At 68.9% G+C, this 44,130-nt stretch carries 43 protein-coding genes and 1 pseudogene (1 of these 44 only partly in view); 9 read left to right on the top strand and 35 right to left on the bottom strand.

The genetic code is table 11. The features are described from left to right. Positions 1-59: 59 nt before the first annotated feature. Positions 60-2,246 (bottom strand): hypothetical protein, encoded by a 2,187-nt coding sequence (locus KUV67_13150; GenBank protein ID MBY6205832.1) that lies wholly within the window; start codon positions 2,244-2,246, stop codon positions 60-62. Beyond that, complete coding sequence (gene pdsR / locus KUV67_13145) at positions 2,243-2,938, bottom strand: proteobacterial dedicated sortase system response regulator (GenBank protein MBY6205831.1); 696 nt, start codon at positions 2,936-2,938, stop codon at positions 2,243-2,245. Before pdsR ends, KUV67_13150 begins: the two co-directional genes overlap by 4 nt. Before the next feature lie 156 nt (positions 2,939-3,094). On the opposite strand from pdsR, the gene KUV67_13140 reads away from it, so the two are divergent. Beyond that, positions 3,095-5,119, top strand: a complete 2,025-nt coding sequence (locus KUV67_13140; GenBank protein MBY6205830.1) for a marine proteobacterial sortase target protein — start codon at positions 3,095-3,097, stop codon at positions 5,117-5,119. Beyond that, the gene (locus KUV67_13135) at positions 5,116-5,814 is read left to right on the top strand and encodes a sortase (GenBank protein ID MBY6205829.1); all 699 of its coding nucleotides are present in this window, start codon (positions 5,116-5,118) and stop codon (positions 5,812-5,814) included. The genes KUV67_13140 and KUV67_13135 overlap by 4 nt, the downstream gene beginning before the upstream one ends. A gap of 140 nt (positions 5,815-5,954) precedes the next feature. On the opposite strand, the gene KUV67_13130 is transcribed toward KUV67_13135, so the two are convergent. From KUV67_13130 to KUV67_13055, 16 genes and pseudogenes are all read right to left on the bottom strand, one after another. Further along, positions 5,955-7,367 carry a polysaccharide biosynthesis C-terminal domain-containing protein gene (locus tag KUV67_13130; GenBank protein ID MBY6205828.1) on the bottom strand — a complete coding sequence of 471 codons (1,413 nt, stop codon included), beginning with the start codon at positions 7,365-7,367 and terminating at the stop codon, positions 5,955-5,957. Next, positions 7,364-8,656, bottom strand: a pseudogene (locus KUV67_13125) (replication-associated recombination protein A). The gene KUV67_13130 and the pseudogene KUV67_13125 overlap by 4 nt, the downstream one beginning before the upstream one ends. Positions 8,657-8,747: 91 nt before the next feature. Next, entirely contained in the window at positions 8,748-9,074 is a 327-nt protein-coding gene (locus tag KUV67_13120) for a PilZ domain-containing protein (GenBank protein MBY6205827.1), read from the bottom strand. A 48-nt stretch (positions 9,075-9,122) separates the two neighbouring features. Beyond that, positions 9,123-10,100: a DNA polymerase III subunit delta' gene (gene holB / locus KUV67_13115; protein MBY6205826.1), complete on the bottom strand. Its 978-nt coding sequence runs from the start codon at positions 10,098-10,100 to the stop codon at positions 9,123-9,125. Beyond that, a complete protein-coding gene (tmk, locus tag KUV67_13110) occupies positions 10,097-10,732 on the bottom strand; it encodes a dTMP kinase (GenBank protein MBY6205825.1) in 636 nt (211 codons plus the stop codon). Before tmk ends, holB begins: the two co-directional genes overlap by 4 nt. Further along, positions 10,729-11,730, bottom strand: coding sequence for an endolytic transglycosylase MltG (gene mltG, locus KUV67_13105; GenBank protein MBY6205824.1), 1,002 nt, complete (start codon positions 11,728-11,730; stop codon positions 10,729-10,731). Before mltG ends, tmk begins: the two co-directional genes overlap by 4 nt. Before the next feature lie 14 nt (positions 11,731-11,744). Next, the gene (locus tag KUV67_13100; GenBank protein ID MBY6205823.1) at positions 11,745-12,548 is read right to left on the bottom strand and encodes an aminotransferase class IV; all 804 of its coding nucleotides are present in this window, start codon (positions 12,546-12,548) and stop codon (positions 11,745-11,747) included. A 41-nt stretch (positions 12,549-12,589) separates the two neighbouring features. Continuing rightward, entirely contained in the window at positions 12,590-13,915 is a 1,326-nt protein-coding gene (locus KUV67_13095) for an aminodeoxychorismate synthase component I (protein ID MBY6205822.1), read from the bottom strand. Positions 13,916-13,926: 11 nt separating this feature from the next. Continuing rightward, positions 13,927-15,174, bottom strand: coding sequence for a beta-ketoacyl-ACP synthase II (gene fabF, locus KUV67_13090; GenBank protein MBY6205821.1), 1,248 nt, complete (start codon positions 15,172-15,174; stop codon positions 13,927-13,929). A gap of 34 nt (positions 15,175-15,208) precedes the next feature. Beyond that, positions 15,209-15,448 carry an acyl carrier protein gene (gene acpP / locus KUV67_13085; protein ID MBY6205820.1) on the bottom strand — a complete coding sequence of 80 codons (240 nt, stop codon included), beginning with the start codon at positions 15,446-15,448 and terminating at the stop codon, positions 15,209-15,211. Between the two features lie 153 nt (positions 15,449-15,601). Then, complete coding sequence (fabG, locus tag KUV67_13080) at positions 15,602-16,333, bottom strand: 3-oxoacyl-ACP reductase FabG (GenBank protein ID MBY6205819.1); 732 nt, start codon at positions 16,331-16,333, stop codon at positions 15,602-15,604. 51 nt (positions 16,334-16,384) lie between these two features. Next, positions 16,385-17,320 carry an ACP S-malonyltransferase gene (fabD, locus tag KUV67_13075; GenBank protein ID MBY6205818.1) on the bottom strand — a complete coding sequence of 312 codons (936 nt, stop codon included), beginning with the start codon at positions 17,318-17,320 and terminating at the stop codon, positions 16,385-16,387. Positions 17,321-17,440: 120 nt separating this feature from the next. Beyond that, positions 17,441-18,406 carry a ketoacyl-ACP synthase III gene (locus KUV67_13070; GenBank protein MBY6205817.1) on the bottom strand — a complete coding sequence of 322 codons (966 nt, stop codon included), beginning with the start codon at positions 18,404-18,406 and terminating at the stop codon, positions 17,441-17,443. Positions 18,407-18,430: 24 nt separating this feature from the next. Next, positions 18,431-19,456, bottom strand: coding sequence for a phosphate acyltransferase PlsX (gene plsX, locus KUV67_13065; GenBank protein ID MBY6205816.1), 1,026 nt, complete (start codon positions 19,454-19,456; stop codon positions 18,431-18,433). A 49-nt stretch (positions 19,457-19,505) separates the two neighbouring features. Continuing rightward, positions 19,506-19,709 (bottom strand): 50S ribosomal protein L32, encoded by a 204-nt coding sequence (rpmF, locus tag KUV67_13060; protein ID MBY6205815.1) that lies wholly within the window; start codon positions 19,707-19,709, stop codon positions 19,506-19,508. 53 nt (positions 19,710-19,762) lie between these two features. Next, on the bottom strand, positions 19,763-20,287 hold the full coding sequence (locus tag KUV67_13055; protein ID MBY6205814.1) for a DUF177 domain-containing protein: 525 nt from the start codon (positions 20,285-20,287) through the stop codon (positions 19,763-19,765). Positions 20,288-20,360: 73 nt separating this feature from the next. Between KUV67_13055 and KUV67_13050 the strand changes: the two genes are divergently transcribed. The 3 genes from KUV67_13050 to KUV67_13040 all read left to right on the top strand — a co-directional run bounded on the left by KUV67_13050 (position 20,361) and on the right by KUV67_13040 (position 24,666). Next, positions 20,361-20,948, top strand: a complete 588-nt coding sequence (locus KUV67_13050) for a Maf family nucleotide pyrophosphatase (GenBank protein ID MBY6205813.1) — start codon at positions 20,361-20,363, stop codon at positions 20,946-20,948. Between the two features lie 99 nt (positions 20,949-21,047). Beyond that, positions 21,048-23,336: an enoyl-CoA hydratase/isomerase family protein gene (locus KUV67_13045; GenBank protein MBY6205812.1), complete on the top strand. Its 2,289-nt coding sequence runs from the start codon at positions 21,048-21,050 to the stop codon at positions 23,334-23,336. Positions 23,337-23,382: 46 nt separating this feature from the next. After that, on the top strand, positions 23,383-24,666 hold the full coding sequence (locus tag KUV67_13040) for an acetyl-CoA C-acetyltransferase (GenBank protein MBY6205811.1): 1,284 nt from the start codon (positions 23,383-23,385) through the stop codon (positions 24,664-24,666). 78 nt (positions 24,667-24,744) lie between these two features. On the opposite strand, the gene KUV67_13035 is transcribed toward KUV67_13040, so the two are convergent. From KUV67_13035 to icd, 9 genes are all read right to left on the bottom strand, one after another. Further along, a complete protein-coding gene (locus KUV67_13035; protein ID MBY6205810.1) occupies positions 24,745-24,996 on the bottom strand; it encodes a hypothetical protein in 252 nt (83 codons plus the stop codon). A 134-nt stretch (positions 24,997-25,130) separates the two neighbouring features. After that, a complete protein-coding gene (locus KUV67_13030; protein ID MBY6205809.1) occupies positions 25,131-26,405 on the bottom strand; it encodes a TRAP transporter large permease in 1,275 nt (424 codons plus the stop codon). Further along, positions 26,402-27,007, bottom strand: a complete 606-nt coding sequence (locus tag KUV67_13025; protein MBY6205808.1) for a TRAP transporter small permease — start codon at positions 27,005-27,007, stop codon at positions 26,402-26,404. Before KUV67_13025 ends, KUV67_13030 begins: the two co-directional genes overlap by 4 nt. Continuing rightward, a complete protein-coding gene (gene dctP, locus KUV67_13020) occupies positions 27,004-28,014 on the bottom strand; it encodes a TRAP transporter substrate-binding protein DctP (GenBank protein MBY6205807.1) in 1,011 nt (336 codons plus the stop codon). The genes KUV67_13025 and dctP overlap by 4 nt, the downstream gene beginning before the upstream one ends. 4 nt (positions 28,015-28,018) lie before the next feature. Beyond that, positions 28,019-28,897, bottom strand: coding sequence for a TRAP transporter TatT component family protein (locus KUV67_13015; protein ID MBY6205806.1), 879 nt, complete (start codon positions 28,895-28,897; stop codon positions 28,019-28,021). 18 nt (positions 28,898-28,915) lie between these two features. Further along, positions 28,916-29,839, bottom strand: a complete 924-nt coding sequence (gene folD, locus KUV67_13010) for a bifunctional methylenetetrahydrofolate dehydrogenase/methenyltetrahydrofolate cyclohydrolase FolD (GenBank protein MBY6205805.1) — start codon at positions 29,837-29,839, stop codon at positions 28,916-28,918. A gap of 78 nt (positions 29,840-29,917) precedes the next feature. After that, positions 29,918-30,901 carry an FAD-dependent oxidoreductase gene (locus tag KUV67_13005; GenBank protein MBY6205804.1) on the bottom strand — a complete coding sequence of 328 codons (984 nt, stop codon included), beginning with the start codon at positions 30,899-30,901 and terminating at the stop codon, positions 29,918-29,920. Between the two features lie 157 nt (positions 30,902-31,058). Then, positions 31,059-31,871 carry a ferritin-like domain-containing protein gene (locus KUV67_13000; protein MBY6205803.1) on the bottom strand — a complete coding sequence of 271 codons (813 nt, stop codon included), beginning with the start codon at positions 31,869-31,871 and terminating at the stop codon, positions 31,059-31,061. 19 nt (positions 31,872-31,890) lie between these two features. Continuing rightward, on the bottom strand, positions 31,891-33,144 hold the full coding sequence (icd, locus tag KUV67_12995) for an isocitrate dehydrogenase (NADP(+)) (GenBank protein ID MBY6205802.1): 1,254 nt from the start codon (positions 33,142-33,144) through the stop codon (positions 31,891-31,893). A gap of 76 nt (positions 33,145-33,220) precedes the next feature. On the opposite strand from icd, the gene KUV67_12990 reads away from it, so the two are divergent. Together KUV67_12990 and KUV67_12985 are read left to right on the top strand one after the other, a co-directional pair. Beyond that, a complete protein-coding gene (locus tag KUV67_12990; protein MBY6205801.1) occupies positions 33,221-34,093 on the top strand; it encodes a hypothetical protein in 873 nt (290 codons plus the stop codon). Between the two features lie 48 nt (positions 34,094-34,141). Further along, complete coding sequence (locus tag KUV67_12985) at positions 34,142-34,828, top strand: hypothetical protein (GenBank protein MBY6205800.1); 687 nt, start codon at positions 34,142-34,144, stop codon at positions 34,826-34,828. Positions 34,829-34,840: 12 nt separating this feature from the next. Here the strand turns inward: KUV67_12985 and KUV67_12980 are convergent, their stop codons facing one another. Then, positions 34,841-35,995 carry a threonine synthase gene (locus KUV67_12980; GenBank protein MBY6205799.1) on the bottom strand — a complete coding sequence of 385 codons (1,155 nt, stop codon included), beginning with the start codon at positions 35,993-35,995 and terminating at the stop codon, positions 34,841-34,843. A gap of 141 nt (positions 35,996-36,136) precedes the next feature. On the opposite strand from KUV67_12980, the gene yghU reads away from it, so the two are divergent. Both yghU and KUV67_12970 read left to right on the top strand, forming a co-directional pair. Then, positions 36,137-37,009: a glutathione-dependent disulfide-bond oxidoreductase gene (yghU, locus tag KUV67_12975; protein MBY6205798.1), complete on the top strand. Its 873-nt coding sequence runs from the start codon at positions 36,137-36,139 to the stop codon at positions 37,007-37,009. Continuing rightward, positions 37,006-37,542 (top strand): pseudouridine synthase, encoded by a 537-nt coding sequence (locus KUV67_12970; protein MBY6205797.1) that lies wholly within the window; start codon positions 37,006-37,008, stop codon positions 37,540-37,542. Before yghU ends, KUV67_12970 begins: the two co-directional genes overlap by 4 nt. 94 nt (positions 37,543-37,636) lie before the next feature. Here KUV67_12970 and KUV67_12965 read toward each other — a convergent pair whose 3' ends face one another. The 7 genes from KUV67_12965 to KUV67_12935 form a co-directional block, all read right to left on the bottom strand. Continuing rightward, positions 37,637-38,113 (bottom strand): DUF1772 domain-containing protein, encoded by a 477-nt coding sequence (locus tag KUV67_12965; protein MBY6205796.1) that lies wholly within the window; start codon positions 38,111-38,113, stop codon positions 37,637-37,639. A gap of 344 nt (positions 38,114-38,457) precedes the next feature. Continuing rightward, positions 38,458-38,958: a hypothetical protein gene (locus KUV67_12960; protein ID MBY6205795.1), complete on the bottom strand. Its 501-nt coding sequence runs from the start codon at positions 38,956-38,958 to the stop codon at positions 38,458-38,460. 605 nt (positions 38,959-39,563) lie between these two features. Next, complete coding sequence (rpoH, locus tag KUV67_12955) at positions 39,564-40,424, bottom strand: RNA polymerase sigma factor RpoH (protein ID MBY6205794.1); 861 nt, start codon at positions 40,422-40,424, stop codon at positions 39,564-39,566. A 155-nt stretch (positions 40,425-40,579) separates the two neighbouring features. Next, on the bottom strand, positions 40,580-41,503 hold the full coding sequence (ftsX, locus tag KUV67_12950; GenBank protein ID MBY6205793.1) for a permease-like cell division protein FtsX: 924 nt from the start codon (positions 41,501-41,503) through the stop codon (positions 40,580-40,582). Further along, on the bottom strand, positions 41,500-42,207 hold the full coding sequence (gene ftsE / locus KUV67_12945; GenBank protein ID MBY6205792.1) for a cell division ATP-binding protein FtsE: 708 nt from the start codon (positions 42,205-42,207) through the stop codon (positions 41,500-41,502). The genes ftsX and ftsE overlap by 4 nt, the downstream gene beginning before the upstream one ends. Before the next feature lie 31 nt (positions 42,208-42,238). Then, positions 42,239-43,432: a type II secretion system F family protein gene (locus KUV67_12940; GenBank protein ID MBY6205791.1), complete on the bottom strand. Its 1,194-nt coding sequence runs from the start codon at positions 43,430-43,432 to the stop codon at positions 42,239-42,241. Next, positions 43,432-44,130, bottom strand: the 3' portion of a protein-coding gene (locus KUV67_12935; GenBank protein ID MBY6205790.1) for a DUF2520 domain-containing protein. Its footprint extends 201 nt past the window's final position; the window shows 699 of its 900 coding nt (coding positions 202-900); its start codon lies beyond the right edge, outside the window; it ends in the stop codon at positions 43,432-43,434. Before KUV67_12935 ends, KUV67_12940 begins: the two co-directional genes overlap by 1 nt.

The raw sequence follows: 44,130 nt of genomic DNA, 5'->3' as shown, positions 1-44,130 counted from the left end.
CCCCTAGTCCCTCTCCCCTAGTCCCTCTCCCCTAGTCCCTCTCCCCTAGTCCCTCTCCCCTAGTCCCTCTCCCCTAGTCCCTCTCCCCTAGTCCCTCTCCCCTGGTCCCTCTCCCCTGGTCCCTCTCCCCTCGCGCCTCGTCCCTTCACCGCCCCAAGCCAGACCTCGATCGCCGTGCCGCGCTCGGTCGCCCGTGCATCGATCCGTCCGCCGTGGAATTCGACGATGCAGCGCGCGATGTACAGCCCAAAGCCGAGATGGGGCGGGTCATCGCGGACCCTGCCGCGGCCGGTTCCGCCTCCGGCGACCTTGGCGTCGGGTCCACCGCGGCCGTGCCCATTCCGGAACGACACCATCGAATCGAACATCGCCGCGCGGCGGGCCGGGTCGATCCGCGGTCCCTCGTTGTCCACGGTCAGGCGCCAGGACGCGCCGTCGCGCCGTAGCGCGAGTTCGATGCGGCCGCCGGCGGGCGAGAATTCCACCGCGTTGTCGACGATCTTGTCGAGCAGCTGGCCGAGCAACTCTTCCGACCCCAGCACCCAGGCCGCGCCGGCGTCCGGCAGCCGGCAGGCCCAGACCCGATCGGGCCGGCTGTCGATCCGCGCCGCCGTGTAGTCGGCGACCAGCGCGGCCAGGTCGATCGGCCGGAGCGTTTCGCCGGACAGGCTGTCCTCGAGCTGGCCGGCCTGGCTCATCGCCCGGACGATGCGGCGGAGTCGCGCCACGCCCTGTCCAGCCCGACGCAGGTACTCGGTCGACCGCTCACGATCGTCGTCGGCGTGGAGATTCTCCAGCGACGACTGGACCATGCTGACCGGAGTCCGGAGTTCGTGGGCGAGCTTGTCGGCCAGGGTCTGGAGGTAGCGCTGGTGCTCGCGCTGGCGTGCCAGCAATCCGCGCAGGCTGCGTGACAGATCGCCCAGTTCGTCGGCCGCCGCCGAGGCCCGCGGCAGCTCCGCGACCCGCCCGCCCCGCTCGACCGCGCGTTCGGCCGCGTTCCGCAAGCGGCGAATCCGGATCGACAGCACGAGGACGAAGGCGAACAGGACCAGCGCCACGGCCATGAAGATCACCAGGCTTGCGCCGAACCAGGACAGCACGGCGCGATTGGCCAGCAGCAGCAGCGCGCCGGCATCGCGCTCGAGCACGAGGACCAGCGAACCCGACGGATCTTCCAGCGGCACCGCGTAGCGAAGCCGGATCGCCCGCTCGTCGCCGGTGCGCCACCACCCCGCGGAGGCTTCGCCTGCGGCGGCGCGCGCCACCTCCGGACCAGCGAGCCGTGCCCGGTCGGCCGACCAGGCCGGAGCGGCGTCCATGCGCCCCGCCATCAGGAAGTCCAGCACGCCCGGCGCCTCCGGCGTTCCCGCAGGTCCGGACGCCGAATCCGAAGCGTCGCCCGATCGAGCGCGAAGGGCATGGGAATCCGCTCGGGCCAGCACCCAACCCGCGCTGTCGACGATCCAGGCCGGGGCCATCGCCAACGCCGTCAGCGCGTCGGATGCACGCGGATCGGGACCGACGAGCCGCATCGGCCCGCTGGCATGCACGGCGCGCGTTCGACCGGTCCGATCGTGATCCACGACCTCGAAGGAGATCGCGTCCCATGCGGGTTCGACCGGCAGCCGAAGCTCGAGGCTCCACCCGTCGGCCCGGTCCTGCCAATGGCCGCGCACGAGGCGTCCGAGGCGATCGCGAAGCACCAGCGGCCCCGGCGCCGCCGGCGCGAAACGCAGCCGGGATCCGCGTCCCGGGGCCAGCGCGTTGCCGATACGGATCGTCACCGTGTCTCCGGGACGGCCATCGGCCGCGGCGTAGGCCGGCGTGGTGTCGGAAACGCGCAGGTAGAGATCCAGCGTGCTGCCGTTCTGCAGCGCGGCGACCCGGACGGGCCCGGAGCCCTCTTCCAGCGCTTCCGCGGGGCGTGCATGCACCGTTCCGGCTTCGATGACCGCGACCTGTTGGACGGGGCCGCTCCAGTCGTCGGCATAGCCGTCGAGCATGCGAGCGCCGGACGCTGCATGGCGGTAGAGAACGGGTCGGTCCATCCGCTGCTCGGGCGGCGGGGCGGGTAACACGTCGCGCGCCCGCAGCATTGAAACGGCCGCCGCTGCGGACTCGGCGACGGCCTGTTCGTGGCCGGCGCGCAGCAAGCGCTCGATGGGTCCGAGAAACAGGAAGGCCGACACCGGTAGCAGCGCGATCAGGGCCGCTGCGATCAGCAGCTGGCCGCGGAGTTTCACGCCGGGTCCCGCCAGCGATAGCCGGCACCGTGGACGGTCACCACGGCGTCGAAATCGCTGTCCAGCGCCTCGAACTTACGCCGGATCCGCTTGACGTGCGAGGTCATGGTCGACTCGTCGACAAGCAGGTTGGCCGCGTCCATCAACTGCTGCCGGCTCTTCACGTGGCCGGGCCGGCGCACCAGCGTGTGCACGATCCAGAATTCGGTCACCGTCAGGTCGACGTCCCGACCGTGCCAGCGCGCTCGCAGCCGGTCGGCATCCAGCGACAGGGCGCCGACCCGCAACGCGCCCTCGCCAGCCTCGTCGGCCGACATCAGCCCCGAGCGCCGGAACAGTGCCGCGACCCGCGCGGCCAGGTGCGGAAGACTCACGTCCTTGGTCAGGTAGTCGTCGGCCCCGAGCCGGAGTCCGGAAACTGCGTCCAGTTCGCTGTCGCGTGCGGTCAGGAAGAGGATCGGCAGCTGCGCCGAGCGCGACCGCAGCCATCGGCACAGCTCGAATCCGCCCTCGGGTTCGTCGCCCAGGCCGATGTCGATGATCGCCAGGTCCGGCAAGGCCTCGGCGAACGCGCGTTCGGCGGATGGCCGGTCCGAGTACCCATCGACGCGATAGCCCAGGCGAGCCAGCGCGTCGCGGTAGTTCTCCCGCAGCGCGGCCTCGTCCTCGATCACGGCGATTCGTCGTTGCATGACCCCAAGCGTACCGGAACCCGTCACGACTTCGGGACGTCGCTGTGCAGCCGCCATCGAATTGCCATATCCGGTCCCCGGATTGCCCGATGCGGGTCCCGGTCCTGCCCGCCCGACGCGCTGCAATGGCCACCAGACCCGAACCGAGCTTCGACCATGCATCGCTCTCCGACCCTGGCCCTTGCCGCACTCGCCGCCATTGCTGCGCTGGCGGTCTCTCCCGCTCGCGCCCAGCACGCCGAGCTGACCCTCCTGCCCACGAACGGCGACGCCCGGCCTGCGCTGGTGCTTTCGACCGACGTCGAGGTCATCGTTACCGGCCTGATCGCCCGAACCACGCTGCGGCATCGGTTCCGCAACCCATCGGCCGACTGGGTCGAAGGCCGCTACCAGTTTCCCCTGCCCGACGGGGCCGCGGTCGACACCCTGCGCATCGAGATCGGCGATCGCCGGATCGAGGGTCGGATCGAGCCGCGCGAGACGGCGAGGCAGACCTTCGAGACCGCGCGCGCGGCAGGACGGACCGCGGGCCTCGTCGAACAGCAGCGACCGGGGCTGTTCACCACCGACGTGACCAACGTCGGACCCGGCGAAGACGTGACCGTAGAGATCGGCTTCGCCCATCGGGTCGACTACCGGAACGCGCGCTTCACGCTGACCGTCCCGATGAGCGTGCTCCCCCGGTTCCACAACCCGGCGCCGGGCCGGACGGACATCATCCCGGGCACCCTGCCGGCCGCGCCGGCGTACGTGCCGGACCGTGCGGCGGATCCGCGGCCCGGCGCCGCAGCTGCACCGGTGAACCCCCTGCGCTTCCGGATCGAGCTCCGGCCCGGCCCGGAACTCGCGACGCTCGACAGCCTGCATCACGCCGTTGCACTCCAGCCGACCGAGGACGGAGGATGGACGGTCACCCTCGACGAGGGCGACCCGGTCGTCGACCGCGACTTCGAACTGGAGTGGACGCTGATGGAACGCGACCGCTTGACCGGGGCGTTCTACGTCGAGGAGTTCGAGGGCCGCACGCACGCACTGCTGATGCTCGTGCCGCCGCCGGCCTGGGCGCCGGTTGCGCGCCGACGCGAGCTGATCCTGGTGGTCGATGCATCGGGCTCGATGCAGGGCGAGGCGATCGAGCAGGCTCGGGCGGCCCTAATCGGCGCATTGGAGCGCCTGCAGCCCGGCGACCGATTCAACGTGATCGCCTTCAGCAACCACGCCCGGCCGCTGTTCGATTCCCCCCGCTACGCCGCCCCGAGCGCCCTGGCCGAGGCAAGGACCTTCCTGCGCCTGCTGCAGGCCGACGGCGGCACCCGGATGGACGCGGCCCTGGTCCATGCGTTGGACGCGCCGATCGCCGAAGGCTACCTGCGTCAGGTCGTCTTCGCGACGGACGGCGCGGTGGCGAACGAGCACGCGGTCCTCGACCAGGTCCGCGCCCGGATCGGCGAGAGCCGGGTCTTCGCGGTCGGCATCGGTCACGGTGTCAACGCGCCGTTCCTGGCCGCGCTGGCCCGCGACGGACGCGGCTCGCTGACCCGGATCGCCGACCCGCGGCGGCTTGCCCGCGACGTCGGCGAACTGATGGACCAGCTGGAGCATCCCGCGCTGGAACGACTCGAACTCGATTGGCCGGTGCCCGACGAGGCGTGGCCGGTCCTGCTGCCCGACCTGTACGCCGGAGAGGCGCTGATGGTCCTGACACGGCTCGATGCGCCGCTGGACGCACTGATCGGCGAACAGGTGACGCTGCGTGCCGAGCGTGCAGGCCGGACCGTGACCCGGAGCTGGCCGCTGGCGGACTTCCGGATCGCCCAGGGGGTGGCCCGGGAATGGGCGCGACAGAAGGTCGACGGCGTCCTCGACTTCGCCCGTTCCGATGTCGATCCGGCTGGCCTGAAGGCCTTCGCGTTGACGACCGCACTGACCTACCAGGTGCTGAGCCCGTTGACCAGTCTGATCGCGGTCGACACGACGCCGAGGCGTTCGGCCGAGGCCGCACTGACTGCCGCTCGTACACGCCACAACGTGCCGCACGGCCGCACGCTCGCCCTGCCCCAGACCGCAACGACGGCGCATCGCTCGCTCGCCGCAGCACTTGTTGCCGTGCTGCTCGCCGGCCTGCTCCTCGCCGCGCCACGACTCGGCGCCGCCACCGACACGAAGGCCGTCGGAACGTGAGCGTCCGCATCGGCATGGCGGTCGCGCTGCTGGCCGCGGCGTCCCTGCTGCTCGGCCACGCCGGCTGGATCCACGTCAAGGGATCGATCGGTCAATGGCTGATGGAGCGCACCTGGTCGATGTCCGAGCGCGACGGAACCGAACCGGAGCTGCCCTGGCCCGGCGCGCGGACGCGACCGGTCGCCCGGCTGTTCGTGCCGGACCTCGACGTCGATCGACTGGTCGTCGACGGCATCGAACTTCCCAAGCTGGCCTGGGGGCCGGGCCTGGTCACCGGCCACCGGGACCATCATGTGATCGCAGGGCACCGCGACACCCACTTCCGTTTCCTGGGCAACCTGCGGACGGGCGACGACGTTCAGCTGCAGTTCGCGCCCGTTGGCGCCACGGACGCCCGCCCCTCGGGGCCCTCCGACTGGATCGTGGCCGGATCGAAGGTGGTCGACAGCCGAACCGCGCGAATCGACCTCGATGCGCCCGGTCCGCGGCTCACGCTGGTGACCTGCTATCCACTGGACGCCGGCTTCGCGGGAACGCCGTTGCGGCTGGTGGTCAGCGCACGCCCGCGGCACGACGATCCGCTGTCCGAGGCGTCCGCCGCTTCGGTCCTGACCGCGCCGGCGAACGCGCCCGATAACGCGTTGTCCGGGGTAGCGCAGCCCCGCAAGGAGGAACGCTATTCATGGGCACGCTGACGCTCGAATCCCTCGGCCGCGAGTCGCGCCGCGCACTCGGCCTGTGCAGCTGCGCGATCGGCGGCGCGGCCGTGCTTCCGGTGGTCCGGGTCGAGGGGCCGGCGCCCGATCACCGCCTGCGTCGCTCCTCCGCCGTCCCGTCAGCCGCGAACGGGTGCCCCGGCACGCCATGGATCCGACGGCCCGATCGACGGCCCGCCTCGGCCCGGGCCGCCGGGCCCCTTGCGGAAGATGGACAGCACGATCGCCAGCAGCCACAGGGTGCACAGCAGGTCGATTCCGGTCGCACCGTAGTAGATTCCGGAGATGCCGGCCCAGCGAGGTAGCAACAGCATGACGGGCACGTAGAACACCAGCTGGCGGGCGACCGACACCCCCGTGGCCAGTCCGGGCCGCTCGACCGCGGGCAACAGGCTCAATGCGGTGAACACGATCGGCAGCACCGGCAGCACGAGAATCAACACCCGGAAGTGATGCAGGTCTCCGGCCGTGAACTCCACCCCCGGAAGCATGATGCCGAGCGTGTGGACCGGGAACGCGCCCATCAGCGCCCAGATCGGCACGATCATCACGACCCCGGCGGTGACGAACACCCAGTAATGCAGACGGACCCGGTCCCAGCGGCCGGCGCCGTAGTTGATGCCGGCGACCGGCTGGAAGGCTCGCATCAGACCGAACAGCGGTGTGAGCATGAACAGGAGCACCCGCCATGCGGCACCGAAGAACGCGATGTCCTGTTCCGTGCCGATCCGCGTCAGGACGTTGAACACCACGATGGCCTGGACCAGCCCCATCGAAGAGGAGATCATCGCCGGCACGCCGAGCCGCGCGATCCGACCCGCCAGCGCGCGGCCAAGCCCGATGTAGTGCGGGTCGACCGGGTAGCTGGCCCGGCCGCGAAGGAAACGCAGCCAGACCAGTCCGCCACCGAGCAGCGCGCCCAGATTGGTCGCCCACGCCGCACCGGCCACACCCCATCCGAACAGGCTGATGAACAACGGCGTCAGCACGAGGTTGGCGGCCAGGCCCAGGCCCATGTAGAGCGCGGCGAGGCCCATCTTGCCTTCTCCGCGCAGCAGCATGTTCAGGGTCAGGCTGGCGATGGCGGCGAATCCCCCCAGCGCGTGAGCCCTGAGGTAGCTGGCCGCGATCGGCTCCAGCACGCCGGCGGCCCCCATGCCGCGGACCAGCGGTTCGGCGAAGCCGGCACCCGCGATCGCGTAGAACAAGGCCAGCACCGCGGCGATTCCTAAACAGGTGCCCGGGAGTCGCCTCAGGAGGTCCGAGTCGCCGCGCCCGATCGCGATCGACAGCAGCACGCCGCCGCCGATGCCGCCGAGCGAGCCGAGGCCGAGCGTCAGCTGGGTGACGGGGAAGGCGAGCGAGACGCCGGCCAGCGCCTGCTCACCGATCAATTGACCGATGTAGACCGCGTCCATGACCGCGTTCAGGCCGAACATCAGCATCACGGCCACGGCCGGGACCGCCATGCGGATCAGCACCCGGAACGGATGCCCCTCGAGGATCAGGCGGGCCTGGGGATCCCGGCTCACGCGTCGCCGGCGGGAGGCGGACCGCCCTCCTCTTCGGCGCGCCTGCGTAGCCGGTCCCAGTACGCCAGCCTGCGCTTCACGTCCCGTTCGAAGCCGCGCTCCACCGGCTCGTAGAAGCGCGATCGTGGCAGCGCGTCGGGGAAACCGCTCTGGCCGGAAAACCCGGCCGGCGTATCGTGATCGTAGATGTAGCCGCGCCCGTAGCCCTGTTCCTTCATCAAGCGGGTCGGCGCATTGACGAGGTGCCTGGGCGGCGGCAGCGCGCCGTGCTCGCGCGCCGCGGCGTCGGCGCGCCCCAGGGCGCGATACAGGGCGTTCGACTTCGGCGCGGTGCCCAGGTAGACCACGGCCTGCGCGATCGCGAGGTCGCCCTCGGGCGATCCCAGCTGATCGTAGGCCTCGCGGGCCGCCAGCGCCTGGGTCAGGGCCTGGGGATCGGCCAGACCGACATCCTCCGATGCGAAGCGGATCAACCTGCGTGTGATGTAGCGCGGGTCCTCGCCGCCGGCAAGACTCCGCGCCAGCCAGTACAGGGCCGCATCGACGTCGGAGGCGCGCAGCGACTTGTGCAGCGCAGAGACCAGGTTGTAATGGGCGTCGCGATCCTTGTCGTGCGATAGCGCTCGTCGCTGGACCAGCTGCAGCAACGCCTCGCGCTGGAGCGGCGGATCGGGGTCGGCCAGCTCGATCACCGTCTCGATCAGGTTGATCAGGTAGCGTCCATCGCCGTCGGCGAGCTCCAGGAGCAGCTCGCGGGCATCCTCGCTCAATGGCAGCGCGCGGCCCAGGTGGGTCTCCGCCCGCGCAAGCAAGGTGGACAACGCATCGCGATCCAGCCGTTCCAGCACCAGGACCTTGAGCCGGGACATCAACGCGGCATTGAGCTCGAAGGACGGGTTCTCGGTCGTCGCGCCGACCAGTACGATGCTGCCGTCCTCGACCACCGGCAGGAAACTGTCCTGCTGCGATCGATTGAAGCGGTGGATCTCGTCGACGAACAGCAGCGTGCCCTGTCCCCGATCGCGCCTCTCGCGCGCCGCTGCGAACACCTTCTTCAGGTCGGCGACGCCGGAGAAGATGGCGGAGATCTGCTCGAAGTGCAGCCCGCCGACGCCGGCCAGCAATCGCGCCAGCGTGGTCTTGCCGGTCCCGGGCGGACCCCAGAACACCAGCGACTGCACGCGGCCGGTCGCCAGCATGCGGCGAAGCGGTCCTCGGGAATCCAGCAGGTGGGCCTGTCCCACGACCTCGTCGGCATCGCGCGGACGCAGGCGATCGGCCAGCGGACGCGGCGGGTCGTGCTCGCCCTGCGGATTCGCGCGGCGCCCGGACTCGTCGTCGGATTCGGGTGCCGCTGGGGCGTCCGGGCCGGACACGCGCCTACATCGTGCGGGTCGGTCGATCCGAGTCCAGCATGCCGGCCAGCTCCGAAGCGATCCGGCTCTGGGCCTGTTCGCCTTCGGCCGTATCGAGGAACTGCACGCCCACGCCGGCGCCGGAGGACTGGGACGACAACCAGGCGACCCGACCGGGAATCGCCATGCGTTCCTCGTCCATCAGCGTCAGCAGCACCAGCACCTCATCGCCGAGACGGAAGCGCTTCTTGGTCGCGATGAACAGGCCGCCGCCGTTCAGGAACGGCATGTAGCAACGGTACAGTTCCTGCTTGTCGTCGATGCTGCAGGACAGGATGCCCTTCTGCGCCATGGCCGCCTCTCGTTGGATTCGTGACGACTGGAGTCTAACGGATTTCGCCTATCGGGCAACCGGGAACCGGCCGGCCAGTGCCCGCCATCCGCGCAGCCATTCGGCCATCAGCCAATCGTGCCGGACCGGGTCGCCGGCCATGCGGCGGCCGGCCAACGCGTCGCGCCACAGCGCATCGAGACGGTCGAGCATTTCCGGATCGGCCGCGGGCGGCGCCTCGCCGAGGCCGTCGGCCGACCCGGTCTGCAAGCGCCGGGTCCAACCTGCGGTCCACCGCGCAAGCCAGGTCCAGGTCGCTTCCGGCGACTCGTGCCACTCGGCCGGGACCGTCGGGTCGGGCGTGCCGCCGCCGACCAGTGCGTCGAGACGATCGCGAATGGCCAGGCCGACTTCCAGCCCGCCGTCGGCGAGCCAGCCGTCCGCCTCCAGCGGGGCGCCGTCGGCCAGGGTCAGCGCCAGCGATCGCTCGTCGCCGCTTCGCTGGGGATGCCGGGCGGCAAGCCATTCCTCGGCCTCGGCGCGCTCCGGCACCGCAATCCGGTGCACCTGACACCGGCTGCGAACCGTGACCGGAAGCCGGTCGGGGCGATCGGTGACCAGGATCAACCACACGTCCCCGGACGGTTCCTCGAGGGTCTTCAGCAGTGCGTTCGCGGCATTTCGGTTCATGCGGTCGGCCGGGTCGATCAGGCCGGCACGCCGGTCGCCGATCGACGGCGTAAGAGTGACCGAATCGATGAAGCCGCGCACCTGGTCGACCCGGATCTCGGTCTTGCCGTCGTCCGGCGCCAGGCGGAAGAAATCGGGATGTGTCCCTTCCGGAAGCAGGCGACAGGCCGTGCAGTGACCGCAGGGCTCGCCGTCGGCCGGCTGGAGGCAGAGGAGACGCGCCGCGAGCCATTCAGCGAACGCGCGCTTGCCGACCCCGGCCGAGCCGAGGATCATCGGCGCGTGCCCGAGGCGGCCCGCGGCCAGGACATCGTTCAGGCGCGACCGTTCTGCGCGCAACCACGGCAGCATGGTCACGACCAGCGATCCAGGGCCCGACGCAGCGCCGCCCGCACCGCGTCGGCGACCTCGTCCGGGGATCGGGTGGCGTCGATCACGACGAAGCGATCGGGATGGTTCGCGGCGCGTTCGAGGTACGCGGCCCGGACGCGCTCGAGGAATTCGCTCCGATCCGATTCGAAGCGGTCCGGCGCATCGCCGCGCGCCCGGATCCTCGCCAGCCCGACGTCGACCGGCACGTCCAGCACCAGGACCAGGTCGGGCTCGAGCCCGGGGTGGACCAGTTCGCTCAGCGCATCGACCGGTGCCGTACCGAGACCCCGGCCGCCGCCCTGATAGGCATGGCTGGCCTCGGTAAAGCGATCGCAGATCACGTCGTCGCCGCCTTCGAGCGCCGGAAGAATCGCGTCGGTGACGTTTTCGCGGCGCGCCGCGAACATCAGCAGCAGTTCGGTCATGGGATCCAGCGCGCCCGTATCGGGGTCGAGGAGCAACGCACGGATCTTCTCGGCTGCAGGCGTGCCACCCGGTTCCCGGGTCGTCCGGACGCGTCGACCGCGACGCTCGAGTTCCTCCCGGACGATCGCAAGAGCCGTGGTCTTCCCGGCGCCCTCGCCGCCCTCGAGGGTGATGAAGCGTCCCCGGGTCATTCGCGCCCCCGGATATAGCGATCGACCGCGCGATTGTGCTCCGCCAGCGTGCGCGAGAACTTGTGGGTTCCATCGCCCCGCGCCACGAAGTACAGGGTCTCGCCGTCGGCCGGCCGCGCCGCCGCTGCCAGCGCCGCGCGGCCCGGCAGGGCGATCGGCGTCGGCGGAAGCCCGTGACGCGTGTAGGTATTCCACGGATGGTCGGTCCTGAGGTGCACGCGGCGAATCCGGCCATCGAAGTCGTCGCCGAGGCCGTAGACCACCGTCGGATCGGTCTGCAGGCGCATCCCGCGGCGCAGGCGGCGGGCGAACACCCCGGCGACCTCCGCCCGCTCGGCGGCCACCTGGGCCTCCTTCTCGACGAGGGACGCCAGCACCAGCAGCTCGTCGGGATCGTCGAGCGGCACCGACTCGTCGCGATCGCGCCAGGCGTCCGCCAGGGCGCGTTCCAGGGCGGCATGGGCGCGGCCGAGCAGATCGAGTTCGCTGTCGCCGCGAACGAAGAAGTAGGTTTCGGGAAGGAATCGTCCCTCGGCCGGGCAGCCATCGCAGCCGAGACGAGTCATCAACGCCGCATCGTCCAGGTCGCGGCCCTCGGCCGACAGCCGCGAGTCGCGCCCGAGCGAACCGCGGAGCTCGTCGAGCGTCCAGCCCTCGATGATGGTGAAGCGGTGACGCACCACATCGCCCGCGGCGAGGCGATCGATCAAGCCCTCCGGCGTGGTTCCGGAGTCGATCGCGTATTCTCCGGCGGCAACCGGCGCCGACCGCTGGCGGGCCAGCAGACGCCAACGCCAGTCGCGGCGGGTCAGGCCGAGCCGCTCGAGGTCTCCAACGGCCGTGCCGAGGTGCCCCCCGGGCGGTAGCCACAGCCGGACCGTCCCGGACTCGAGCAGGGGGCGATCGACGAAGGACCGGTACTCGTGCCAGAGGGACCCCCCGGCGACGCCCAGAACCAGCAGGAAAAGAACCAGTGATATCAAGAAGAAACGACGCATAGTTCGAGAGTGTCTCAGCGTTCGACGAACTCGACCCAACGTCGCTGCCATTCGCGCAGCGTGGAGCCCGACCCCCGGGCCTCTCCGTCGAGGCGCACCACGGGCCGAATGCCCTGGACCGAGTTTAGCACCCAGATCGCGTCGTCCGGCTCGAGTTCCTGCCGGTCGAAGACACGTTCTTCCAGAGTGGCCCCGGCCTCCCGACGCAACCACGCGAGGCCGACGCCGGCGATCGCCCAGGGGTGCGGTCCGGGCGCGACCAGGCGGCCCCGGCGCTCGATCACGACGTTGCCTGTCAGGGCCTCGACGAGCCGACCGGCCTGGTCCAGGACCAGCGCTTCCTCGACCCCGGCGTCGCGGCAGGCCACGCCGATCAGCACCTGGGGAAGCCGATTGAGGTGCTTCATGCCCTGAAGTGGATCGCTACCCGGCGGTTGGCCGGGAACTTCCAGCAGCGGCTCGGCCGGCAGCCGGAACGGCGCGGTGATCATCGCGATGCCCTCGCTTCGCTGCCGCTCGAGGTCTTCCGGCAGTCTGCGGGCGGCCAGGATGCGATTCGGTGTCGCGTCCGCCGGCGGCCTGTAGGCCCTTCCGCCGGGTCCCCGGGTCAGGGTGATCCGGACTGCAGCATGCTTCTCCGCACCAACCGCCTCGACCGCCTCACCGTGCAAGCGATCGGCATCCGGCATCGGGATGTCGAGGCGGCGACAGCCGGTGGCCAGGCGCTCCATGTGCAGCGACCAGAGCGCGGCGCGACCCCGGTGGAAGGCAATGGTCTCGAACAGGCCGTCGCCATAGAGCAGGCCGCGGTCGTTCACGGGGATCGTGGCGGCCTCGCGGCCATTGACCCACACCCGCGTCACGGCTTGAGCGCGCGCAGCAACCCACGCGCCTTGGCTTCGGTCTCGGCCAGCTCCGCCGCCGGCTGCGAGTCGGCAACGATGCCTGCACCCGTGCGGAAGTGAACCTCACGGCCGGTTACCCACATGCTCCGGATCAGGATGTTCAGGTCGAGTCGTCCGTCGAGACCGAGGTAGCCCATCGATCCGGTGTACGGTCCCCGACCCACCCGCTCGAGCTCGGCGATGATCTCCATGCAGCGGACCTTCGGGCACCCCGTGATCGTTCCGCCGGGAAACACTGCGCGAATCACATCGACCGGACCGGCACCGGAACGCAGCCGGCCGGTCACGTTGGAGACGATGTGGTGGACGTGCGCATAGCTCTCGACCACCATCAATTCGTCGACCTCGACGCTCCCGGCTTCGCAGACACGGCCGAGGTCGTTGCGCTCGAGGTCGATCAGCATCACGTGCTCGGCGCGCTCCTTCGGGTGGGCGATCAACTCGTCGGAAAGTTCACGGTCCCGACCCGGCGAAGCGCCCCGCGGACGGGTCCCGGCGATCGGACGCGTATCGACCCGGCCTCCCCGGCTGGAGACCAGCCGTTCCGGCGACGACGACAGCAACGAGCCGCCGGGCAGTCGAGCCAGGCCGGCGAACGGCGCGGGGTTGGCCTCGGCGAGGCGGCGGTAGAGGGCGACCGGATCCAGCGGTTCGTCGGCACGGGCGCGCCAGCCGCGCGACAGGTTCACCTGGAACACGTCGCCGGCGAGGATGTAGTCGCGGATGCGCCGAACGCCGTCCTCGAAGCTCGCCCCGTCGTCGGCCTCGATCGCGAGCGCAGGCGGCGGGGCCACCGGGTCGGCCGCTCCCGTTGCGGCCAGGGACTCGCGCATCGCGGCCAGGACCTCGGGCGATTCTCCGACCAACCGGGCGGAGCCGTCGACGTGATCGATGACCAGCGCACCGCGGCATCGCTGGGCGTGGACGTCGGGCAGGTCCGGTTGCGGCCGCGGCAGCCGGAGCTTCGGCTCGATGCTGCCGGCGGTTTCGTAGCCCAGGTAGACGAACCAGCCGCCGCTGAAGGGCTGGCCGGGGTCCTGGGCGCGCCGTTCGGCCCGCCAGGCGTCCTCGAGGTCGTTCAGCCGGTCCGCGAACCCGCTGATCGGCGGGCAGTCGCGGTCGGCGAACAGCAGGAGGGTGCAGGTGCTGCGAGCCCCTGCGCTGACCGTATGGAGAAGGAACGGCCACGAATCGGGGTCGGCCCCGTGCACCGCGATCGGATCGCGTGCCGGCCCGGTCAGGGGTGCGGTCGGGGCTTCGACCGGAGCGTCGACGGCCACTCCGTGCGGGATCAATCCAGCCGGGAGAACAGCACCGTTCCGTTGGTGCCGCCGAACCCGAAGGAATTGGAGATCGCGACCCGCAGGTCGGCTTCGCGGGCCGTGTGCGGCACGAGATCGACGCCCTCGAACTCGTCGTCGGGGGAATCGAGGTTGATCGTCGGTGGCACCACGCCGTGATACAGCGCCAGCACCGAGAAGATGGCTTCGACGCCGCCTGCGGCGCCGAGCAGGTGGCCGGTCATCGACTTGGTCGAACTGACCATGACCGAGGCGAGGTCATCGCCGAAGGTCCGGCGAACCGCCTGCAGCTCGGCCTTGTCGCCCAGCGGGGTCGATGTTCCGTGCGCATTGACGTAATCGACGTCGGCAGGACTCAGCCCGGCGTCCCGGATCGCCGCATTCATGCAGCGCGCCGCACCGTCGCCCCCTTCCGGCGGCGACGTGATGTGGTGGGCGTCGCCGGACATGCCGTAGCCCTTGAGCTCGGCATAGATCCGCGCCCCCCGCGCCTTGGCGTGTTCGTACTCTTCGAGCACCAGGATGCCGGCGCCGTTGCCGAGGACGAAGCCGTCCCGGTCGCGATCCCAGGGTCGGCTGGCCTTTTCGGGCTCGTCGTTGCGGGTCGAGAGCGCGCGGGCCGCGATGAATCCGCCCATGGCCGTGGGGACCGTTCCGAACTCCGCCCCGCCGGCGACCATGACGTCGGCGTCGCCGTAGGCGATCATGCGCGCGGCGTCGCCGATGTTGTGCGTTGCCGTGGTGCAGGCCGTGACGATCGAGATGTTCGGGCCCTGGTAGCCGTAGCGGATCGACAGGTGGCCGGCGACCATGTTGATGATGCAGCTCGGCACGAAGAACGGCGAGATCCGGCGCGGCCCAGAGTCTATGTAGGTCTGGTAGGTGTCTTCGATCGACTTGATGCCGCCGATGCCCGACCCGATGGCGACGCCATAGCGGGTCGGGTCCTCGGGGGTCTCGGGAAGGCCCGCGTCCTCAACGGCCTGGATGGCCGCCGCCATCCCGTAATGGATGAACGTGTCGGTCTTGCGGGCTTCCTTCGGGGACAGGTAGCGGTCGAGTTCGAGATCGCGGACCTCGCCGGCAATCTTGGTCGCGAACTTTTCCGGATCCATCTCGGTCAGGGGACCGATCCCGCTACGCCCGTTGACGATGCTGTCCCAGGCGCTGGACACGTCGTTACCGACCGGGCTGACGCAGCCCAGTCCCGTTACCACCACCCGGCGATTGCCTTGCATGCCTACGGACTCCCGTTCGTCGAATCGACGTGGCTTACTTGTCGACCGTCGACTTGACGTAGTCGATCGCCTGCTGAACGCTGGTGATCTTCTCCGCTTCCTCGTCCGGGATCTCGCACTCGAACTCTTCTTCAAGCGCCATCACCAGTTCGACCGTGTCGAGCGAGTCGGCACCCAGGTCGTCGACGAACGACGCGCTCGGGGTCACTTCTTCTTCCTTCACGCCCAGCTGCTCGACGACGATTTTCTTGACTCGTTCTTCAATGCTGCTCATCAGTGATTTCCTCGTATCGATTGAAGAAGGCCGCACATTGTAGGGAACAACGGCTGACCCTTCCAGTTTACCGGACTCCCGGCGATGAATCGAACCCGAAACCGGATTCTTTAAGTATTCAAAATCAATAATTTGAGCACGCTACCTGAGAAATCAGGTCATGAACATGCCGCCGTTGACGTGCAGGGTCTGGCCCGTGACGTAACCGGCCGACGGCGACGCCAGCCAGCCGACCGCCGCGGCGATATCGGCCGGTTCCCCGAGCCGGCCCAGGGGAATCGTCTCGGCCAGGCGCGCGCGTTGCGTGTCGTCCAGCGCTCTCGTCATGTCGGTGTCGATGAAGCCCGGGGCGACCACGTTGACGGTAATTCCCCGTGCGGCGACTTCCTGGGCCAGGGCTCGCGAAAAGCCGGCGAGTCCGGCCTTGGCCGCCGCGTAGTTCGCCTGACCCGGGTTGCCGCTGTAGCCGACCACCGATGAAATGCCGATGATCCGGCCGCCGCGCGCCTTGAGCATGCCGCGCAGGCAGGCCCGCGCCAGCCGCATCGTGCCGGTCAGGTTGGTATCGATGACTTCGGCCCAGTCCTCGTCCTTGAGCCGCATCAGCAGCTGGTCCCGTGTGACCGCGGCGTTGTTGACCAGTACCGTCGGTGCCGAGGCCGTCGTCGTGACCTGCTTGACCCGGTCGACCACCGCGGCCTCGTCGCGGACATCGAGGACCAGGCCCCGGCCGTCGCCGAGCCGCTCCGAAACGGCTTCCGCACCGCGTTCGCTCGTTGCGGTGCCGAACACGTCTGCGCCAAGGGCCCGGAGCCGGTCGGCGATCGCGGCCCCGATCCCCCGGCTGGCGCCGGTCACCAGGGCCACCTGGCCGTCGAGTCGCAGCGAAGCGATCGTGTCGTCAGCGTTCATCTCGGACTCCCATCCTCGGTTCGTTCAGGCACCGGACGCAGCGTCGTGCAATGCGCCGGCCTGCTCCAGTGCGATCCAGTCGGCCGCTCGGTCGATGCGCTTGCCCAGGCCGCAGAGGACCCGGCCCGGGCCGCACTCCAGGAAGCGGGCGACACCATCGTCGACCAGGCTGCGTATGGTACCGGTCCAGTGGACTGGATGGGTCAGCTGATCGACCAGTGCGCGACGGATGTCGTCCGGCGCCTCGCGGGGGGCTCGATCGAGATTGTGCAGCACCGGACAGGTCGGCGCACGCACGTCGATTTCGGCAAGTGCGGCGGCCAGGTCCTCGGTCGCCGTCCGCATCAGGGGCGTGTGGGAGGGAACGCTGACCGGCAGTCTCAACGCCCGCCGTGCGCCCGCCGCGCTGCAGGCCTCCACCGCGCGATCGACGGCTGCTGCATGGCCGGCGATGACGATCTGGCCCGGCGCGTTGTAGTTCGCGGCGACCACGACCGAGTCGTCCGTCGATACGTCGCTGCAGATGCGTTCGACCACGGCGTCGTCCAGCCCGAGGACGGCGGCCATGCTGCCCTCGCCTTCGCCCACTGCCGCTTGCATCAAGCGCCCGCGACGGTGCACCACCCGGACCGCATCGGCGAAATCGATCGAACCGGCAGCGACCAGTGCCGCGTACTCGCCGAGACTGTGTCCGGCCATGGCGTGCGGGATGGAACCGCCGAGCTGGCGATAGATGCGCCAGAGCGCGATGTCCGCGGCCAACATGGCGGGTTGGGTCCATTCGGTACGGTTGAGTTCGGCTTCCGGTCCCTCACGGACCAGCGCAGCCAGGTCACGTCCCAGCGCCTCGCCGGCCTCGTCGAGGGTCGCGCGGATCGCGTTGTCGAACTCGTCCAGCCCGGTGAGCATGCCCACGGATTGCGAGCCCTGCCCCGGGAACAGGAAAGCGGTCTTGGCCATTGGTGTCTACCCCGATGGTCTCGTGTGGTGTCGTCGTCAGTCGCCCTTGCCGTCGATGCCGCGTCGGCGGCCGCACGTTGTAATGGTTGGGATCCGTGCGTGGATCGACCGGTCGGGTATTCAGTACCGGATCAGTGCGGCTCCCCATGTGAATCCGCCGCCGAAGGCCTCGAGCAGCATCAGGTCGCCGCGCTTCACGCGCCCCGAGCGCACCGCCTCGTCCAGCGCCATCGGCACCGATGCCGCCGAGGTGTTGCCGTGACGATCGACGGTGACGATCACCTGGTCCATCGACATGTCCAGTTTGCGTGCGGTGGCCTTGATGATGCGCAGGTTGGCCTGGTGCGGAATGAGCCAGTCCAGGTCGTGCTTGTCCAGCTGGTTGTGGGCCAGGGTCTCGTCGACGATCCTGCCGAGCGTGTTGACCGCGACCTTGAAGACCTCGTTGCCCTTCATGTGAATCTTCACGCCGCCGCGAGGTTCCTCGGTGAATCCGCGCGACACCCCGACGTCGACCTTCAGCAGGTCACTGTAGTCGCCGTTCGCGTGAATGTGCGTCGAGAGCACGCCCGCGGACTCATCGGCTTCCAGCACCGCGGCACCGGCGCCGTCGCCGAACAGCACGCACGTGGCGCGGTCGTTCCAGTCGAGCATCCGGGTCAGTGTTTCGGCACCGATGACCAGCGCCCGCTTGATCGTTCCGGCCTCGATGTACTGGGTCGCGATCGACAGGGCATAGATGAAGCCCGAGCATGCCGCATTGACGTCGAAGGCGCCGCAGTCCCCGAGGCCCAGGCGTTTCTGGATCATGCACGCGGTGGAAGGAAACACGACGTCGGGCGTGGTGGTGCCGAGAATCAGCAGATCGATCGACGCCGGATCGACGCCCGCGGCGTCCAGTGCCCGACGGGCGGCCTGTTCGGCCAGGTCGCCGGTCGTCTGGCCGTCGGCGGCCACGCGCCGCTCGCGGATCCCGGTCCGATCGCGAATCCACTGGTCGCTGGTCTCGACCCGCTGTTCCAGCTCGGCGTTGGTCAGCACCTTCTCGGGCAGGTAATGCCCGGTACCGATGATGCGTGCATGCATGATGATCGTGTCTCCGTTGCGCCGTCAGGCGTCGGACCAGAGGTGGCGTTCCAGCGCGGGCACCAGGTCGCGACGCGCTTCCAGAGCGGCCAGCTCGATCGCCCGCGCCAGGCCGGCGGTGTCGGCATGGGCGTGGCTCTTTACGACGATACCATTGATTCCCAGAAGCGACGCGCCGTTGTTACGGCCGGGATCGAAACGCTCGGCCAGGGTCGCGAGGCTGCGCCGCAGGCCGAGTCCGCGAAGGGGGCGGCGAGCGTCGTCGGCCAGTGCGTCCAGCAACATGCCGATCGCGCCTTCGGCCGATTTCAGCAGCACGTTGCCTGCAAAACCGTCGCAGACCACGACATCGGCACGACCGGCGAACACGTCGTGGCCCTCGACGAAACCGCAGAAGTCGAGACCCGCTTGCTGCTCGAGACGCCGGGCCGCTTCACGCACGACGTCCGGTCCCTTGCTGGGTTCTCGCCCGATGTTCAGCAGGCCGACCCGTGCCGGACGCCCGAGCAGAACCTCGACCGCGGCACTGCCGAGCATCGCGAACTCGTGGAGGCGCTCGGCGTCGACCCCGATGTTCGCGCCGAGGTCGAGCACCCAGGCCCGCCCCCCGGCGACCGGAAACGCGGTCATCAGCGCCGGCCGTTCGATTCCCGGCAAGGTCCCCAGCACGGTGCGCGACAGCGCCATCAGGGCACCGGTATTGCCCGCGCTGACGGCGGCGCGACTGCCTCCGTCGGCCACGTCGGCCAGTGCTCTCGCCATGCTCGAGTCACGCGAGCGACGCAGGGCCCGGGCCGGGCTGGCGTCCATGTCCACGAATCCCGTCACGCTGACCACGCGAAGCCGCGGCCTCAGTGCGTCCGGCAGATCACGCTCGGATTCCGCAAGCGCTGCGGGATCTCCGAAGACGCGCACGGTCAGGTCGGGGTCGCTCTCGAGCGCAAGCACGGACGCGTCGACGGCGAGCGACGGATCGAAATCCGCGCCCATCGCGTCGACGGCGACCGCAATGCTGCCGGGCTCGGAGGGCGAGCCGGTGGTCCGGTTCATGCTGCGAAATCAGGGCGCGTTCCGGCGAGCACCGGACCGCGCCGCCCGATCACTCTTCGCCTTCGTCCAGCTCGACCTCTTCGGCCACCTCGATCACCTGCCGACCGCGATAGAAACCTTCGGCGCTGACGTGGTGACGGCGGTGGATTTCACCGGTTGCACGCTCTTCCGACAGCGTCGGCGCGCTCAGGGAATCGTGCGAACGGCGCATGCCGCGGCGGGACGGGGTCTTTCGGCTCTTCTGTACGGCCATGTCGGCTCTCTCCAGCTAGGTTCGTTCGCCGGGGTCGGACTGCGAGTCCTGCCTCAGCGTTTCTTCAGTTCTTCCAGCGCCGCGAACGGGCTGGACGCGTTTTCGTCTTCGTCGTCCGGCGGATCGATCCTGCCGGCCGTGGCCTCCACCGGTTCGCTGCCGGGCTTGATCGGGACGACCGGGAGCTGCAGCAGCACCTCGTCCTCGACCAGTTCGACGATCCGCAGGCGTCCGCCGGGGCACACCTTCGGTTCCGCGTCGTCGGGCAGCACCGAAAGCGCGGCTTCCGACTCCACGACCGTCAGGTCGCTCCTGCCCTCGATCGGCTGGAGGTATCGTTCCAGCGTTCGCTGACAGGTCATCGGAACCTGGCCGTCCATGCGCAGGTCCAGCCGGGGATGCTTCTGATCGTCCTTCCAAACGCGCAGCGTGAAGTCGACCCATCCGTCATCCCGTTCGGGCTCGTCGAGCAGGCCGTCCAGCCGCTTCAGCCAGGCCACCGGCACCCGGCCCGAATACGCCCGTTCGCCCTGGGCAGCCCGTTCCGGATCGATCCAGTCGGGAAAGTCACGTGACATAGCCCACCAGTATATCATTCCGAGCCTGTTTCCAACACCCTCGCGGTCTCTTCGAGGGAAACGGACCGAACCGATGACTTCCACCCCTCCCCCGCTGATCCTGGCCTCCGGCTCCCGCTATCGCGCCGACATGCTGCGGCGGCTCGGGGTGGACTTCGAAGTCCACCCCGCCGACATCGATGAATCGTCGCTCGCCGGCGAGTCGCCGCGTGCGCTGGCCGAGCGCCTGGCGCTGGAAAAGGCCAGGAAGGTCGCGGGGGAGCATCCGGGACACGCGGTCATCGGTGCCGACCAGGTGGCCTCGCTGGACGACGGCAGGATCCTCGGCAAGCCGGGCACGGTGTCTGCGGCGCAGGAGCAGCTTCGAGCGATGTCGGGCCGACGCGTGACCTGGCATTCCGGCCTTGCGCTGGTGGGATCCGGGGGCGACCGGTGCACCTCGGTCGATACGCTCCTCGAGCTTCGCCCCCTGTCCGCCGACGAGATCGAGCGCTACGTCGAACGCGACCGCCCGCTGGACTGCGCCGGTTCGATGCGTTCGGAGTCCCTGGGCATCACGCTGGTCGAAACGATGCGCAGCGACGACCCCACCGCGCTGATCGGCATGCCGCTGATCACCATTGCCCGCTGGCTGCGCGAACTCGGGTGCCCCCTGCCCTGACGGCTCGCTGGACCGCCCGTACCGGGACCAACGGCACCCGAAGTTCCCGGGTCGCCCTGATACACTTGGACCATACGCCCACGCATGGAGCTCCACCCGATGGTCACCGAAGCGGCTGAATCGTCCCTGCCCGGCCCGTTCAAGCACTGGCGCCTCGAGACCGACCTCGACGGCATCGTCTGGCTGTACATCGACCGCGACGGCGAAAAGGTCAACAGCCTCAGCCGCGAGGTGTTCGAGGAACTCGGCGAAATCGTCGATCATCTCGAGGACCACCCGCCGACCGGCCTCGTTCTGACCTCCGGGAAGTCCGGAAGCTTCATCGTCGGTGCCGATGTGCGCGAGTTCGACGAGACCCGCGACGTCACCGTTCTCCAGCAGGGTATCCGCGACGTCCACGCGCTGTTCGATCGGATCGAGAAGCTGCGCTTCCCGAAAGTCGTGGCCTTCGAGGGGTTCTGCCTCGGCGGCGGGCTCGAACTCTCGCTGTGCTTCGATTGGCGCATCGCGCTGGATCACGACCGCACCCGGATCGGGTTCCCCGAAGTGAACCTGGGCATCTATCCCGGCTACGGCGGGTCCGGTCGCGCCCTGCAGGCCGTCGGCGGCATGAAGGGCATGGAAATCATGCTGACCGGTCGCATGCTGCGCGCCCGGGCGGCCCGGGGCATCGGCCTGATCGACCAGACCGTCAGCGTGCACGGCTCGCTGCGCTGGGCGGCTCGCCGCGCCGTGCTGAAGAAGCGAAAGCACAAGCTGTCCGGCATCGTCGACAGGCTGTCGCTGACCGGACCGGCGCGCAAGTTCCTCGCCGGCCAGATGCGCAAGCAGACCCGGCGCAAGGCCCGGCCGGAGCACTACCCGGCCCCGTTCCGTCTGATCGACGAGTTCGAGGCCCACGGCGACTCGCAGACGGCGATGATCCGGGCCGAGGCGGAAAACGTTCCCGAACTCCTGGTCGGCGACACGTCGACCAATCTGCGCCGCGTGTTCCGGCTGATGGAACAACTCAAGGCCCAGGGCAAGCGCAGCGACTTCAAGGCGCGTCGCGTGCACGTCATCGGCGCCGGGGTGATGGGCGGCGACATCGCCGCATGGTGTGCATTGCGTGGCCTCGAGGTGACGCTGCAGGACCGGGAGATGAAGTACATCGAACCGGCGTTGAAGCGCGCGTCGTCGCTGTTCAGGAAGAAACTCAAGAAGCCGGCGGCGGTTGCGGCGGCGAAGGCCCGGCTCCGGGCGGACGTCGAGGGCGAAGGCGTGAAGCGCGCCGATGTCGTCATCGAAGCGATCTTCGAGAACCGCGACGCCAAGCGTGCGTTGTTCGAGAACCTGAAGGCCGACCTTCAGCCGCATACCCTGGTCGCGACCAACACCTCGGCGATACCGCTCGGCGAGCTGTCCGATGTGTTCGACGACCCGGCCCGCCTGATCGGCCTCCACTTCTTCAACCCCGTCGCAAAGATGCCGCTTGTCGAGGTCGTCCACGACAAGGGCACGAACAGCGATCGCGTCGACGACGGCTGCAGCTTCGCCACGCAGATCGGAAAGTACGCGCTGCCGGTCACCTCGACGCCGGGGTTCCTGGTCAACCGCGTGCTGGTGCCGTACATGTACACCGCGATGACCATGCATCGCGACGGTATCCCGAAGGAAGCGCTCGACAAGGCGGCGGTGCAGTTCGGCATGCCGATGGGGCCGGTCGAACTGGTCGACACGGTAGGCCTCGACGTCGGCCTGGGCGTGATCGACACGCTGCTCGGCGATGCCGCCGGCGAGGATCGCAAGGTGCTCGAGTCGATGGTCGAAGCCGGCAAGAAGGGCAAGAAGACCGGTGAGGGCTTCTACAAGTGGGACAAGGGCAAGCCGGTCCGTGACGACGATGCCCACAAGGGCCACGACCTCGAACAGATCGCAAAGGACCTGGTCCAGCCCTACCTCGATGAATGCCTGGCCTGCCTGCGCGACGAGGTGGTCGAAGACAAGGACCTGCTCGACGCGGGCATGATCTTCGGCACCGGCTTCGCGCCGTTCCGCGGCGGCCCGGTCCACTACATCGAGACCACCGATGCAGAGGCCTCCGCCGACGGCTCGCTGCTCGATGCCGCACGAGGTAACAGCGGCGCTTCGAATCAATCCACGACCAAGCAGTCCGCGACGAAGAAGGCTGCAAAGAAGAAGGCCGCCAGGAAGAAGGCCACGAGCGAGAGCGCGGAGTCCGATGATGGCAGGACGTCATCCGCCCCCGGCAGCAGCGAGAGCAGCGACGGCGGTCGCGACGGCAACGCCTCGAAGAAAGCGAGCGGGAAGAAGGCGGGCAAGAAGAAAAAGAAGACCGCCGCGAAGAAGGCTTCGCCTCGAAAGAAAACGGGCTCGAAGGACGACTGACGCCGCTCGCCCCTGAACTCACTCCATTTCCACGAGGATCGTTTCCATGACCGACGGTTCCATTCGACGTATCGCCGTCATCGGCGGCAGCCGGATTCCGTTCTGCCGCTCCAACACCTTCTATGCCGACGAGAGCAACCTGGACATGCTGACGCGCGCCATCCAGGGCGTGGTCGACCGGTTCGGACTGGCCGGGCGGCAGATCGACAAGGTCGTTGCCGGCGCGGTGACGACCCATTCCAAGGACTGGAACCTCGCCCGCGAGGCGGTCCTGTCGACGTCCCTGTCGCCTCTGACGCCGGGCATCACGATGCAGCAGGCCTGCGGAACCAGCCTTCAGGCGGCCTTGATGGCCGGCGCGGAGATCGCCACCGGTCAGATCGAGTGCGCCATCGTCGGCGGCACCGACACCACTTCGGATCCGCCCATCGTGTTCCAGCGTCGCTTCGCCCAGCGACTCGTCAAGCTCGGTCGCGCGAAGAGCTTCAAGGACAAGCTGGCGGTCTTCAAGGGCTTCTCGCCGGCCGAGCTCGCGCCGCAGCCGCCGTCCAACGGCGAGCCGCGCACCGGCCTGTCGATGGGGCAACATTGCGAGCGGATGGCCAGGGAATGGCAGATCAGCCGGCGCGAGCAGGACGAACTGACCCTGGCCAGCCACCGCAACGCCGCGGAGGCGTGGAACGAGGGCTTCTTCGACGACCTCGTCGTCGAGCATGCCGGCGTGCTGCGCGACAACAACATCCGGCCGGACAGCGACATGGAGTCGCTCGGCAAGCTGAAACCCGCGTTCGATCGATCCGGCAACGGCACCCTGACCGCCGGCAACTCCACGACGCTGACCGACGGCGCTGCCGCGGTGCTTCTGACCAGCGAGGAGTACGCGAGAAAGCACGACCTGCCGGTCACCTGCTACCTCACCCAGGGCCGCACCGCAGCGGTGGACTTCGTCGGCGACGAGGGCCTGTTGATGGCGCCGACGGTGGCGGTTGCGGAAATGCTGCAGAAGGCCGGGCTGACTCTCCAGGACTTCGACTTCTACGAGATCCACGAAGCCTTCGCAGCCCAGGTGCTGTGCACGCTGAAGGCCTGGGAATCGGAAGACTACTGCCGCGATCGGCTCGGCCTCGACGCCGCGTTGGGTTCGATCGACCGCTCGAAGATGAACGTCAAGGGCTCATCCGTCGCCGTCGGTCACCCGTTCGCCGCCACCGGCGCACGAATCGTCGCGACGCTTGCCAAGCTGCTCGAGCAGAAAGGCTCGGGCCGCGGCCTCATCTCGGTCTGCACGGCCGGCGGAATGGGCGTCAGCGCCATCCTCGAGCGCGATTGAGGGCGACCGGCCGGTCGATCCGGGTCAGCGGCCCGACACCTTCAACGGCTCCGCCCGCGCGGGGCCGTTGGCGGATTCCTACCGTACGATCTGACGCGCCATCGGCGTACTGGCCACGTACAGCAGCAGCCCCCAGAGCATGATGCTGCTGTGCCCCCACAGCAGCGCCTGGGCCAGCGCCGGCATGCCCTGACCATGGACCCCGTAGCCCCGCACGCTGGAGTCCAGCCCGATCAGGCCGAACACCGCCCCGGTGGTCAGGATGGCGCCGATCAGTACCGTGGTCACCGCGATGATGCGCAGTACGCTCCGAACCGCGTGTTCACTCATGCCCTCGTTCCTCCAGTGGAATCCGCCCGGCGAAAGAATACACGTTCGCTCCGGCGTTGCGTCGTGCCGGTCTCGTGGCGCGATGACCGGTGCGTCGATGGAGCGTCAACGGGTGGTTCGACCGGTGCGAGCGCTCAGCCCATTCGTCCCGGCAACCAGAGGCTCAGCGCCGGCCACCAGGTGATGATCAGCAAGGCGATCAACAGCCAGCCCAGGAACGGCAGCGTGGAGCGATACACCGTGAGGATGTCGGTGTCGAAGCGGTGCGATGCCAGGAACAGGTTGATGCCGACCGGCGGCGTGCAGTAGCCGATCTGGAGGTTGGCCAGGAACACGATGCCGAGATGGACCGGATCGACGCCGAAGGCCAGCGCGATCGGCAGGATCAGCGGCGCCATGATCACGAGCGCGGCAAAGATATCCAGCATCATGCCGACGACCAGCAGCAGCACGTTCAGCGCCAGCAGGAACATCCACGGGCTGGTCAGCCACGGCTCGACGGCTTCGAACAGGCGCTGCGGGACCTGCGTGTCGATCATGATGTTGGTCGATGCCATCGACATGCCCAGCACGACCAGGATCGCCCCGACCAGCATCATCGCCTCGGCGATGACCTTCGCCAGTTTGCCGAGGCCGAGCTCGCGACGGATCACCACCACGGTCACCAGCACCCAGGCCGCGGTCACGACCGCCGCTTCGACGACCAGCAGCCATCCGCCGTAGATTCCGCCGAGCACCACGAAGGGCAGCGGCAACTCCCAGGCAACCGCCCGGAGGCTTCGGCCGATCGGCGGCCGCGGCGTCTCGTCCGCGGCCTGCCCCCGCCCGACCCACATCGCCCAGGCGGCCATCAGGGCCAGCATCAGCAGGCCCGGAAGGATGCCGGCCAGGAACAGGTCCTCGATCCGGATGCCCTGCCCCGGTGCGACCTGCTGGGCCACCACCGCGTAGAGAATCAGCGGCAGCGACGGCGCGAACAGGACCCCCTGACTGGAGCCGGCGGTCACCAGGCCCATCGAGAAGCGCTCGGGATAGCCGGCCTTCAACAGGGCCGGCAGCATCAGCGAGCCCAGCGCCACCACGGTGATTCCGGAGGCGCCGGTGAATGCCGTCATCAACGCGAACAGCCCCAGACCCAGGATCGCAAGCCCGCCCGGCAGCCAGCCGAACAGCGCCCGGGTCACGTCGACCAACCGGGCCGGCGTCTCCGAGCGTGCGAGCAGTACGCCGGCGAACGTGAACAGCGGCAGCGCGACCAGGACCGGCAGTTCGCCGATGCGCTGGAACTCCAGCGCCACCAGGACCGGGTCCGCGCCGGCGTCGTAGTAACCGAGAACGGCCGCCAGTCCGATCACCGCGAACAGCGGCAGCCCGAACAGGGCGAGGACCAGCAGCACGACCATCATCATCGATCAACCTCGCTTTCGCCGTCACGCGATTCCCGACTTCGATCTCCAGCGATTCCGTCCACTGCCCCGCCGTCCGCAGCGAGGGCCTCGAGCCGCGGCTCGGTGCCACCGAGCACCGCGACCCGGATGAACCGCCACGCCATCAGCGTGAACCCGACCGGAATGATCGCGAGCACGACCCACCTGGGCACGCCGAGGAAGGCCAGGTCGCCGAACTCGCGTTCCAGCGCGACGGTCTCGAGGGACAGGTAGGTCATCCCGGCGCACAGCAGGCCCGTGGCCAGGAACAGGGCGCGCTGGACGCCGTCGCGGAGGCCCTCGGGCAGGAACCGGCTGAACACGTCGATCCGGATATGACGCGACTCGCCGGCCGCCAGCGCCGCCGACAGCATGGCCAGCCACAGCACGCCGGCACGCATGGCCGGGTCGGCCCAGGGCAGCGCGCTGTCGGCCAGGTTGCGAAGGGCGATCTGGGTCAGGCCAAGGAGGATGAGCGCCAGGAACAGGGTCGAGAGCACGCCCAGTTCCAGCGCTCGGAGCCAGCGGCCCAGCGCCGCGGCGGGATCGGAAGCCGGCGCCCGGCCCGGCTCGCGATCGTTCATCGCGCGTCGTCGGCGCGGAGCTCCGCCAGGCGCTCGCGCAGGCGCCGGATGCCCGGCACGTCGTACTCGCCCGATTCCAGCATCTCGTTGAGCACTTCGTTGGACAGTCGGGCCCATTCGGCGACCGCAGCCGGGTCGGGCTGGACGATCTCGATGCCTTCCTCGATCAGCGCTTGCCGTGCGTTGGCGTTCTCGTCGTCGACGGCCGCTTGCTGGCTCCTCAGCGCCGCCGCGAATTCCGACCGGACCAGGGCCTGGTGATCCGCCTCGAGCCGATCGAACATGCGCCGGTCGATGGCGAGCGTTCCGGCGGTCATCAGCACCGGCAGGTCGAGCATGTAGTCGGCCCTCGTGTGCCATTGCAGGATGATCGCGCCGGACACGGTGCTGGCAAAGGTGTTGAGCGCTCCGGTCTGCAACCCGGTGTAGACCTCGGCCATGCTCATCGGCACCGCGCTGGCTCCGATCTTCGCCAGGGTCCGCCGGGACAGCGCATCGCCTTCCGGAATCCAGACGCGCAGGTCCGTCGACACGTCCTCCGGCGCCCGGATCGGTTCACGCGAGAACAGGTAGGCGAAGCCGCCGTTGGTGATTGCAGGCGCCATCATCCCGGCCTCGTGGAGCGCCTCCAGGATGATCGGGTCGAACTCGTCACGCAATGCAGCCAGCTCCTCGGCGTTGCGGAACTGGAACGGCAGCGAATAGAGGTTCGATTCCGGCGCCACGCCGGCCAGCTCGCCGACCGTGAACACCCCACCGTGCAGCTGACCGAGCCGGATCCGGCGGAGCACCGTATCGGCATCCCCCATCACGCCGCCGGGATAGAAGCGGATGCGGACGGCCCCGTCGCTGCCCTCCTCGATCCGGTCGCCGGCGGCCTTCAGCGACTCCATCCAGCTCGAGCCGGCGGGGGCCAGCGCGGCGATCTTGATCTGCTGTGCCCAGGCCGGCCCGGTCAGGAGCGAGAAAAACGCGACTGCAGCCGCTGAAATAGCAAAACGAATCATGGTCTTAATCGAAAATTCTCGACGTTTGTTCAAGTAGCCGTTCGGCGCGTTCGAGGGCAATGCGATTGGCGAGTACATAGCCCTCTCGATCCGGGTCCGCGGCGCGCACCCCTTCCAGCAGCTCGACGAACAGGTCCCGATCGAACACCAGGCGCGCGTACTCGTCGGCCATCAGCACCGGGATCAGGAGATTTCGGCCCTCGGAGACCTGCCGCGCTCGCTCGAACTGCTCGCGCGCCAGGTCCGGCCGGCCGCCGGCCGCCGGAGGGCGCTGCGAATTCAGCACCGCCAGATACAACCAGACCGCCCCGTCGTCGTGCACCGGGTCCCGCTCGGCGACCCAACTCAGAAGCGCCTCGACGCGCGGCAGGTCGGCCAGCGCCCGGAAATCGTCGCTCGAGGCCGCAATCCACGACGCCCAGACCGTGCCGAGCACGTAGGCTTCGTCCACGGCCTTGTCCGAGAGTTCCCCCAGTCGGCGCTCGAAGTCCTCGAAGTCGCCGTCGTCGATGCCGCACAGCCCGGGGACCGCTTCGCAGGCCCCGGCGCGCGCGTGCCGCAGGGCTCGCTCCGTCAACCGCCGCCGTCGATCGGGCTCCTCGACGAACAGGCCGGCGTAGGTGCTGGTCAGTTCGGCCACGCTCAACCGGGTCGCGGCATTCCGCGGATCGGCTTCCACCCGCGCCTCGAGGATCAGCAGGAACGTCGGCAGGCCCCGCTCGACGACCGAGGGCTCGTCGTAGTTGACCACTGCGCGTTCGAGGTCCGCGGTGAAGCTGTCGGTGGCCCGGTCGATCAACGCGCCGCAACCGGGCAGCAGCAGGGCCAGCGCGAGAAGCGCGGGAGCACGCGCCGGCGCGGTCCGTGGAGTCGACCGAATCATGGCGTGTTCACGAGGTCGTCATGGCGCGCGGACCACCAGGCCGGCGGCCTCGGCGGTGTTCTGCATCAGCGTCGCCACGGTCATCGGACCGACCCCGCCGGGCACGGGCGTGATCCAGCTGGCTCGCTGCGCGGCTCGCTCGAAATCGAGATCGCCGCGCAGTCTGCCGTCGTCGCCCCGATGGATTCCGATATCGATCACGACGGCACCTTCGCGAATCCAGTCCGCGTCGACGATGCCGGGCTTGCCGACCGCGACGAAGAGGTAGTCCGCCTGCCTGACCAGCCCCTCCAGGTCGTTCGTGAACCGGTGCGCGACACTGGTGGTCGCGCCGGCCAGGAGCAGCTCCAGGGCCAACGGTCTGCCGACGATGTTGCTCGCGCCGACCATGACCGCATGACGCCCTTTCGGCGACAGGCGATAGTGATTGAGTAGCGTCATCACCCCGCGCGGCGTGCACGGCCGGACGCCCGGGTCACGAAGGGCGAGCCGACCGACGTTGTACGGATGGAAGCCGTCGACGTCCTTGGCCGCGTCGATCCGTCGCGTGACCTCCAGCTCGTCCATGTGCGCGGGAAGCGGAAGCTGGACCAGGATGCCGTCGACCTCGTCGTCGTCGTTCAGGTCGTCGATCAGGGCCAGCAGGCTGTTCTGGTCGGTGCCGTGCGGCAGGCGGTAGTCGCGCGAGACCAGGCCGGCGCGTTCGCAGGCCTTGACCTTGTTGCCGACGTAGATGTCGGAGGCGGGATCGTCGCCGACCAGGACCACGGCCAGGCCCGGCGGCCGCCGGCCCTTGCCGGTCGACTGGCGAACCGCCTGGGCGACGTTCTCGATCAGCCGGTCGGCCACCGCGCGGCCGTCGAGCCGCTGCGCGACCGGACCGCTGTCGGCGCCGTCCTTGGCACCTTCTGCAGAGTCGGTTTCGGAGGAGGTTTCGGACATGGCGCTAGTCTACCTGCTGCGGGAGGATGCACCGGAACGCCGTATCCGGGAATCGACGGGTCCGGCCCACGGACTCGATCACGCGAGGTCAGCGAGCCACTCGGCTGCCTTTCGGCCGCTGGTCCAGGCGCCTTCGACCCGGCTGCCGGCCAGCCAGTCTCCGGCCACCGCCAGGCGTTGCTCGTGATCCGACAGGAATCCGTCGTCCCGTGCCTCGGCGACCTGGGCGTAGCGCCACCGGTGCGCCCGCGCGGTACGGACCCGCTCCGGAGCCACGTCCAGTCGGCGACAGAGCTCCCCGAGGAGCTCGGCGGCCAGGCCTTCCGTGTCGTCCTCGAGCCGGCGGCGGGACCATTCGCCCGTCGCGTGCGCAACCCAGCATTCTCCCGCCCGGCCCGGCTTGCTGGAATCGCGCGCGATCCAGCGCAGCGGCGAGTCGTCGTTGACGAAGGCGGCGTCGAAGCGCGCGTCGAGTTTCTCCTCGAACGCGGCCATCAGCGCAATGCAGGGCTCGAAGAGCACTCCGGCGAGCTCGTCGTGCAGGAGATGGTCCGAACCCAGAAGCTCGGCGGCCTGCGCCGGCGGCGCGGTCAGCAGAAGACGCCGGGCCTCGACGATGTGGTCACCGAGCTCGACGGTCCAGTGGCCGGCGAAGCGCACCGCGCTCACCCGCGTCTCGAAGCGGCAATCGAGCGACGCGGCGAGCTGCCTGCAGATCCCGTTCATGCCCGGCAGCGCCACGAAGCGCTGGACCGATTCGGGATCCGTGTGCGCCTGCTCGTCGCCCAGCACGGCCAGGCGCGGCGTCCATTTCGCGATCCATCCGGCGTCGCGCCAGTCCGCCACCTGGCGGCCGAAGGCGGCGGATCGAGCCGTGAAATACTGGGCACCGTGATCGAAGCGGGCCTTGCCTTCGCGGCGGGTGGCGCTGCGGCCGCCGGGACCGCGGGACTTCTCGATCACGACCACGCGCTGGCCGGCCTCGGCCAGCTTCGAGGCGGCGGTCAGGCCGGCCCAACCGGCGCCCACGACCACCGTGTCGTAGCGGTTCGCGTCGCTCATCCTGCACTCTCCGGTCGAATGACTTCAGACCGATCGAAAGGCGTTCCGCGGCGGTGACTGTCGACCGTGCGTCCCGCCGAACGCGCAGCGGTCCACTGCGGGCACGTGCCGGGGTCCGGACGTCGGATGGCGCCTGCCGTTCGATTCCCGCACACGGTCATGCCATCGCCTCCAGGGCTTCGAGTTCCGGCGCGCTGAAGCCGGCCTCGCGACGCGCCGGATGATTGAAGGGACCGCGCAAGGCGCCACCGAAGTAGTCCTTCAACAATCGTCGGAAGGTCGGCTCGGGTTCGACGCCGCGACCCTCGCAGCAGAACCGGAACCAGCGTGAGCCGACGGCCACGTGACGGACTTCCTCGTCGAGGATGGTCTCCAGGCACGCGACCGTGGCCGAATCCTCGACCGCGCGCAGTCGGTCGATCATTCCCGGGGTCACGTCCAGGCCCCGGGCCTCGAGTACACGAGGAACCAGCGCCATCCGGACCAGGACATCGTGCGCGGTCTTCTCGGCCATGTCCCACAACCCGTTATGGGCCGGGAGGTCGCCGTAGGTCGCACCGAGCGCCTGGAGCCGGTCCTCCAGCATGCGGAAGTGCCTCGCCTCGTCCCAGGCCACCGACAACCAGTCGCGATAGAACGCGTCGGGCATGCCCGTGAAGCGCAGCGCAGCGTCGAGGGCGAGATTGATCGCATTGAACTCGATGTGCGCGACCGCATGGACCAGGGCGACCCGCCCCTCCACGCTGCCGAGACCTCGCCGGGCCAGTTTCGACGGCTGCACCAGCACCGGCCGATCGGGCCGACCCACGGACGGCACCTCGATGCCCGCGTCCGCGGCGCCGGGTTCTCTCGCGCGATCCACGGGCACGAAGCGCCCCGATGCGACCGCGGTCCACAAGCGGTCGACCCGCAGGCACTTGGTCTGCGGGTCGCTCTCGGCGAGCGCAGCGCGGACATCGCTCCAGCCCATGGTCGGAGGCCGACCGGCCTCAGCCGTTGCGGATGGCTTCGACCAGGGCGTCGGCGAAGCCGGACGTCGAGACTTCCGTCGCGTCGTCGCGCTGGCGGGCGAAATCGTAGGTCACGGTGCCGCCGACCACTACCTTCTCGAAGGCGCGCTCGATCATCCTGCCGACTTCGCTCCAGCCGATGTAGTCGAACATCATCACGCCCGAGAACAGCAACGACGACGGATTGACCTTGTCCTGGCCCGCGTACTTCGGCGCCGTGCCGTGCGTGGCCTCGAACACCGCCACGTTGTCGGCCATGTTGGCGCCCGGCGCGATCCCGATGCCGCCGACCGAGGCCGCTGCCGCATCGGACAGGTAGTCGCCGTTCAGGTTCATCGTGGCCAGCACGTCGAATTCGGCCGGGCGCAGCTGCAGCAGCTGGAACATGATGTCGGCGATCCGGTCCTTGATGACGATCTTGCCCTGGGGCCGCTTGCCGTCGTGCTTCTCCCACAGCTCGTCCTCGGTGATCGTCACGTCGCCGAATTCTTCGGCTGCCACCTCGTAGCCCCACTTGCGGAAGGCGCCTTCGGTGAACTTCATGATGTTGCCCTTGTGCACCAGCGTGACCGACTCGCGGTCGTTGTCGATCGCGTACTGGATCGCCTTGCGGACCAGCCGCTTGGTGCCGAAGGCCGAGATCGGCTTGACGCCGAGGCCCGCATCCTCGAAGAAGTCCGCACCCATTTCTTCGCGCAGGAACTTCGCCAGCTTGGCGTTCTCCGGCGTGCCTGACTCGAACTCGATGCCGGAGTACACGTCTTCCGTGTTCTCGCGGAAGATGACCACGTCGAAGTCCTCCGGCTTGCGCAGCGGCGACGGCACGCCCGAGTAGTACTTGACCGGACGCACGCAGGCGTAGAGATCGAGCGTCTGGCGCAGGGAGACGTTCAGGGACCGGAAGCCCTCGCCGACCGGCGTGGTCAGCGGGCCCTTGATGGCCACATTCAGGTCCTTGATCGCTTCCAGCGTTTCGTCCGGGAAGTAGTCACCGTCGTAGATGCCGGCGGCCTTCTCGCCGAGGTAGAGTTCGGCCCAGTGGACCTTGCGCTTGCCCCCGTAGGCCTTTTCGACCGCGGCGTCCCAGACCTTGAGGCAGGCCGGCGTGATGTCGACGCCGATGCCGTCGCCCTCGATGTAGCCGAGGATGGGATCGTCCGGCACTTTCAGCGCGTTGTCCTCGACGGTGATCCGGGTGCCGGTATCCGGCAGCTTGATGTGCTGGTAGGCCATGCGTTGCGTCCTCTTAACCAATGAAAAACGACAAGTCGCGTAGTGTAACCGACTGCCGTTCTGCGACCGGTCTGGCATGCCGCCCTCCAAGCCGATCCCCACTCCTCCCGCCGAACCGGCGGTGCCGTCCCTCGACGGCGCCTCGAGCGATGCAGCTGCGGACCACCGCGCCGCGAAAGGCCTCCGCCGCTCGCTGCCGGCCGCGATCGCCTCGCTGGCGCTGCACGCAGTGGCCGTCGTACTGCTGGCGTGGTGGATCGACGACCGGCCGTCGCTCCCCGTCCCGGACCCCGACATCGTCGTGGTGTCGCTGCAGTCCGTCGAGCGCACCGATCCGGTTCCGGATTCAGAACCCGCGCCCACGCCGCCGCCGGAACCCCTGGAGCAGGATTCTCCGTCCGCGGCGCCGGAAGAGAATCCACCCGATCGGGTTGCAGCGGCGACGGAGGACGCTCGGCCTGCAGAAACTCCTGAAGCACCCATCGAAGCCCGGGAAACGGGCATCGACCCCCCAAGCGTCGGCCTGCAGGAATTGCGCCAGCAGATCACGACGCTCGCCCTGCCCGACGACGAGGACGCGGACGACGGCGCGGCGCCCGCCTTCGACGCGGCTCCGCCCTCGACCGTTCCCTGGACGAGCAGCGGTGCACCGATCCGCGGACTGCCGCTCGGCGGCGGCTGGCTGAACCCCTGGGTCGGGCCGGTCCAGGCCTACAGCGAGACCTGGGGATCGGTGGTCGGCGAACAACGCGGCGTCCACGTGCTGCCGAACGGCCAGGTCCTCTGCACCCGGGTCGATGCGCCGACCAACGACGAACTGATGAACCCGTGGATGAGCATGCGGGTGACCTTCGTCCGCCTGTGCGGCAGGGAACGCGGCACGCCGCCGCCGACCGACGACCTGCGCTACGCCCCACCCCCGCCGGCGCTGCGTCGAACGCTCGACTGACGCGCTACGCTGTTCTTGCGGTTCCCGCCCGAATCTAAGGATCCAGCCATGTTCTGCACCCCGACACAGCCGTTCCCCCGGCAATTCGCCGCCTCGCTGCTCCTGCTGCTCTGCGGAGGCCTCCATGCCCAGACGCCCTGGCCCGATGCCGCCCCCGACGTCTGGGGCCTGGCGATCCTAGACGTCGAGACCACCGGGCTCGAACCGGGTCACCACGAGATGATCGACATCGGGCTGATCTACACCACGCTGGACGGCACCGAACTCGACCGGCTGTTCTTGCGCATCCATCCCCGTCATCCCGAGCGCGCCGGGGAGATCGCACGATCGATCAACGGCTATTCCGAGACGCGCTGGAAGGCGCTGGGCGCCGTCGAGCCCGCGATGGCCGTGCAGCGCATTCTGGAGGTTCACGAACGGCAGGCCGAACATCGTCGCTTCATCCTGACGGCCTACAACGCGCCGTTCGACCAGGCATTCCTCGACGCACTGCTCGACCGGCACGGGTCATCGGTACGGGACCTCTACACCTACTTCGTACTCGACCTGCCGTCCATGGCCTTCGGGCTCGGCGTGCCGGCGCTGGTGAATGCAAGGGTCGCCGAACGGTTCGGGATCGAGCCGGAGACCGATGATCCGCTCGAGCACACCGGCCTGTCCGGCGCGGAGTGGAACCTGGCGCTGTATCGTGCGATGCGGGCCGAATCGACCGCACGGCGGTCGACCGGCCGTTGAGGGCCCGGGGATTCAGGCCGTCTCGTCGCTCAGCGGATACTTCAAGCCGGTCGCGCAATTGAACAGCAGGCTGTCCGCACCGCGCTCGATCAACCCGGACTCGGTCGCGTACTTCCAGGCGGCAAAGGTCGCCGCGCCTTCCGGGCAGACCAGAACGCCTTCGTCCCGCGCCAGCGCACGCCAGCCCGACCGGATCTCGGCTTCGCTGACCGCCAGCGCCGCGCCGCCGGATTCGCGCACCGCGTCCAGGATCAGGAAGTCGCCGACGGCCTGCGGCACCCGGATGCCGGCCGCGCAGGTCGAGGCGTCCTCCCAGCGGTCGGCGAAGCGCTCGCCGGCATCGAAGGCCCGGACCATCGGCGCACAGCCCTCGGCCTGCACGGCGAACATCTTCGGCAGCGGGCCGTCGATCCAGCCCAGGGCCTTCATCTCGGCAAAGGCCTTCCACATGCCGATCAGGCCCGTGCCGCCCCCGGTCGGATAGAAGATCGCGTCCGGCAGCGACCAGTTCCACTGCGCCGCCAGCTCCAGGCCCATGGTCTTCTTGCCTTCCAGACGATACGGCTCCTTCAGCGTCGACACGTCGAACCAGCCCTCGGCACTCGCCCGCTCGGCGAGCTTCTTGCCGCAGTCGTCGATGTAGCCGTCGATCTCGACGACCTCGGCACCGCAGAAGCGCGTTTCGTCGATGTTGATGCGCGGCGTGTCCGCGGGGCAATAGACCAGCGACTTCAATCCCGCCCGCGTGGCGTAGCTGGCCAGCGCGGCACCGGCGTTGCCGTTCGACGGCATGCAGAGCCTGTCGATGCCGAATTCGCGGGCCATGGCCACGGCCATCGCCAGGCCACGCGCCTTGAACGATCCGGTCGGCAAGCGTCCCTCGTCCTTGACGGTCACGCCCGGGGAGCGGTCGAGCTCGATCAGCGGCGTGTCGACTTCACCCAGCCGGGGCGCGGCCTCGACGTCGGCCGGCGGCAGGAGCTCGCGCCATTTCCAGAACCCGCCGTCCCGGGCCGCCATCTCGTCCCGGTCCGCCGATCCGCGAACGCGATCCAGGTCGTAGCGGACCAGCAGTGGCCGACCGGCCTCGGACAAGCGGTAGACCCGGTCCTTCTCGTAGCGGGTCCCTTCGAGACTGCACTCCAGGTGCGTGACGTTCGGGTTCATGAAACGCGGTTCCTTGCAATGGAAGACGGACGGATCGAGCACAGGGTACTCCGGACCCGGCGGTATCCTGTCGTACCCGGACGCAAGGAATGCGAGCGTGTTCCGGTCCGATTCGATTCCCCGCAGCTGGACATTGCCGACATGACCGACACCGACTACACGCCGCCAAGCATCTGGACCTGGGAAAAGGGCAACGGCGGCAAGTTCGCCAACATCAACCGACCGACGGCGGGGGCAACGCACGAAAGTACCCTGCCGGTCGGCGAGCATCCGTTTCAGCTCTACTCGCTCGCCACGCCGAACGGCGTCAAGGTGACGGTCCTGTTCGAAGAATTGTTGGTGCGCGGATTCACGGACGCCGAGTACGACGCCTGGCTGATCGACATCGGCGAAGGTGACCAGTTCGGATCCGGCTTTGTCGAGATCAACCCGAACTCGAAGATTCCTGCCCTGCTCGATCGCTCGACCGAACCGCATACCCGCGTGTTCGAATCCGGCAGCATCCTGCTGTACCTGGCCGAGAAGTTCGGCGCCTTCGTGCCGACCGGCGCAGCCGAACGCACCGAGTGCATGAATTGGCTCTTCTGGCAGATGGGCTCCGCGCCCTACCTCGGCGGCGGCTTCGGCCATTTCTATTCCTACGCACCGGTCAGGATCAAGTACTGCATCGACCGCTTCGCGATGGAAGCCAAGCGTCAGCTGGACGTGCTGGACCGTCACCTGGCCGACCGCGAATGGATGGCCGGCGAGTACAGCATCGCCGACATGGCGATCTGGCCCTGGTACGGGCAGCTGGTGCTCGGTCGGCTCTACGACGCCGCCAAGTTCCTGCAGGTCCACGGATACACCAATGTCGTCCGCTGGGCCGAGACCATCGACGCCCGCGACGCCGTCCAGCGCGGGCGCATGGTCAATCGGAGCTTCGGCGATCCGGCCCTGCAGCTGCGCGAGCGCCACGATGCGGGAGACTTCGAGACCCGCACGCAGGACAAGCTCGAAACGAACACCGACTGACCACGGTGCTGATCGCGTTCAACAAGCCGTTCGGCGTGCTGTGCCAGTTCTCCGGGGAAGGCACGACGCTCGCCGACTACATCGACGTACCCGGCGTCTATCCGGCCGGCCGGCTGGACAAGGACTCGGAAGGCCTGCTGTTGCTGACCGATGACGGTGGACTGCAGGCGCGGATCAGCTCGCCGAGGTTCCGGAAACCGAAGATCTATTGGGTGCTGGTCGAACGCGAACCCGACGGTGACGCACTGGCTCGCCTTCGCGACGGAATCGACCTGAAGGACGGGCGGACGCGACCGGCCGGGGTCCGCCGGATCGACGAACCCGAAGGACTCTGGCCGCGCGATCCACCGGTGCGCTACCGGAAGAATGTGGTGGACGTCTGGTTGGAGCTGATCCTCAGGGAAGGCAGGAACCGACAGGTGCGCCGGATGACCGCGGCGATCGGCCACCCCACCCTGCGTCTGGTCCGAGCCGCGATCGGCGACTGGTCGGTCGAGAACCTGGCCCCGGGCCAGTGGCGGCGCATCGACTGAGAGCCCGCCTGCGAGCCGGACGTCCCGCGTGATCCGGCCACACCGGGCAGCGGCTCGTGCGATCGGTCGTCGTGGGGTGGTCGCCGCGGCGGGATCAGATTGCCACCGCTCCGATGCCCAGCGCGCCGAGCGCCAGGATGCCCAGCGCGGTGCGGATATGGTTCCAGAACTGCCAGCGCCGACGGTATGCCGGCCAGACCCGCTCGGCGTTCGACCAATCCGCTGCCTCGAGTCGAGTGTTGAGCGGGACGTTATGCATCACGGTGATGCCGAGCGGACCGGCCAGGTAGAGCGAAGCGCCTGCCACCAACCACCAGCGCGCCGGGAGCTCCGGCGCGAACACCGCGATCAGGAGAATCGCCGCGCAGACCACCGGGGTCCCGGCGAACAGCAGGAAGAACAGCGGATTCTTGATCCGCTTGTTGATCCGCCGCATCGCGAACATGCCGGCTTCGGTCTCCAGGTCGGCCAGCGCGTCCAGCGCGAAGTTCGCGAAGGCGAACAACAAGCCCGTAACCAGGCCCGTTCCGACCACGGCCGCGACGATCAGCGGTGGCAGGTATTCGATCATTCTTCTGTCGTCTCCTCGAACTGCGGCCTATCGAACAGCGGAGCCTTCTCGCCGACGGAGGGCCCGGCGCCTTCCACACCGGCGACACGGGGGTGCGGGAGCCAGAGGGCGGCCCTCCGCGCCGCGACAGCGCCACGGGGCGTGAACTCCGTCACAGTATAGTTCGCCCGGTGCCGATGCGCAGGGTCCGGGCAGGGGCGATTACCGGCCGTTCGCAGAGCCCGGCGGGCAGGCTCGGCCCTCCGCCGATCCGGCGATCGAATTTCCAGGCGACTGCAGGCGATAGCAGGAGATTGCAGGTACCCGCCGCCGCGATCGGAGTCCTGTCGACGGGGTCGGCACGGTCACCGCGGCCGAGTCGGGTTCGTCGGACCGCGGCCTGCCCACGCCCTCCGGGGTCGTGTCCGATTCCTGCACCGGCCGACCAGTAGCTCGAGGCCCAGCCCGTACAGGAAGAAGGCACAGGCGAACATCGCGAGCGCCGGCCCTACCGAACCCGGCACCGTCGAGATCGCGCTGCGCGCCGCAGGCGGTGGGCCCATTGCCAGGACGAGGAACAGGATCGACGACGCCCCCAGGGCCGAACCCCGGGGCAGGCGCCAACGGCGAGCCGCCACGCCGAGGACCAGTGCCAGGGGCGAACCGATCAGCACACCGGAAGCAACGACCTCGAGACTCCCCCCGATCGAGAATCCGGCATCGAGGCCCGCGTCGATCGCGACCGCGCGCATCGCCATACGCGAGGCCACCCCGAGCAACAGGCCGGCCGCGATCGCTGCCGCGAGCAGATGGACCAGGCTCCTCACCGGTCTGCGTGATTCCTGGCTGCCCTTGTCCGTGCGCATGGAACCGTCCCGATCGATCCTGCAGGATGCCCAGAGTACCCGGGACGTGCCGCAAACGAAAACGGCCTCCGCGAAGGAGGCCGATACGAACGGAGTGCTGGAGCGTCGGAGCGCGTCGAGAGCGCCTGGCGGTCGGTGATCGCTGGAGCGCAGGACCCGCAGTGCACTCGAAGTGCATGAGGAGTCCGAGCACCACGGAGCGCCGGCAGGCGGGTGCGCTACAGCGCTCCCCGGAACGAAAACGGCCTCCACGAGGGAGGCCGATACGAACGGAGTGCTGGAGCGTCGGAGCGCGTCGAGAGCGCCTGGCGGTCGGTGATCGCTGGAGCGCAGGACACGCAGTGCACTCGAAGTGCATGAGGAGTCCGAGCACCACCGAGCGCCGTCCGTCAGGTGCGCAACAGCGCTCCCCGGAACGAAAACGGCCTCCACGAGGGAGGCCGATACGAACGGAGTGCTGGAGCGTCGGAGCGCGTCGAGAGCGCCTGGCGGTCGGTGATCGCTGGAGCGCAGGACCCGCAGTGCACTCGAAGTGCATGAGGATTCCGAGCACCACCGAGCGCCGTCCGTCAGGTGCGCAACAGCGCTCCGGCGTTCCAGGGCGTTCAGGCGTCGAACGCGGCCTTCAACTTCTTCATCGCCGCCGCTTCCAGCTGGCGGATGCGCTCGGCGGAAACGCCGTACTTGTCGGCGAGCTCCTGCAGGGTCATTTTCGGGTCCAGCAGCCAGCGCGACTGGATGATGTCCTTCGACCGGTCGTCGAGTTCGCCGATGCCGGAGAACAGCAACTTGTGCTGGTGCTCCTCCATGTCGGCCGCCTCGGTGGCCACATCGGGCGAGTCCGCGTGATTCTCCAGGAACCCGGCCGGCGCCAGGTAGGGACGGTCGTCGTCGTCGTCACCGGACAGGTCGAACCCGACGTCCTGACCGGACAGCCGCGACTCCATCTCCATGACGACTTCGGGCTTGACGTCGAGATCCTCGGCGACCCGGTTCACCTCGTCCATGTTCAGCCAGCCCAGCCGCTTCTTGTTCTTCCGCAGATTGAAGAACAGCTTGCGCTGGGCCTTGGTGGTGGCGACCTTGACGATGCGCCAGTTGCGGAGAACGAATTCATGGATCTCGGCGCGGATCCAGTGGACCGCGAACGACACCAGCCGGACGCCCTGCTCCGGGTCGAAGCGCTTCACCGCCTTCATCAGGCCGATGTTGCCCTCCTGGACCAGGTCGCCGAGCTGCAGGCCGTAGCCGGAATAGCCGCGCGCCACGTGGACGACGAACCGCAGGTGCGACATGACGAGCATGCGCGCCGCGTCGAGATCCTCGTCGTCGCGGAAGCGGCGCGCGAAGTCCTGCTCTTCTTCCAGCGTGAGGACGGGAATCTTGTTGACCTCCTGGATGTACGAATCCAGCGAGCCCGTTCCGGCCGGCGCGAGAAGATGACTTGGCACGAGTTCCTTCGACATGAAAACCTCCTGATTCAACCCTCGAATTCTACCAAAAACGGGCCGTTCCGGCTACCCCCGAGGTGGTTCGGGCCGCCGAACGAGCGCGTCCTGTCCGAATCCGCTCGCCGTCTTGGATCAGCGATTGGGGCGCAAGTTCCGCCGTTCAAGCCGGATCATGGATTGATCCGGTGAAGCTGCCGTGAGACCGCGATCGCCGCGCCCAGGATTCCGAGGGTTCCGGCGCCGGCGACCAGGACTCCGATCAGCCCGGCCGGCGGAGCCTGCAGCGTTGCCGGTGTACCGTACGCCTCGCCGAGTTCCCGCACCGGTCCGGCCAGCAGCCAGAGACCGCCCTGCACCAGCAGCCAGGCACAGGCGCCCCCCAGCAGTCCCATCCACAGACCGGCATAGAGGAACGGCCGCCGGATCCAGGCCGGCGTTGCGCCGACCAGTGCCATGACCTCGATTTCCTCGTGGCGGGCCTGGATCTCGGCCCGGATGGTGTTGGCGATCACGAACAGCACCGCCAGGCCGAACAGCACCGCGAGGAGCTCGACCAGGCGGGCGAAGACCGACAGCAGGGAGTCGAGCCGCCGAAGCCAGGCCAGGTCGACGATGACCTGGTCGATATCGTCCAGGCTGCGCAGTCGATTGGCCAGCCGCTCGACGTCGCCCTCGCGGGCCGGGGTCACTTCCAGCACCCAGGGCAGCGGCACTTCGCCGAGTTCCAGGTCGTCAAGGCCGGTCGCGCCGGCCAGTTCGCGCATTCCGTCTTCGGGCCCGATCGGATCGACCGTGAGGACATCGGGCGCAGACGCCAGCGAAGATGCCATCCGACGCGCGGCCTCGGCGTCCACGTCGATTTCCAGGAATACGGAAATCGATTCGAGCCGCTCCAGGTCCGTGTTCATCCGCTCGAGATTGTCCAGCGCGACGTACAGGCCCAGCGGCAGGCTCATCGCGATCGCGAGCACGCCGACGGTCATGCCGGTCGCCACCGGGGAACGCACCAACGCGCCGATCGACGACAGCAGGCTGTAGGCGTGCCGCCGCGCCCATCCGCGCGCCCCGGATCGAAGCGCGTCGCGACGGCTCATGGCGGCGCCTCCGTCGGCCCGGCGCCCGCGGGGCGCTGCACCGGAACGGTATCGTCGATGATTTCGCCGTGATCCAGGACCAGCGTGCGGCGGCCGAGCCGGCGTACGAGGTACAGGTCATGAGTGGCGATCAGTACCGTGGTGCCGAGTTCGTTGAGGGTGCAGAACAGCGTCATCAATTCTTCGGACAGCGCCGGATCGAGGTTGCCCGTGGGTTCGTCGGCGAGCAGCAGCGGCGGCTTGGCGACGATCGCCCGGGCAATCCCCACCCGCTGCTGTTCACCACCGGAAAGTACCGGTACCTGCATCCGGGATTTCTCGCGCAACCCGACCTGGTCGAGGGCCGCACCGACGCGACGCTTGATCTCCGCGAAGGAGACGCCGGCGATGTGCAAGGGGAGAGCCACGTTGTCGAAGACGCTTCGATCGGTCAGCAGCTTGTGGTCCTGGAAGATGACGCCCACCCGGCGCCGCAGCATCGGAATCTGTCGCCGCGACAGGCGGCCGACATTCCGCCCCTGGAACAGGACCTGCCCGCGGCTGGGCCGCTCGAGCAGCGCGATGAGCCGCAGCAAGGTGCTCTTGCCGGCGCCGGAATGGCCGGTCAGGAACGCCATCTCGCCCGCCTCGAGCCGGAAACTGACGTCGGACAGGGCCTGCACGCCGCCCGGATAGCGCTTGGCGACATGTTCGAAGGCGATCATCGCCGCATCGGCGTTGCGTCGGGTCATCGCCCTAGCCCAGCATCTGGCTGAGATTCATCACCGGCAGGAGGATCGCCAGGACGATGTAGAGCACGACCAGCCCGACGAGGAGAATCAGCGCGGGTTGCAGCACCGCCAGCAGGACCTGGCCGGTCTGCTCCAGGTCGGCCTCCTGCAGCTCGGCAGCGTGATCGAGCATGCCGCCGAGGTCACCCGCCTGCTCGCCGCCGGCCACCAGGCGGCGCGTCAGCGGCGGCATCCAGTCCAGGTCCCCGATCGCCGCGGTGATCGAAGCGCCCTCCCGCACCCGGGCCGCGGCCTGCTCGAGGTCCGCGCGCACGCGCAGATTCGGAATCACCGTCGACGCCGTACCCAGCGCGTCGACGGCGGGCACCCCGCTGGCCGAAAGAATGGCCAGCGTCCGGGCGAACAGGGCGCTGACGTGGGCCCGCACCACCCGCCCGACCAGGGGAATGCGCAACAGCATTCCGTCGAAGGCCCGTCGCACGGCCGGTCGACGCAGCAGCAGGGCTCCGGCGACGATGGCCCCGGCCAGGGCGCCCAGGAGCACGACACCCCAGCTGGCCACCGCATCGGAAATCCAGATCAGGCTGCGGGTCAGCGGGGGCAGCGCCTGGCGTGACTGGTCGAACACCTCCACGACCCGCGGCACGACGAAGCCGATCAGGCCCCAGACGACCGCGATCGACAGTACGGCCAGGAGCAGCGGGTAGACCAGCGCCATGAGGACGCCGCGCGACAAGGCCGCGCGCTTGTCCGCATGATCGGCGAGCCGGCCGATCACCGACTCCAGGCGGCCGGCCTGCTCGCCGGCGGCCACGGAACGCCAGTACAGCGGAGGAAACAGGCTCGGATGCTCGGACATGGCCTCCGACAGGGCGCCGCCTTCGAGCACCCGGGCGCGGATCGCCGCCAGCGGCCGACGTACCCCCGCCCGGTCCGTCTGCTCGACGAGCAGGGCCAGGACCTCCTCCAGCGGGAGACCGGCGCGCAGCAGTCCGCTCATCTGGCGGAGCAGCAGCGCACGCTCGCGGCCCGAGCGCGCGCCACCGCGACGGCTCCGGCCCGAACGCACCGGCTCGACATCCAACGGGACGAGCCCCCGGTCGCGCAGCAGCGAGCGGGCCTGGCGCGCCGAGTCGGCCTGGACCACGCCGCGCACCGTGCGCGAGTCCTCGAGCGCTTCGTATTCGAACGCGGCCATCAGTCCCGGACCTCTTCGAAGACGGTCCCGATCGCGTCCAGCCCGGGGCCGCCGGCCGGATCCTCGCCGTGCTTTCGGCGCGCCAGCCCGACGGTTGCGCGACCGAGCGCCATCAGCAATGGTTCGACCCGGAAGCGGAAGGCCTCGTCCTTCGCCGCATGGGCTCGCACCTGCTCGACGAGTGTCGCGCAGGTAGCCGAATCGCCGCGCTCGATCGGTCCGGTCAGCGCATCGACCGGTCCCCGCTCGGCGATCGTGCCCAGCGCCCCGGACTGCAGCGTGACGATCAACGGCAGCGCCTGCTCGGCGGTCAGGCCACCGGCCTCGGCAAGGTCCAGAGCCAGCGCGTCGAGCGTGCACAGGAAATTCGAAGCCGCGATCATCGAGGCGTGATAAAGCCGCTTGTTGGTGGGTCGGAATCGCAGCGTGCGGGCGCCGATGGCCTCGAAAGCGGGCAACAAACGATCGAGCGCGGCCGGGTCGCCTTCGCCGACCGCAAAGCTTCCGGGAAACGCGGACAGCGCGCGATCCGGATCGGCAAATGCGCAGACCGGATGGACCGAGGCAACCGCTTCGGCCAGCCCCTCGATCCTCTCGGCCGGTTCGGCGCCCGACAGGTGAAAGGCCAGTCCCGGTCGATCCGACGGCCCCCGGGCCACGACATCGGCAACGCAGTCGGCAATCGCACTGTCCGGCAC

Source organism: Halomonas denitrificans (genome assembly GCA_019800895.1).
Lineage (GTDB): Bacteria > Pseudomonadota > Gammaproteobacteria > Xanthomonadales > Wenzhouxiangellaceae.
Note: the sequence above shows the minus strand (reverse complement) of the source record. Positions and strands in the feature narration are given on the sequence as shown.

Excerpts from the sequence above, each read along its gene's own strand:
- fabD (MBY6205818.1), bottom strand. The coding sequence starts at position 17,320 with ATGGCCAAGACCGCTTTCCTGTTCCCGGGGCAGGGCTCGCAATCCGTG.
- KUV67_12985 (MBY6205800.1), top strand. The coding sequence starts at position 34,142 with ATGTTCTGCACCCCGACACAGCCGTTCCCCCGGCAATTCGCCGCCTCG.
- tmk (MBY6205825.1), bottom strand. The coding sequence starts at position 10,732 with ATGACCCGGGGACGCTTCATCACCCTCGAGGGCGGCGAGGGCGCCGGG.
- KUV67_13030 (MBY6205809.1), bottom strand. The coding sequence starts at position 26,405 with ATGATGATGGTCGTGCTGCTGGTCCTCGCCCTGTTCGGGCTGCCGCTG.
- KUV67_13070 (MBY6205817.1), bottom strand. The coding sequence starts at position 18,406 with ATGCATGCACGCATCATCGGTACCGGGCATTACCTGCCCGAGAAGGTG.
- KUV67_13040 (MBY6205811.1), top strand. The coding sequence starts at position 23,383 with ATGACCGACGGTTCCATTCGACGTATCGCCGTCATCGGCGGCAGCCGG.
- KUV67_12965 (MBY6205796.1), bottom strand. The coding sequence starts at position 38,113 with ATGATCGAATACCTGCCACCGCTGATCGTCGCGGCCGTGGTCGGAACG.
- KUV67_13005 (MBY6205804.1), bottom strand. The coding sequence starts at position 30,901 with ATGAGCGACGCGAACCGCTACGACACGGTGGTCGTGGGCGCCGGTTGG.
- mltG (MBY6205824.1), bottom strand. The coding sequence starts at position 11,730 with ATGCGTCGTTTCTTCTTGATATCACTGGTTCTTTTCCTGCTGGTTCTG.
- KUV67_13000 (MBY6205803.1), bottom strand. The coding sequence starts at position 31,871 with ATGGGCTGGAGCGATGTCCGCGCTGCGCTCGCCGAGAGCGACCCGCAG.
- KUV67_13035 (MBY6205810.1), bottom strand. The coding sequence starts at position 24,996 with ATGAGTGAACACGCGGTTCGGAGCGTACTGCGCATCATCGCGGTGACC.
- yghU (MBY6205798.1), top strand. The coding sequence starts at position 36,137 with ATGACCGACACCGACTACACGCCGCCAAGCATCTGGACCTGGGAAAAG.
- KUV67_12940 (MBY6205791.1), bottom strand. The coding sequence starts at position 43,432 with ATGGCCGCGTTCGAATACGAAGCGCTCGAGGACTCGCGCACGGTGCGC.
- rpoH (MBY6205794.1), bottom strand. The coding sequence starts at position 40,424 with ATGTCGAAGGAACTCGTGCCAAGTCATCTTCTCGCGCCGGCCGGAACG.
- acpP (MBY6205820.1), bottom strand. The coding sequence starts at position 15,448 with ATGAGCAGCATTGAAGAACGAGTCAAGAAAATCGTCGTCGAGCAGCTG.
- KUV67_13050 (MBY6205813.1), top strand. The coding sequence starts at position 20,361 with ATGACTTCCACCCCTCCCCCGCTGATCCTGGCCTCCGGCTCCCGCTAT.
- KUV67_12960 (MBY6205795.1), bottom strand. The coding sequence starts at position 38,958 with ATGCGCACGGACAAGGGCAGCCAGGAATCACGCAGACCGGTGAGGAGC.
- ftsX (MBY6205793.1), bottom strand. The coding sequence starts at position 41,503 with ATGAGCCGTCGCGACGCGCTTCGATCCGGGGCGCGCGGATGGGCGCGG.
- dctP (MBY6205807.1), bottom strand. The coding sequence starts at position 28,014 with ATGATTCGTTTTGCTATTTCAGCGGCTGCAGTCGCGTTTTTCTCGCTC.
- folD (MBY6205805.1), bottom strand. The coding sequence starts at position 29,839 with ATGTCCGAAACCTCCTCCGAAACCGACTCTGCAGAAGGTGCCAAGGAC.
- fabF (MBY6205821.1), bottom strand. The coding sequence starts at position 15,174 with ATGCAAGGCAATCGCCGGGTGGTGGTAACGGGACTGGGCTGCGTCAGC.
- KUV67_13140 (MBY6205830.1), top strand. The coding sequence starts at position 3,095 with ATGCATCGCTCTCCGACCCTGGCCCTTGCCGCACTCGCCGCCATTGCT.
- KUV67_13120 (MBY6205827.1), bottom strand. The coding sequence starts at position 9,074 with ATGGCGCAGAAGGGCATCCTGTCCTGCAGCATCGACGACAAGCAGGAA.
- KUV67_13045 (MBY6205812.1), top strand. The coding sequence starts at position 21,048 with ATGGTCACCGAAGCGGCTGAATCGTCCCTGCCCGGCCCGTTCAAGCAC.
- KUV67_13025 (MBY6205808.1), bottom strand. The coding sequence starts at position 27,007 with ATGAACGATCGCGAGCCGGGCCGGGCGCCGGCTTCCGATCCCGCCGCG.
- KUV67_12990 (MBY6205801.1), top strand. The coding sequence starts at position 33,221 with ATGCCGCCCTCCAAGCCGATCCCCACTCCTCCCGCCGAACCGGCGGTG.
- icd (MBY6205802.1), bottom strand. The coding sequence starts at position 33,144 with ATGGCCTACCAGCACATCAAGCTGCCGGATACCGGCACCCGGATCACC.
- pdsR (MBY6205831.1), bottom strand. The coding sequence starts at position 2,938 with ATGCAACGACGAATCGCCGTGATCGAGGACGAGGCCGCGCTGCGGGAG.
- rpmF (MBY6205815.1), bottom strand. The coding sequence starts at position 19,709 with ATGGCCGTACAGAAGAGCCGAAAGACCCCGTCCCGCCGCGGCATGCGC.
- ftsE (MBY6205792.1), bottom strand. The coding sequence starts at position 42,207 with ATGATCGCCTTCGAACATGTCGCCAAGCGCTATCCGGGCGGCGTGCAG.
- KUV67_12980 (MBY6205799.1), bottom strand. The coding sequence starts at position 35,995 with ATGAACCCGAACGTCACGCACCTGGAGTGCAGTCTCGAAGGGACCCGC.
- KUV67_13055 (MBY6205814.1), bottom strand. The coding sequence starts at position 20,287 with ATGTCACGTGACTTTCCCGACTGGATCGATCCGGAACGGGCTGCCCAG.
- plsX (MBY6205816.1), bottom strand. The coding sequence starts at position 19,456 with ATGAACCGGACCACCGGCTCGCCCTCCGAGCCCGGCAGCATTGCGGTC.
- KUV67_13015 (MBY6205806.1), bottom strand. The coding sequence starts at position 28,897 with ATGATTCGGTCGACTCCACGGACCGCGCCGGCGCGTGCTCCCGCGCTT.